A 57,671-nucleotide genomic window follows, 5' to 3' on the forward strand; every position below is an offset into this window, starting at 1 on the left:
TAAAAAAAAGCAAAAAGAAGTTAATATCCCCAATGTCCCTTATGAAATAACGTAAGGAAGTTAATGGATTTTCAAACTTAACCTGTGAGATATAATAGAACTGGAGAGCTTTATAGAGTAGGAAGGTAATGGCACCAGATAGAAGCATACTTAAACCCAATAACAGGATCATTTTTGATCGAAAGCTTCGTATCATATTAGCCATTGAATGTGTACCCCACTCCCCAAACTGTTTTGATCAGTTTGTTTTTATTCCCATCTTCTCCAAGTTTTTTTCGTAGCGTACGCATATGCACCATGACTGTATTATGACCTTCATAGTAGGCTTCGCCCCATACTTGTTGAAAAATATTTTCTGCACTATAGACTTTCTTTGGATAACTAGCTAGTAGATACAAAATATCAAACTCTTTGGGCGTTAGTTCGATGGCTTGACCATAAAGGGAAACGGTGTGTTGATCTGGATAAATGACGAGTCCTCCAGCCTCCAAAGCAGGTTTATTCGCTACTGCGGATTGATTGAGCAGCATGGACCGTCTTAGCTGAGCATTGACACGAGCAATGAGTTCCATAGGGTTGAACGGTTTGGTCATATAATCATCAGCACCCCGTACCAGCCCTGTGATTTTATCGAGATCGGTCGTTTTGGCACTCAAAAAAATGATAGGCATATGGTGCTGTTCTCGAATCTGCCTTGTTACTTCATAGCCATCCAGCTTGGGCATCATAATATCTAAGATCGCCAAATCAATAGAATGGGTCTGAATGGTATGAATAGCTTTCTCCCCATCCGATACTTTAATAAAATCATAACCCTCTTTTTTTAAATGCAAGGCAATTAGATCCGCTATTTCTGCTTCATCATCAGCTATTAAAATAGTGATACGCTTCATTTAATCCACTCCTGTATAAAGTTAACAATACTAGTATTGTATCAGATTATTCTGGTGCAACTATTAAGATAGATTAAAGATATTCTATAAGGTTCAAGCTAGTATTAATTTTATTTTTTGAAAAATAAAAATTATATTTGACACTCAATTTACCCGTTGATATGATGAAATTGTATTAAATAATAAACACGGTTTACTATAATAAACCACGTGAGTAATTAGGTGAAATAATGGATAAAAAGTATTGGGTTCCCGCATTGGAACGAGCGAATGATATTCTTTTGCAGATTTCGGAGGAACCGTCTCAATTGAAGTTGATCGATCTATCCAAGCAGTTAAGTATTCATAAAAGCTCGATGTTCTCCCTTCTCAACACGATGGAGACGTTAGGCTGGATCGTTCGAAATGCAGATAACACCTATGCGCTTGGTGCTAGTATTGGGATGATTGGCATGCGTTACAGTCACAATAACTCTCTGATTGATCTATTCCATAGAGAAGCGATCGTGAGCAAGGGCATTTTGAATGAAACGATTCAACTGGCGAAGCTGGATCAGCAGGATGTTCTTTATTTAGCCAAAGAGGAAGCGCCCACTCCAGTTAAGCTTGCGTCTCAACCAGGAATGAAACTGCCTGCTCATGCGACAGCTCTAGGTAAATGTATGCTTGCCCGTATGGATCCGGAGGAGTTCGAGCAGTTATACGCAGAAGTAGATTCACTCGCTGTGCTAACGCCATTTACGTTAAGTACCAAAGAGGCTTTACGGCAGGAGCTGTACGACATTCGTAACAACGGATTTGCGCTGGATCAACAGGAGTCTGTAGAAGGATTTAAATGTGTTGCTGCACCAATTGTTGGGGCAAATGGGCAAGCGATTGCCGCAGTGAGCTGTTCCATGCCGAAGCATGTGTGGGAGCAGAAACAGCATGCGGTAATAAGCGAGATTGTTTCATTGGCTGGGCGATTATCTAGGAGCTCACAAATCATATAACTTTGTATAGGGAGTGTTTGTATGCGTTTACAGGACAAAATAATCATGATTACAGGCTCTGGATCAGGTATTGGAAAAGCTACGGCGCTATTATTTGGGCAGGAAGGTGCGACAGTCATCGTGAATGACTTGGACGCGGTGAAAGGGCAAGAAACAACGGATGAGATTAAGGCTGCTGGCGGGCAATCAACGTTCATTCAAGCGGATGTGACGAATCCCGAATATGTGAAATCAATGGTAGAAGCGGTTATTGAGCAGTTCGGCCAGATCGATGTCTTGTTTAACAATGCGGGTATTAGCGGAGTTGGCGCGTTACATGAAGTGGAGCCTGAAGTGTGGAATCGCGTAATGAATGTGAACATTAATGGGGTATATCTGCCTTCTAAATACGTACTTCCTTATATGATGGAACGGAAGAATGGCTCGATTATTAACATGTCCTCTTGTATTGCTGAGATCGGCCTTGCAGTTCGTGCTTCCTATGCAGCTACTAAAGGAGCCATACTAGCACTGACCAAATCCATGCAAGTCGATTATGCTCCCTACAATATACGTGTGAATGCACTCCTACCAGGAACGATTCTAACGCCATTCGTAGAAAATTACTTAAGGAACTCCTACGACAATCCAGAGGAAGCATTTGAATCGCTGAAAAAACGCCAATTAAGCGGTGATCTCGGCCGACCAGAGGATGTTGCTAAGGCGGCGCTGTTCCTTGCTTCAGATGAATCCAAATTCATGATGGGTTCCCCTCTGTACATCGACGGCGGCGTTGTATTTGGTAAGAATGCTTAAATAATAACCTCAAAGGAGCGAATTTATAATGAAATTACTGAATTTCCAAAGAGATAATCAATTAACTTTAGGTATAAAAGTAGATGCAGGTGTCGTCGATTTAGCCAAAGCATCTGAGCTTACAGGGCAAGCCGTAGCACTTGATATTCACGATGTCATTGAGGGAGACTCCCAAGTGGTAGGTGGAATTCAGGACTTAGTAGCAACCGTACTAGCTGATTCAAAGCTACAGGCACAATGTGTGCTTGATGAATCGACAATAACCTACGGTCCTTGTGTAACTCGTCCGAACAAAATAATTTGTGTTGGCCTGAACTACCGCAAACATGCAGAAGAAACGAGTGCAGAGATTCCGGCTTATCCGATTCTTTTTAACAAATTCAATAATACAATCTCTGCTCCTAACCAGGATATTGCGCTTCCGAAGGTTTCTACGAAAGTCGATTATGAGGCAGAACTTGTGATTGTAATCGGCAAAACAGCTAAATATGTGTCTCAGGAAGATGCGCTTAGTCATGTATTTGGTTATTGCAATGTCAACGACTTATCTGCTCGTGATCTACAGCTTCGCACGCATCAATGGCTGCTGGGTAAGTCATGCGACGGGTTTAGTCCGCTTGGTCCTTACCTCGTAACTGCGGATGAAGTTGGAGATCCGAATCAACTAAGCATCAGTTGCAAAGTGAACGGAGAGGTCAGACAGAGCTCGAATACGTCGGATATGATTTTCCATTGTGATTATATTGTCAGCTACATCTCACAACACATGACATTAGTACCTGGAGACATTATTCTCACAGGAACGCCGGAGGGTGTCGTGCTTGGTTATCCACTTGAGAAGCAAGTTTATCTGCAAGATGGTGACATCGTAACGATTGAAATTGAGAAGCTGGGTAGCCTTACGAACCGCATGGTGAAGGAATAATTTTGCAACAGAGGAAGGAGGGCTTGCAGCATGAAGGTTTCACTTTTTATTACCTGTCTAGCGGATCAACTGTATCCTGAGGTCGGGGAAAGCGTTGTGCGGTTATTGCATAGGTATGGGTGCACGGTGGATTTTCCAGAAACACAGACTTGCTGTGGGCAGCCTGCTTTTAATAGCGGATATCAGGAAGAAGCGAGGGAAGTGGCTCGTAATCTCATCCGGGCTTTTGAGCATAGTGACTACGTCGTATCACCTTCCGGTTCATGCACCGGTATGGTTCATCATTACTATCCAAGTTTGTTCGCTGATGAGCCGGAGTGGTTTAACAAGGCAGAAGCGCTGATTGCAAAAACTTATGAGTTCTCTCAGTTTCTAGTCAATGTGCTTGGTATCAAGGACGTAGGAGCAACTTTCGCGCATAAAGTCACTTATCATCCCTCATGTCACGGTTCTCGACTACTTGGGGTTAAAGAGGAACCGCTCGAACTGATGCAACATGTGCAAGGGTTAGAGTATATCGACCTGCCAGAAAAAGAAGATTGCTGTGGGTTCGGGGGTACGTTCGCGATCAAGATGGCGGATATGTCGGAGGCGATGGTGTGCCAGAAAGCGGCTAACGTCAGCGCTACTTCAGCAGAAGTGCTAGTCGGGATCGATATGGGCTGCCTCATGAATATTGAAGGCTGCTTGAATAAAGAAGGAAAAGCAATTCGAGTGATGCATCTTGCGCAGCTGCTGGAGGAAGGAGTGAAGAAGCCTTGACGCTTAAAGCAGGAGAACAAGATGAACTGGCGATGATCGGAAGTGGTCTGCATAGACGAACTGAAATTGCGCTTAAGGATGAATTTCTACGTAAAGCGGTCGCATTTACGACGGATAAGCTTCGCACAGGTCGGCTGAACGCGATGGATGAGTTCGGTAACTGGGAAGATTGGCGAGAACGTGGCAGAGCCATTAGGGAACATACGATTTCCAATCTGGACTATTACTTAACGCAGTTCACAGATAATGTGGCGAATGCTGGTGGTCATGTATACTTTTGCCGGACAGGGGAAGAAGCTGTTCAAGTTTTTCTCGAGATTGCGGAGAAGCGTAAAGCCAAATTAGTCGCTAAGGGCAAGTCCATGGTTTCGGAAGAGATCCATCTGAATTATCGTCTGGAGGAAGTCGGAATCGAGGCGATTGAGACGGATTTGGGCGAGTATATTTTGCAATTAGCCAAAGAAACACCTTCGCACTTAATTATTCCGGCTATTCATAAAAACAAGCAGCAAATCGCTGATTTATTCTCAGAAGCATCTGGTGAGCATCTTGAACCTGTAACGAAAGAACTGGCAGGATACGCGAAGGGCAAGCTGCGGCAATATTTTCTTGAAGCAGATATTGGACTTACAGGCTGTAATTTTGGTATCGCTGAGACGGGTTCCATTACGCTTGTATCTAATGAAGGCAATGCACGTATGGTGACGACGCTGCCCAAAGCACATGTTGCTATTATGGGAATGGAGCGACTTGTTCCGACTCTGGATGACGTTGAGGTGATGTTGAATCTGCTCGCTCGCAGTGCGACAGGACAGAAGTTAACGACTTACACATCATTCATCACGGGCCCAAGGCGCGAAGGCGATTTGGACGGACCAGAAGAATTCCATCTGATTATTCTCGATAATGGTCGTTCGGAGCAGCTCGGCGATCCGAAGTTTCAAGAGGTGCTGCATTGTATTCGTTGTGCGGCCTGCCTAAACGTATGTCCTGTATACAAGCATATTGGTGGGCATACATATGGCTCCGTCTACAGCGGACCAATCGGAGCTGTGTTAACGCCACTACTGCAGCAGGATATGAAGGAAGCAGGCGAGCTTTCGTACGCCTCAAGTTTATGCGGAGCGTGTTACGAAGCGTGTCCGGTCAAAATTCCACTGCACGATATGCTCGTAGAGCTTCGTCATAAGCGGGTACAGCTTAAGCTGACACCTATTGCAGAACGTATGGCATTTAAAGGATTTAAGATTGCTTTTGGCCATGTGAACATGTATCGCCTAGCTACAAAGGCGGCTTATTATTTGCAAAAGCCACTGGTCAGAGGCGGGCAAATCAAGAAGGGAATCGGACCTTTAACCGGTTGGACGAAGTCGAGATTTATGCCAATGAAACCCAAACAAGCCTTTCGAGATAAATGGGCAGCCTTGCAGCAGGAATTGCAACAAGATGCGAAATGGGTTCCGAAGGAGGATGAGCATAGTGAGTGAACGTGGAACGATTGCAGGTCGGGATGCTTTTATGCAGCATGTTGCGAATAGACTGGGTCGCCCAGCACCGCTCGTGATTCCTCCAGCGCACCCAAATCGGGGAGTGCCAGAAGCTTATACGGCGATCAAGCAGACACAGGATGAAAAGGTACTGCAATTTATGCATAACTGGCAAGCGTTGAATGGAAAAGTATTGGTCGTTAAAGAAGCCGAAGCTTCTAAAGCTATAGGTGCGTATCTCAAGGAAGTAACTGCAGAACTGGAAGTTTCGCGAATCGTGCGCTGGGAACATGAGAGTCTACTTGCTTTGCAATTAGATGAGGGACTGCGTGAAGCAGGGATCGAGTTAGTAGCTTGGAGAGAGCAGGAGCTTGACACAGCTGTGACAGATGAGAAACCCTCCAATTGGACGAAGCGAAGCTCGCTACTGCGTGCGGCTGAGAAGTGCCAAATGGGCATCGTGTTCCCAGACTATGCGATATCAAATACGAGCACACTTGCTCTGCTTGCACATGGAGGGAGAGGACGCTCGGTTAGTTTGCTGCCGAGTATCTTGTTTGCCATATTCCGAGCGGATCAAATCGTGACACGTATGGGGGAAGTTTTTGCGGAGGTGCGGGAGAATTACCCGCAGTCTGAACATATGCCATCTTCGATTAACTTGATCACAGGACCTAGTCGAAGTGCAGATATTGAGAACGATCTGACGATTGGTATTCACGGACCTGGGAAAGTTTATGCCGTGATTATTGAATAAAAGGAACGGATGAGGTGATTACCCAGTGACGATTAGAATTGATGCGCATCAGCACTTTTGGAATTTGGATCAAGTCGAGTATCCTTGGCTCGTCCCTGCATTTGGCCCTATCTATCGTACGTTTGAGGCAGCCGAATTGGAACCGCAGATTAAGGTAGCAAGCATAAATAAAACCGTGATCGTTCAGGCGATGGACTCTTATGAAGATACATCTTATATGCTCGGTACAGCAGATCGTTATGATTGGATTGGTGCCGTTGTCGGTTGGGTGCCCCTGAACAAGCCGGATGAAGCGGAGCGGATGCTCAAGCAATATGCGAAGAATCCCGTTTTCAAAGGAGTTCGGCACCTCATCCATGAAGAGAAGGACCCGGATTGGGTCGTACAGGATGAAGTGATTGCAAGCTTACAGGTGCTTGCATCGATGAACATGACCTTTGATGTTGTTGCTGTGTTTCCTAATCATCTGAAGCATATACCGACGATTGCTTCGAAAGTGCCAGATCTGAAGATGGTTATCGACCATCTAGCCAAGCCGCCTTTGCAAACGGATCAACTTGAGCAATGGGAAAGAGAACTAAGTGATGCCTCCAAGCATCCGAATGTATATGCCAAAATATCTGGTTTGAACACCGCCATGGCTGATCCAATCCATTGGACATTTCAGGATATTAAACCTCATATCGATAAAGCGATCCAGCTGTTCGGAGCTGAACGCTGTATGTTCGGGAGTGACTGGCCTGTAGCCCTATTAGCAGGCGATTATGCGAAGGTGTGGAATGAAACGAATCGAGCCTTATCCGGCTATTCTCAGGCTGAAATTGACGCTGTGTTAGGTGGTACAGCAGCGGCATTTTATAAGATCGATTAACCGAAGGAGACATGTGCAATGAAACGTTATGGCAGCGTGATCAGAGTAAGGCCAGAGAAAGTGGAGGCGTACAAAAGATTGCATGCAACCGTGTGGCCTGATGTGTTGAAGATGATTAAGGCCTGCAATATTCAGAATTATTCAATTTATTATAAGGATGGTTATTTATTTAGTTATTTTGAATATATCGGAGAGGATTATGAAGCAGATATGGCAATCATGGCAGCGGACCCTACTACGCAGAAGTGGTGGGAGCTATGTGAACCTTGTCAAGAACCACTTGAAACAAGAAGTGATGGAGAATGGTGGGCTAATATGGAAGAATTCTTCCATACAGACTAGCCATATGCAATTAATTGATCACACAAAATACAAGGTGGTGCAGAACAATGGCGGGACATATTCAAGCGGGCGCGGATGCCCTTGTAATGGATGAAAAGGATCACGTCGCGACAGCATTAAGGGAAATGACAGCAGGCGAAACGATTCACTATCGTAAAGGTGAAGTGATGCATGCGCTAACCCTGGTTGACCCGATTCCTTTTGGACATAAAATGGCACTATCGAACATTAGCAAAGATACTCAGGTACGTAAGTATGGCGAAGTCATCGGGTTATCGAGCAGTGATATTGCACAAGGAGCACATGTACACATTCATAATATTGAAGGCATCAGAGGTCGCGGAGATCAAGCAAGGTGATGGATCGTGTAACAGGTGTCTAGTTGTAGCAGGCATTTAACGTGAAACTTAGGGGAGGTCAGATTATGACAACGTTCATGGGTTACCAGAGGGCAAATGGTGATATAGGGATTCGCAATCATTTATTAATTATTCCAACGGTCATCTGCTCTAATCAGGTGTGCAATCGCATCATGCAGATGGTATCGGATACAGTGGCGATTCCGCATCAGCATGGCTGCAGTCAGATCGGTGCAGATAAGACCAGGACATTCGATGTACTTGCAGGTACAGGTAAAAATCCGAATGTTGGTGGAGTCATCATTATTAGTCTAGGATGTGAAGTTGTTGATCCAATTGCACTTGCGGAAGCGATTAGGGCAACAGGAAAACCAGTTGAGGTTTTTGATATTCAGTCCGTAGGTGGGTCGGTTAAAGCCATTCAACATGGGGTAGAACTAGCTCGCAAAATGCGAAGTGAGCTCGACTTACTAGAGAAGGTTCCCGTCCCATTTAGCAAGTTAAAAGTAGGGGTTAAGTGTGGGGGATCGGATGCGACATCTGGACTCGCTTCGAATCCAGCGCTAGGCGTTGCAGCTGATGAAGTAATTGCTACCGGTGGAAGCATCGTGATTGGCGAGACAACAGAAATTATTGGGGCTGAGCATGTGCTTGCGCAGCGCTGTAGAACGGAAGCAATTGAAGAAAGGCTGTACAGCATTGTGGATCGTTTTGAAAAGGAAGTAGAACGTATGGGTGCGGATATGCGTGGGGGTAACCCGAGTCCAGGTAATATTGCAGGGGGACTTTCTACAATTGAGGAAAAATCACTTGGTTGTATCAGTAAGTGTGGAACAGCGCCAATCGAAGGCATCATTGAATATGCGGAGGCTATTCCGGATAAGGGACTCTATTTTATGGATTCCCCAGGAAATGATATCGAATGCGTATCGGGTATGGCAGCAGGTGGCGCTCATATCGTGTGCTTTACAACAGGTCGCGGAACGCCGACTGGAGCTGCGGTAATACCGGTCATCAAGATCACAGGAAACAAGGTGATGTTCGAGCGCATGTCAGACAATATGGATGTCGATGTCAGTGATATGCTCGCTGGTACACTCAGCTTAGAAGCGGCAGGAGATTTAATCTGGAAGGAAATTCAGAGCGTAGCGGAAGGTAATTTGACGAAGGCAGAAGTACTCGGTCATCAGGAGTTCAGCATTAACCGAATTGGGCCTAGTTTGTAGGATGAGAAGCAGGACGCGATACTTACATTTTGGAGGGATAGTGGGATGAAAAGATTAGAAAACCGCGTTGCGCTAGTTACTGGAGGAAGTCAAGGGATTGGCGAGGCCATTGTGCTGCGGCTTGCGGAAGAAGGCGCACATGTTGCGATTGTGTTCCGTTCAGATAGCTCACGTGAACTATCGGCTGAGATCAAGGCAAAGGTGGAAGCACTAGGATGCAAGGCAATTACGATTCAAGCCGATGTTGGTTACAAAGCTTCTGTTGAAGCGATGTTTCAGAGAGTGGAAGAGGAGCTTGGACCTGTTGAGATTCTAGTGAACAATGCGGGGATTGCGCCATTCGAGTCCTTTTTGCATGTAACGGAGGAGACTTGGGATCGCACCTATAATACGAATGTAAAATCGATTTTCCTCGCGTCACAGCTTGCTGCCAAAGGCATGATTGAGCGTCGTTATGGAAAAATCATTAATATATTGTCCACAGCAAGCTTAGTTGTAACAAGTCCTGTTATTCCCCATTATCAATCATCCAAAGCCGCAGCACATATGCTGACTAAGGGTATGGCGATCGAGCTTGGTAAATACAATATTAACGTCAATGGAGTTGGACCGAGTACAGTGGACACCGAAATGTGCCGTGATTACTTGGCTGACCAGACCATTTATGATCGTGAGATCGAGGCTAATCCGATGAAACGTCTAGGAACAGCGCGTCAAATCGGCGATGCCGTTGTATTCCTTGCTTCGGATGAAGCGATGCAGATTAATGGCCATCTGCTGATGGTTGACGGTGGTTTATCTGTCAAGGCTGCACAACCAGAAGATCATATGGAGCATTAGTTCCTAAATAGTCACAAGAGCTGAGTTCAGGGTAAGCACCTGGCTCGGCTTTTTTTGATATACCTTACGAAACGAGCTCGTCTTTATAAAGACGGTGAAACCGTTTCATCTTGCGTGGTCGATAGTTATTTAATTATGTTTGTCGAAAAAAAGGTAGAATTGTCTAAATAGCAAGCATAATCATAGACACATGGATAGTTATATTATAAAATAATGACTTCATAACAAATATTTTTCGACATGTAAGCGCTTAAAATGCTAAGCGTTGAGAGGAGCTTGTATCATGAACCAAATTGCAAAACCCAATCTATTGTATATTTTTGCTGATCAGTGGCGTAGAAGCGCTGTTGGCTTTGCCGGAGAAGAGAGGGTGTATACTCCGAATATCGATGCATTCGCACGAGAAGGAGTCGTGTTTGATCATGCGGTGTCATGTACTCCACTATGTTCACCAGCAAGAGCGTCATTATTGACGGGAAAATATTCGCTGTCGACAGGCGTCTACACGAACTGTAAGCTCGGTGCGGAGTTAATGCTGCAGCCAGAAGAAGTTTGTATTGGAGATGTACTTAAATCAGCAGGTTACGAGACGGGCTATATAGGGAAATGGCATCTGGACTTACCTGAGCAAAATGTTAGTTTAGAGCCAATATCAGGCGCACGTCACTGGGATGCTTATACGCCACCTGGGCCGAAACGGCATGGTTTTGATTTCTGGTATTCGTATGGTGCGTATGATGAACACATGACGCCTCATTATTGGAAAGAAACGCCGGACATGATTCAGGTAAACGAATGGTCCGTGGAGCATGAAACGGATGTAGCGCTTGATTTTTTACGTGAGAGAAATAAGGAAAAGCCGTTTGCTATGTTCTTATCTTGGAATCCGCCACATAGCCCCTTTGATCAAGTACCTGAGCGATATAAACAAATGTATGAGCACAGCGAGTTGACGTTCCGTCCGAACGTGCAGTCAGATGAACTGAGTGTGCATACTGGGGGTACGATTCCTGGCGGTGATGAGAACTTGAAACAATACATGAAAGATTATTATGCAGCGATCACTGGAATCGATGAGCATTTTGAAATAGTAATGAATGAATTAAAGAAGCAGGGTATTCTGGACAATACAATTGTCGTGTTGACGGCTGATCATGGAGAATTAATGGGTGCGCACGGTTTGATGGCCAAACATTCTTGGCACGAAGAATCAATTGGTGTCCCACTTATGATTCGGTGGCCACAAGGGCTGCAAGCAGGCCAAAGTGATATCGTACTCAATACGGTCGATATGATGCCCACTTTACTTGGACTTATGGGACAAGATGTACCTGAGCAGGTAGAGGGAACGAATTTCGCAGCGTTGTTACGGCCACTTCAAGGTAGCGATAAGAAAACAAATGATACAGTGCTTGTTGAGAAAGCAAATGAAGCATACTTAAGTGCATACCCTGGTACGAAAAATGCCATGGATGCTTTTGCAGAGGCTGGGCTGGATAATCGTGCTTATGGGTGGCGAAGTGTGAGAACGAAACAGTATACCTATGTTGTTCATAAAGGCTATGCGCCAGGTGAGTCTGTCCAAAGACTTCTTTATGATTTAGTAAACGATCCCTATCAAATGAATCCCCTAGCTTTAAAGACAGCAGAAGAGAATCCCCTAGCAGCGCATTTCGAGGAGAAGCTGGGTGTTTGGCTGAGAAGTATTCACGATCCATTTGAGCTTGACTAGGAGAAAGAGAAGGGCATGAAACCCTTTCAAAGGTATTTACCATTTAGAATGGGGGGGATAGACAGATTGAGAGCATTATGGAATAAACCTATATTTTATAAATATCTCAGTTCTTATATCCTCATACTTATGATTCCAATGGTTTTGCTTGGTGTCGTTGGATATAAACAAATTTCGAAGAACTTATATGAAAAAATCGCGGTTTCTCATGCAGATACCCTCGATCGTATGCAAGAGAACATCGAGTCGAAATTAGTGGAAATGAATCGAATATCCGCACAAATCGGGGTTGATCCAGAATTGACCCCTTATGCGTTTAGTCAAGGATTTTACCAAGCCTATTTGGCAAAAAATATACTTGATTATAAGGCGGCTAATCATTTTATTCATCAAATGCTTCTTTATATTCGAAATAAGGATATGCTGTATTCAGCGCAAAGTACGTATTCACTTACAACGTTTAATCAGGAAGTCTATCCATTTACCCACTGGAATGGGAAACAATTCGCTGCGGATATGAATACAAGCACGAAGCCAATTGTGAGGCCGGTAGAGTCAGTTATTGGAGCGGTGGATGAGACAGATCGTTATTTAAACTATATTGTTCCGATTCCTTTCAATAGCTTTAATCCCACTGGAACGGTTCTTTTTCTCATCAAAGAGAATACACTCCACGCTATGCTGAACGATAAAGAGATGCAGCGGTCTAAATTAGGTAATACGATCATATTTGATCAAGCGGGTAATCGGATTACAGCACTGAAGGATGCCTCGTATCTTGAATCGCCTACATTTCTAGGTGATTTGCTGAAGGATGGCGATAACCAATTAGCTGTAACAATGAAGATTGACAATGAGCAGTATATTGTCTCGTATGTGAAATCCGAGCTGACCGGATGGACGTATATGATGATGATTCCCAGAGATGAGGCGCTAAGTCCTGTCATCGAGATGAAAAGCCGCTGGTTTAATTCGCTAATTCTCATATTATTTGTCGGAAGTGTGCTCATTTACGTCGTAATGGTGCTGAACTATAATCCGATTCGTAAACTTGTACAATTAGCTGAGTATACGTGGGGTAAGCAGTCGAGACAGCAAAATGAGCTCGAGACAGTTCGTAAGGTTATTCATCAAATGGGTGAATCACATTCGCAGCTTGATCGAAAGTGGTTGGAAAGTAAAGATGCGGTTAAGGAGCATGTATTGTACCGGTTGCTCAGTGGTCAATATGAGGATCGTCAAGCTTTTAATGAAGAAGGAGAAGCAATTGACGTTACGCTTATGAAAACGTATATAGGTGTCGTTATGGTTCAGTTCTCAACAGTAGGACCTGAGCTAAAACGGCAATTAATGAACGAATTTATGGGCTGTCTGCCTAGTGATTACGAGGGATATGGGAAGGATCAGGTAGAGCCGGGCAAGTTTGTAATGCTACTTGGTTCGGAAGAAATCTCCTTATCTATTGATGATTGGATTCAAACAATGAGACATCATATCCAGCAAGAGCATGGTATACAGATGACAGTTGGGATCGGAAAAATGTACAAAACTGTGGGTGAAGTTGGTATTTCATATATTGAAGCTGCAACTGCGCTTGATTACAAATTTATAAGAGGGAACAATACAACGATTTATTTTCAGGATGTAGCCGGTGATATGATGGCGGGTCGTTGGAACTTCCGTGAAGAGATGGCCCAGCTGGAGCGATTAATTAAACAGGGAAATACGGATAAAATTACGGAAGTAATTAATAACATTGCTGCAAGCCTAGAGCAGAAGCAAACAACCTTGTTCGCTGCGAGATGTGTTTGTTTTGATATGATTAATACAGTGTTTGGTGCAATGGATGACCAGAGCTCGCTTAACACTAAGCAGTACCCGGATATTTTATCGATTATGACGTTTGATACTGTCAAAGAGTTGGCGCTACTAATGAATAATCTATGTGCCGATTTATGTCAAGCAATTGTGGAACGAGCTGTACCTAGATCGGAACAAACCATTGATAATATGAAGCAGTATATACATGAGCACTATAGCGATTATAATTTTTCTGTTCAGCAATTGGCGAATCACTTCTCGCTTTCGATGTCTTATGTAAGTCGGATTTTTAAAGAACAGACGCAAATGAATGTATCGGATTTCTTGAATGAAGTTCGTATTGAACAGGCCAAAAAAATGCTCAAAGAAGGAAATGATTCTTTAAAGGACATCGTTCAGCAAATTGGCTATAGTGACAGTTCTAGCTTCATTCGCAAATTCAAAAAACAGGTTGGCATGACCCCTGGTGAATACCGCAAATTATATGAAGAGTAAAGTATATTGTAACTCCCGGCCAATAGGCCGGGTTTTTTTCTCGCAGAAACGCCCATCATCCTATTAAAGGATGCCGAAGGCGTTTCAACTTGGCTGCATATGTCATCCATGAACAGTGCAAATTTAGCCTATGCATGTGCCTTGAAAGGCGCGTCTTACCTACAAAGTGCAAATTTGACTGATCTACAATGGATATCGCTTATATTCAAACCCATTCCTATTTTGCTTTAATAAGGGCAGACAAGACATACTTCAAATGTTGAAGCTGAAAGCGCTTTAACGATATTGCAAAGTGGGTGAGAGTAGATGGCACATCAGGAAGATGCAGCAACAGTGCAAAGATCGGTCTATAGCAAGCAACTAGTCAGGCAAGTAAAGAAACGAAGTAAATTCAAAAACATGCTCGCAAATTACGAGTTGTATTTACTTCTACTACCGACGATGCTCTATTTCATTATTTTCCACTACTTTCCTATTTACGGGGTGCAAATTGCATTTAAGAACTTCGTTGCAGGAAAAGGAATTGGAGGAAGTGAGTGGGTCGGATTTGAACATTTTGAGCGATTCTTCTCTTCGGATCAGTTCTGGGTGGTTATGAAAAACACACTGGGTATTAGCCTCTATGAATTATTAGTAGCGTTCCCAATTCCGATCATATTGGCACTCATGATTAATCAGATCCGTAACACGAAGTTCAAGAAGTTTGTTCAGACTGTCACGTACGCGCCGCATTTTATTTCGATCGTTGTTATTGTCGGTATGCTGAAGTTATTTTTATCACCGCAGAACGGCTTAGTAAATGAAGCTATCGAGTTTTTTGGTGGGAATCCCGTATTCTTTATGGCGGAGAATGATTGGTTTAAATCCATTTTTGTTTTCTCTGGCGTTTGGCAAAACATGGGCTGGGCGACGATCATTTATTTGGCAGCACTAACGGGTGTAAGTCCAGATTTGCATGAAGCGGCTTGCATGGACGGAGCAAGTAAGCTTAAACGTATTTGGCACATTGATATCCCGGCAATTATGCCGACGATTATGATTTTGCTGATTTTGCAAATTGGTCATTTCATGGGATCTGGTTACGAGAAAATATATTTGATGCAAAACCCGCTTAATCTGGATTCTTCCGAAGTTATTCAGACCTATGTATACAAAATGGGGCTTATTAAAGCGCAATACAGTTATTCAACTGCAATTGGTTTATTTAATTCACTTATCAACTTCATTCTTCTTATTCTAGTCAACACCTTTGCAAAGCGTATGAAACAGAACAGCTTATGGTAAGGAGGAAAATTGGTGGTTACGACACGGTCCAGAGGAGATAAAATTTTTGACTTTTTTAACATCGTGATTATTAGCATCATTGTTTTAATCGTTTTGTATCCGCTTTACTTTATCATTATCGCTTCGTTCTCCAGTCCTGATCTCGTGAACTCAGGTAATTTATGGCTGCTGCCCAAAGAGGTTTCATTCGAGGGGTATCTAAGAATTTTTAGAGAGGCTAGTATTTGGCGAGGTTTCTCTAACTCCATACTGTATACAGTAGTTGGAACATCTATTAACGTTGTATTGGTTTTGACAGCTGGGTATGCGCTCTCTCGAGCCGATTTAGCTGGCCGTAACATGTTCATGTTGATTATCGTATTCACGATGTTTTTCAGTGGAGGCTTGATTCCTAATTACTTGCTCGTTAAGAATTTAGGGATGCTTAACACGATGTGGGCGCTTGTAATCCCGAATGCAGTATCTGCCTACAACATCATCATTACACGGACCTTTTTCCAGGCAACAATACCGAATGAACTGCTCGAAGCCTCTAAAGTGGATGGCTGCTCGAACACGAGGTTTTTCCTCAGAATCGTACTTCCCTTATCATTGCCGATTGTTGCAGTGATGGTATTATTCAGTGCTGTTAGTCATTGGAATTCATACTTCAATGCACTCATTTATTTAAGAGATGATAACTTGTTTCCGTTACAAATAATTTTACGATCCATCCTCATTTCTAATGAAGTGTCTGAATCGATGAACCTCGACATGACGGATGTTGTTGCTCAGCAGCAAATTTCCGACTTGATGAAATATGGTGTGATTATAATCTCATCTTTGCCGGTACTCGTGTTGTACCCGTTTATGCAAAAGTATTTCGTCAAAGGGGTTATGATTGGCTCTGTTAAAGGTTAACCATTATGTAAACAAAGGGGATAAGACGATGAAGAAAAGAGTAGTAGGTAAAACAATGCTTACCATTATGATGGCTTCTGCACTTACGTTATCTGCATGTAGTAATAGTAATGGTGATGGTGCCTCTTCGGGTTCGGGTGGCAAGGTTGACGGTAATTTCAATGCAACTGGATTACCTATTGTGAAAGAAGCCGTGACATTAAAAATGGTTGGCGGTAAAGCGGCAACGACGAAAAACTTTGCGGAAATGCAGTTCTTTAAAGATCTAGAAGCTAAGACGAACGTAAAAGTGGACTGGGAACTAATCCCAGATACCAGTTTGGCAGAGAAAATCAACCTGTTATTTGCAAGCAACGAATTGCCAGACGCTTTCTATGGTCACTATATTTTACAAAATAATGAAGTGTTAAAGAACGGCGCTCAAGAGCTGTTAGCTCCATTAGAAAGTTATATTGACAAGTTAATGCCGAATTTCAAGAAAATTTTAGATGCGAACCCGAGCTTTGTTAAAGAACTTACAGCACCAGACGGACATATTTATTCACTACCAACCATTGATACAACCTATCCAACAGCGAAGGATGCTTTATTCATTAACAAAGCATGGCTGGACAAGCTTGGACTTGCTGTGCCGACAACGACAGAAGAATTCGCTAAGGTTCTTAAGGCCTTCAAAGATAACGATATGAACGGAAATGGTAAAAAAGATGAGATTCCATTCACCTTCCGCTATGACAATCAGAACCAAGGGTTATACTCAATGTTCGGATCATTCGGTCTAGTGGACCGCATGGATAAAGCAGCAAACCTGAACCATATTGCAATGAAAGAGGATAAGGTTACCTATACGGCAGTTCAACCAGAATATCGCAAAGCAATCGAATATTTTAACGGCTTGTTTAAACAGGATTTAATGGACAAAGAAGCATTCACACATGATAACAAAGTGTATCTTGCCAAAGTGAAGAGCAAAGAGAAGAACATCGGCGCATTTGTCGGTTGGTCTTTAACATCGATTTTCGGTGCAGAACAGTCTGATTTTATCGCACTTCCACCACTTAAAGGACCAGATGGATCACAACTTTGGGGACGTTTTAATGCCGGTATTTTAAGTAAAGGTGCATTTGCTGTTTCGTCTAAAAATAAAAATATCGAAGCTACAATTCGTTGGGCAGATCAAATGTACGATCCGAAAATAAGCGCACAAGCCAATAAAGGTGTCATTGGATTGAATCTGAAAGAAACAGCAGACGGCAAGCTTGAAGTAATACCTGCACCAGATGGTATGTCGAGTGATGAATTCAGACATAAGGAATCACCAGGCTCCAAGTCCTTATTCGCCATAACACCAGAAGTAAATAAGATGATAATTGCTACAGGCAAAAATAATGAAAAAGAGGCACTAGAAGCGCTGTATAAGCCATTCCAAGAGAAAAATATTTTCCCGAACATTTATTTCTCAAATGAGGAGAACGAGGAATTAGTGAAGTATTTAGCAGATATCGATTCGTATGTATCGAAGCAATACGCGAAGTGGCTGCTGCAAGGTGGTATTGATACAGAATGGGATGCTTACATCAAGAAGTTAAATGACATGGGCATGGATAAAATGATGAAGATTTACCAAGACGCTTACGATGGGTTTAAAGCGAAGTAGTAATCTCATATAGAAGGATCGAGCTTTCTCTATTCAAATGTGAAGAAGGAAGGGATGCATATGACGCAACCACAAGCTGTTATCTATTCTTTTGAAACCGGTCTTCCTTGCTCATTTACAACCAGTAAGAATTCAACCCTTCAAATAAGCACAAAACACTATAAAGATGGAGAAAGCTCGCTTCGTTGGGATTATTCATCAGGTGGAATAATGACGATAGAGGGGGCAATCGGGTTTACCCCTTTTGTTAGCAATGGCAGTGATCAGGCAAAAATGACGTTCTGCACGTGGATCTATAACGAAAAGCACACAGATGGTGAGATGAAATTCATTTTCGGACGAAATGGATCTTGTGACTGCTTCTTTACAATGGGTCTATCATTCACGGGCTGGCGGGCTGTGTGGGTGATGTATGAGCGTGACATGCAGGGGACGCCTTCCCTGGATATGAACACATTGAATATACATGCGCCTCATGGACTTGCGGGGGGGACCTTATATTTCGATCAAATGATGATGGCAACGCTTGTAGATCCGAGGTTTCCGACACGCGACCATCAAGTACCCTTTGTAAACCTTGAAGCGGATGTAGGTCCGAACAATCATTGGCTTAGCTTACAGTTGTTTCATGATGCTTATGACGAAGCACGTCAAAGTGGTTGGCAGTGCAATTCAAATCCAGAAAACACGAATTATGGAAGCGATATAGCTCGAATTATGAATCGATATGAACAATATGTATGGGATAAACGACCTTCTTTTACAAGACTCAGCATGGATGACCTGCGTAAACAGTTTGCTTCCTATGGAATCAAACGGGAAGGCGAGGGTATAAAGGGGAGATCTCTGGATCTCCCGTTTTTCGACAATTATCCAAAAGCATGTAAGGATGAGCTCAAACGTCTGACGAATTCCATCCAGGTGAAGGAATTTACGGAATTGATGCTTACGGTAGCTTTTGCTTATTGTGAAGCGGTGGAGCCAGAACATCAGAAGGAGCTAGCGAGAATATTCATTGATCTAGCCGATCATATGGTTGATCAAGGCTGGGCTACTGGTTCAGCACAAGGAACCGTTCATCATCTGGGGTATAATTTGCTGAACTACTATCCTGCGATATTCCTCATGCGAGACGTGCTGCAAAATGCGGGTAAACTCGATCAGATGCAGCAAGCCATGTTCTGGTACAGTGGGGCCGGTCGCATATTCATGGAGTTAAGTGAAGTTGAAGGTAATATTGATGTGTTCAATACGACACTATCGGGCATGTTCGCAAGCATTCTTTTGATAAATAATGAAAGGCAACAGGCGGCATTACTCGCGCGTTTTCGGGATTGGCTGAGCGTTTCGCTGCTTCCAGCTCGAGGATTACGTGCAGCCTATAAAATCGACGGATCCGCCTTCCATCACGTTCATCATTATCCTGCATATGCCATTGGTGGATTTACTGGGGTAGCTCCGATCGTTTATATGATGAGTGGGACGATGTTCCGAGTTGAAGAGATTGCTCATCGAACACTGCGGAAGGCACTCCTGATGATGCGATTATATAGTAATAAATATGAATGGCTAATCTCCCTTTCAGGACGGCATCCGACGGGAAAATGGGGGTTAGACATTGAGCCGTATCGTTACATGGCACTTGCGGGGCAACCTGATGGTAACGAAGATATTGACCGAGAGGTAGCATCTGCTTATCTACGATTACGTGAAGAGGGAACTGACGGAGAAACAGCGGAGATGTTAGCTAGCCTTGGGATCGCTGCGGAATCAGAGCCGAATGGTCACTGGACGATGAATTACGGATCACTAGCCATTCATCGCCGGGATCACTGGCTTGCTGGGGTACGCGGGCATAGTCGCTACTTGCTTGCTAATGAAACGTATTTGGACTGTAATTTGTATGGCAGATATATCACGTATGGTCACCTTCAAATTATGAAAAACGGCAATCCTGTCTCCAATGAAGCAAGCGGCTATGTGGCTGAAGGCTTTGATTGGAACCGTTGGCCGGGAACGACGACGATCCATCAACCATTTGACAAGCTGCGTTCCAACGTACGGAATGTAGATACATTTAGTGGGTTCGAGGAAATGCTGCTATCCGATGAGACTTTTGCAGGTGGACTTCACCTAGATAATCGTCACGGCTTGTTTGCGATGAAGCTGCATGAGCATCCTAAATATGATGGATCACATCGTGCACGTAAATCCTATTTCTTTTTTGGCAATCAAATCGTTTGCTTGGGCAGCGGTATTGAGAATAAGGACATGCATCATCAAACCGAAACAACGTTATTCCAGCTACATCTACCTGAACAAGGAATTCCTACTATCGTTAACGGAGTCGAGGTCACGGAGGATGTAGAGTTTGGGATGACATTTAGGGGCGAGCATGCTGTTTCCCTATTGGATCATCAAGGAGTTGGCTATTATGTGCCGAAAGGCCAGTGCTTGTATGTGAAGCGGGATTTGCAGTTATCCAAGCATCAGAAGAATGACTCTGATACGTCGGGGAGATTCGCCTCTGCATGGATCGATCACGGATGTGCACCACAAGGAGCTACATACAGTTATGCAATGATCATCGATATGAATCAAGAGCAAATGGAGCGCTTCACCGAGGAAATGACGGAAGAAATGAATGCCCCATACACAGTTCTTGAGCAGACAAACGCTGCACATATCGTACATGACCGAGCGACTGGCATTACGGCATACGCCCTTTTTGATAGCGGTGAGAATTATGAATTTGGAACTGTAGCCAGTGTTGATACACCTTGTATGCTCATGGAACAGAACGAAGGGGATAAGCTGAAGCTGAGTGTCGTAGATCCTGATTTACGATTGTATGAAGGTGTAGAGCAGGACCAGTACGATCACATGAATCAACAGGTGGAAGTCAGTGTATATTCCAGATCATGGGTGCATGCGGATAGCAAGAAGCATACGCTGCATGTCACACTGAAGGGCAGATGGAAACTTATTCAGGACATGGATCATGTGGCAGTGATGTCCTACGAAGATCATTCCACTTTAATCGCTGTTACTTGTCAAGATGCGATACCAGTCCAGCTGGAGCTAACGCAGGGTATACTAACTTGAGGTGTCATAAGATTTAAAATGATTAAGCTTACGTTGTTATGACGTAAGTTTTTTTGTTTTTGTCGTAAATTTATCTACTTTTTTAAGGAAGTTATTCAATTCTTTTCTAAACCGTTCCGAATTACAATTACAAGAACACATACCATTAGAGGCTTAAGTATTGCGGGGTGAGCGAATGAGTGAAGCGATGGTATTAATGGAAGGAATAGATAAGCATTTTCCTGGTGTACACGCCCTGGATCAATGTCGATTTGAGTTATTGCCTGGTGAAGTTCATGCGCTAGTTGGTGAGAACGGAGCTGGTAAATCAACCTTAATGAAGGTACTGACAGGTGTTTATCAGAAGGATAGTGGCCGTATTGCCTATAAAGGAAAGCCGGTTGAGATTCCGAACACGAGAACAGCTCAGAACTTAGGCATTAATATTATTCATCAAGAGCTTAATCTAATGCCGCATCTGACAGTCGCACAGAACATTTATATTGGACGAGAGCCACGTAGATTCATTCCCTTATTTCTGAATGAGAACCAGCTTAATAAACAGGTTGAGCAATTGTTCGCACGAATGAACCTCAAGATGGATCCACGTATGAAAGTATCGGAGCTAACGGTTGCTAAGCAACAAATGGTGGAAATCGCTAAGGCATTATCCTTCAATTCGCAGGTATTAATTATGGATGAGCCGACGGCCGCACTAACGAACACGGAGATAGAGGAATTATTTAGAATGATCGATCAGCTTCGGGATTCTGGCGTTGGGATCATTTATATTTCACATCGAATGGAAGAGCTTAAACGAATTTCAGATCGCATTACGGTTATGCGGGATGGCTGCTATATCGATACCGTTAAGACATCTGCTGTTACGATTGACCAGATTATATCGATGATGGTGGGACGCGAAATATATAAACAGGCGGATCATAAACCTGAGACGGAGAACAACGATATTGTATTAGAAGTGCAGAATCTGAAGCGGGGCAATGAAATCAAAGACGTTAGCTTCCATTTGAGAAAAGGAGAAATCCTAGGCTTTGCTGGTCTGATGGGCGCTGGGCGTACAGAAGTGGCACGTGCCATTTTTGGTGCAGATCGTTTAGATTCAGGGCAGATTAAGATTAGGGGACGCAAGGTACGAATCAATAGTCCTCATGACGCTGTTAAACAAGGCATAGGCTACCTTTCGGAAGACCGCAAACAGTTCGGGCTTATGGTAGATATGGATGTAAAGACCAATATTGCGATCACATCATTCGGAAAATTCAGACTACTAGGCTGGATGAACGAAAGTAAAATGGAGCAGACTGCGAAGCATTTTGTCGAGAAATTAAAGGTCAAAACACCAAATGTAGAACAGAAGGTTAGATTCTTGTCAGGCGGTAATCAGCAGAAGGTCGTCATCAGTAAATGGCTGGTTAGGGATAGTCAGATTCTCATATTTGATGAACCGACACGTGGCATTGATGTTGGGGCTAAAAGCGAAATCTATAAGCTTCTGAATGACTTAGCAGAACAGGGGAAATCGATCATCATGATTTCGTCGGAATTGCCCGAGATTCTACGCATGAGTCACCGTGTAATGGTCATGTGTGAAGGTAGAGTTACAGGTGAGCTTACTCACGAGGAAGCAACGCAAGAAGGAATTATGAAGTATGCAACAATGCGTATTACCTAGAGACTAACAGACTGGGGGCGTTTTATATGAAATTACCTGTCCTAACAAGACAAACCTCTGCGGGTATTTCTCCAACAGGAATATCTAAGGCCTCAGGAGCCACTCAGAAAATATTAGCCTTTGCGAGCTTAATCATACTGGTCATCTTCTTTACATTAGCCTCTAGCAATTTTTTTGTATTTGAGAATATTAAAGGGATTTTGCTTTCGACAGCGGTTATAGGTGTGCTTGCTCTAGGTTCCACCTTTGTCATCATTACGGGAGGAATTGATTTATCGGTAGGAACAGTAATGACCTTCTCCTCTGTGATGGCGGGAGTCTGTATCACCTATTGGAACTTGTCCATTCCTCTTGGTGTTATTGGAGGTATTGCGACAGGTGCCTTATGTGGACTTATCAGTGGTCTAGCAGTAGCCAAGCTAAAAATTCCACCCTTCATCGCAACACTCGCAATGATGATGATTACCAAAGGACTATCCCTTGTCATATCAGGGACCAAGCCAATCTATTTTCCAACCTCAGGGGTTGATCCAGTTACCGGAAAAGAGGTTCCGCTAGATATCACCTTTAATTCGATCTCCAATGGTTATATCACGAACGCGATTATTCCAGGTCTCGAAATTCCGAACGCAATTCTAATTTTCTTCGGGGTTGCCATTATAGCCGGCATTATTCTATCCAAGACGATTATCGGAAGGTACAACTTTGCATTAGGCAGCAATGAAGAAGCAACGCGACTATCCGGTGTTAACGTGAACTTCTGGAAGGTTACGATCTACACGATTACAGGTATATTTGCAGGTATTGCTGGGATCATGATGGCTTCAAGACTCAATTCTGCTCAGCCTGCACTTGGTCAAGGCTATGAACTGGAGGCAATTGCAGCGGTTGTTATTGGAGGGACTTCCTTAAGTGGCGGGGTTGGGACGATTCTCGGTACCGTTATTGGAGCGCTGATCATGAGTGTGCTGACGAATGGTTTACGTATATTGTCAGTTCCTCAAGAATGGCAGACGGTGATCGTTGGTTTAGTCGTCCTGTTCGCTGTATATGCAGATATCCTTCGTCGTCGCAAAAAGTAAAGGATTGTTAGATTCGGTATTACCTCCGTTATGGGGTCATATACAACTTTAATTAGTTAGGGGAGATCGGATTTGAAAAAGAAAGGTTTACTCATGCTCACTGCTTCAATGTTGCTTGCAGCAACCGTATTAAGTGCTTGCGGCTCTTCCAACACAGCATCAAGCGCAGCTCCAGCTGCAACTAAAGCACCGGAAGCAGCAGGTGAAATCTATATTCCTGTGATATCCAAAGGATTCCAACATCAGTTCTGGCAAGCTGTAAAGCAAGGTGCTGAGAAAGCAGCCAAGGAATTTAACGTTAAGATTTCTTTCGAAGGTCCAGAAACAGAGTCACAGGTGGATAAACAAATTGAAATGTTAACGACTGCTCTGGGCAAAAAGCCACAGGCTATTGCATTTGCAGCACTTGATAGTAAAGCGGCAGTTCCACTTCTCGAGAAAGCGAAGGCGGCTAATATTCCAGTAATCGGATTCGATTCTGGTGTTGATAGTGATATTCCGATCACAACTGCTGCAACGGATAGTAAAGCTTCTGCGGCATTAGCTGCTGACAAGATGGCTGAGTTGATTGGCAAAGAAGGCGAAGTCGCTCTTGTCGTTCATGACCAAACAAGCCGTACAGGTATGGATCGTCGGGATGGCTTCTTAGAGCAAATGAAAGCTAAATATCCGAATATTAAGATCGTAGATACACAATATGGTGGTGGTGATATTTTGAAATCCACTGACCTTGCCAAAGCAATCGTTCAAGCTCATCCAAACATCAAAGGAATATTCGGTGCGAACGAAGGTTCAGCAATTGGAGTTGTGAACGCGATAACGGAATTGAAGAAGAATGACAAGATTGTTGTCATTGGGTATGACTCAGGTAAACAACAAACAGATGCAATTCGCAGCGGTAAAATGGCTGGCGCAATTACCCAAGATCCAATTGGAATTGGTTACTGGTCAGTGAAAGCTGGAGTTATGGCAATTAAAGGTGAGAAGGTGGAGAAGAACATCGATACAGGCTTTCACTGGTATGACAAGACGAATATCGATTCACCTGAAATCAAAGCACTTTTATACGATTAATTACCTATTATAAGAATCATACGACTAAATAAATTTGAAGAGGCTGCCCACCCGGACAGCCTCTATTATTATTGTTTATGTGTAGATAGAGCCAGATAAAGGAATTGAATACTTTTTATTGAAAATAACAACAAGGATGAGATGTGCTAAGTAAGAGAATAGTTTGTTCTGTAAAATAAACCAATCACGAGGTAACGATATGTATAGAATTATCATCATAGACGATGAAGATGAAGTCAGAGAAGGCATCAAGCTCAAAACAGACTGGTCAGCATGTGGCTTCGAGCTTGTTGGCGATTATGATAATGGTCGGGATGCCCTAGAATTAATGGAATCGTTGCAGCCTGACGTCATTATTACGGATATTTGTATGCCGTTCATGGACGGTCTTGAACTGGCTGAGCGTGTTATGAATCAGTACCGGGATGTGAAGATCGTGATCGTAACGGGTTACGAGGATTTTGATTATGCCAAGAATGCCATTAAGCTCAAGGTGAAGGACTACCTCCTTAAACCTGTTAATTCCAAAGAGTTTACGAACTTCCTATACCAAATGAAAAAGGAACTCGATCAGGAGCGGCAGCAGACAGCAGACCTCAGTCATCTCAAAATTCAGCTTAACCAGAGCTTACCCTTACTCAGGGAACGATTCTTGGAAGGTATGGCAACAACCCGTTTAAAGCTAGATGAAATTAACCGTAAGTTTACCTATTTCAACTTAACACTTCCTGGACCGAATTATATAGCTTTAGTAGTGGATATCGATGAGATCATACGTGATACCGCTGATAATCCAGAAACGAAAGTCGAATTGTTACAATTCGCTGCATTCAATATCGTTCAGGAAATTTGCGAGAATGAAGCTGGCGGGATCGTGTTTCGGACCCGAGATAATAAAATCGCAGTCATGTTATCAGGAAATGCAGATGAGATCTCTATGAATGCACAGCTAGCAGCGGAACAACTAAAGCACAGCATTCATAAATACTTGAAATTAACGGTGACAGTGGGGATTGGAAGAACATGTTCGGATCTTCAGCATGTCTCAGGCTCGTTCCAAGAAGCGCTATCTGCGCTGGATTATCGATTTCTACTAGGTAAGAACAAGATTATTTCCATTCATGATTTGGAGTATGGTCAGGGAATTGATACGTCCACCTACAAGGATTGGGAGAAAAGACTACTGTCAGCAATGAAGACAGGGCGATGTAACCAGATCTCTCAAGAACTTAATGATTGGATCGATTACTTGAAGAGCACGAATACCACAATTGAACTATGTTATAGCTCGATCTATAAATTTATCGTTTCCTTAATGGATCTACTTATCGAAACAGGGATAGATAATTTGAAGCTACTAGGGGAAGATCCTTTCTCCCAAATTTCTTCAAAAAAGACGCTAGACGATGTGTTCCACTGGCTTGAGCAGACATGTCATCGTATTATTCTTGTTTTATCAGAGAAAAGAACCGATGTGAGTAAATCACAAATGGTCGCAGCTGAAGCTTATATTCGTGAGAATTATAGGAATGAGGATTTATCGTTGAATGACGTATGCAACCATATTTACTTGAGCACAAGCTACTTTAGTATGTTGTTTAAGCAGCATACAGGTGAAACCTTTGTTGAATTCTTGACTAGGTTCCGGTTAGGCAAAGCGAAGGAACTTCTATCTGCAACTGCAATGAAAACTTATGAAATCGCTTCTAGAGTAGGCTACAGTGATCCGCAGTATTTTAGCGTCATATTTAAACGTCATACAGGAATGACAACCAAAGAGTATCGATCGGCTATGAAGGAGGATCAATCGGTGTGAAATTCAGGAGTCCCTTGCAGTTCAAAAGTATCCATACGAGCTTTGCGATTGCCTTCTCCTGTCTTATTCTTTGTACGACTGTCATCCTAAGCTTTACCTCTTATCAGTTATCTGCAGATGCAGTAACAGAGAATTCACGTGATTATACGACAGAGTTAATCAATCAGGTGAATATCAACATTGAAACTTATATCGAGAACATGGAAAGTATCTCGACGCTTGCCCTCAGTAACGACAATCTAAAACGCTACTTATCGAATCCGAATACGGCTGAGAAAGACCAGCTTAGTAAGCAGGTTAGTAGCTTTTTTCAATCGATCGTGGAATCAAGGAATGATATTGCCTCCATTATGTTTGTTGATTCGAGTGGTGAAGCAGTGTCGGATCGTTCAGACGCGCAGGTTAAATCATATCCTGAATTATCAGGCCAAGAGTGGTATAAGCAAGCAATAGAAGCGCAAGGTAGAGTTGTGATATCTTCATCCCATGTTCAGCATATTTACCAGAAAGAATACAGATGGGTCGTTTCGATTAGCAGGCAATTAGACCTTGATAAGAATACTACTTCGAGTAGTGGTGTTCTACTTGTCGATTTGAATTACAACGTTATTAATGATTTAGCAAAGCAGATTCGCCTTGGTCAGAGGGGTTATGTGTTCATTGTTGATCCATTAGGTAATCTGATTTATCATCCCCAACAGCAAATCATATACACCGCGTTAAAGTCGGAAGAGATTCCGATGATCCTCAGTTCTCCAGATGGCTCAATTGTAGCGGGTAAGGGGAGCGACAGTAAAATATATACCATTCGAACGAATCGTTACGGATGGAAAGTGGTAGGGACAACCTATGCGGATGAGCTGATCGTGAATAAGAAGGAAATACAGTTCAATTCTGCCTTATGGGGGATCATTTGTTTAATTATTGCCCTTGCAATTTCAATCCTTCTTTCTTATACCTTAACGAAGCCCATTAAGAGACTTGATGCCCATATGAAAAAGGCGGAAAAAGGAGATTTTGACAACCGAGTTGAGATTGAGAGTTCGAATGAGATCGGGAAGCTGTCGCGAACCTTTAACCTTATGATTGGTAAAATCAAAGACCTCATGAATCAGATTGTTGAGGAGCAAGAAATGAAGAGAATCAGTGAATTGAAGGCACTGCAAGCACAGATTCAGCCTCATTTTTTATATAACACACTTGATTCGATCATATGGATGGCAGAGACGGGCAAGATGGATGAAGTTGTGGAGATGACATCTGCCTTATCTAAATTACTTCGTTCAAGCATTAGTAAGGGTGAGGAGTTAATCCCGATTGCAGTCGAGCTAGAGCATATTCATAATTACCTGACTATTCAAAATATAAGATACAGGAATAAATTTACCTATTCCATCGATGTAGACCCGAGTATTCATGAATGCAAAATACTTAAAATTATTTTACAGCCATTAGTTGAAAATGCAATTTATCATGGGATTAAGCACATGGCAGGGGTTAGTCATATACAGATTACGGGCAGAAGATATGAAGGTTATATTGAAATACAAGTGAGTGATGATGGGATTGGAATGAATGATGAACAGCTTCGGTATCTCATATCTCGAATTAATATGACGGAGGGTGTCAAGGGCGTAGGTATTCATAATGTAAATCACAGGATTAAACTATACTTTGGAAGGTCTTATGGTTTGACATTTGAAAGCGAATTGGAAGAAGGGACTACGGTTACCGTGCGTATTCCAGAACTGGAGGGAGAGGGATGAAGAAGAAGAAGGTGATTCAAATCGTCATTGTTGCTGTAATCGTCCTAACGGCCTCGGTGGGAGTGTTCATAAAGGTATCTCAAGAGCTCGCTTCTAATGAAAGACCGATCCTATTTGTGCCGAAGTTAATGGTTGATAAGCTGGAATTCTGGCAAGTCATGAATCAAGGGGTTATGACTGCTGCTAAAGAATATAAAGTTGAAGTGAAGATGCTGGGTACAGAGACGGAATCTGATATTGATGGTCAAATTGCGATTCTAGAGAAGGCGATAGAGGATAAGCCCAAAGCGATCATACTCGCAGCGAGTGACTATAACCGCTTAGTACCCGTAGCTGATAAAATTATAGATGCAGGAATTAAGCTAATTACAGTCGACTCTGGCCTCAATGGCGGCATATCCTCTAGTTTCATCGCAACAGATAACTATGCAGCTGGACTTAAAGCAGGACAATCACTGATCAAAGTCATACCGTCTGAAGCTACCATAGCCATAGTCAATTATGTGAAGGTTTCAGCTACAGCCATGGACCGAGAACGGGGTGTAAGAGACAGCTTAAGTAGCTATACGAATATTAAAGTTTTAGATACTGTTTATAGTGAAAGCTCAGCCCAAAAAGGATATGAGGTTGTCACCGAGTTATTGAAGAGTGAGCCGAGTATTACTGGGATTATAGGCCTCAATGAGCCCTCAGCTGTAGGAGCAGCTAGAGTGATTAAAGATAAGGGATTGGCTGGGAGAATTAAACTAATCGGATTCGATAGCTCAATGGACGAAATCGCCTTTCTCGAAGAAGGTGTTCTCCAGGCAACAGTCGTTCAAAAACCTTTTAACATGGGCTACCTAGCAGTCCAAACGGCGGTTCAAGTAACAAGCGGAGAGAAGGTTAACAGTAGCATCGACACTGGCTCAGAGGTAATAACGAAGGATAATATGTACACGAATGAGAATCAGAAATTACTGTTTCCTTTTGTGGAGTGAGGTGATAGTTCAAAGGTTCGTAACTGTGTCTCTAATAAAATCTCTTCTAGATCTCATGGCTCATAGGTTCTGGTTGGGGAGTTATTATGATCGCAATTCCCTTCTTAACCATTTGGTTGTTTGGTGGGTTAAAAGTAATTGGTGTAAGCCTGGATCAAACTGTCATATCAAACCTAATATACTGGATATATGAGGCCTTCTCTCTCATTCAAAGAAAGATTGTGATTAGGTTCAAACTTCCCGATTGGATAACGTAATTGTTCCACTTACTAATTCCTCCTATTCAGCTTAAGTGCATTCAGATCATTACCCCTTGAGCAACCTTTACAATAGATTCAAATCCCAAAATGCAATATACATTTATTCTCGGTCAGTGCTTTATTAATAATCTCGATTTGTTTGTCTAATTTCTTCATCAAGTCTGTTTTATTATATTCTAATCTTTCATATTGCCCTGATTGATCTTCTCCAGTTGTATAATAACTTCCTGTGAGCACTATGTTCTCTGGTGCAGGTTCAAACAAGTCAGACCATGCTTGAATGACTCTTCTAAATGTAATCAAGTTGTGCTCTCCTTCTACTATAGTTACTCCGTAATAATTCAATCCGTTGCCAGTCTCTTGCGTACTTGGATTCCAGCTAGGTATCCAGTTCAAGGAATCATTCATATATAGGATGAACTCATCTTCAAATGCTACATGATCTTCCTCGGGCAATCCCTCTCTATGTAAATCTCCTTTAGAATCCCACGAATAGTATGAAAAAGAGTCGTCATTAACGGTATTGGTATCTACAACAACAAATTGATGCTTTGGCATAATACGAATCTCCTCATTACTTTTAGTTTATTTTATCTAACGTTCGTGTGTTCACGACGTCCCATCGACTTAAAGCGACGAAGTCGCTGGACCGATGCGCTTAGTCGGTGCGGCTGATTCCTCTTCCTTACTACTGCCAATTGTATCACCGATTTCTCATCTAACTTCTGCAGGACCGAGGGCCGAATGGCCAGAAGTGTAAATAGGGTGTTATGTGAAGTCATATGCCAGCAGAGATCTGCCTACACATGCTTACTTCTTCACAATTGGAAAATATATATCTGTTATTGATTCTTCTGCTTCTGGCCCTTTATTTCTTTCATCATATATTTCAATGTTGTATTGATTAGCTAAATTGTATTCATTGTTTTTAAGCCATGTTGTATATAGATAATTATGAACTTGACCCGCATTTTCGGCAGGTCCTTTAAAGGTAAATACAATATAATCATTCTTTGGTAATTCTCTATAGACCATATCTTTTGGCAATTCTGTAGTTGCAGAGACCTCAACCCCAACAAAGTATTCGAATTTATCAGTTTCAGGATTATAATTCTCCGGATCAGTAGATAATCCAAAAACTTCTCTTGCATTAATGATATTATGTATTTCTGATTTTCTAACCATAAATTGTTCTGCAAGATTAATTGTCAGTCTGTTTTGTACATCCTCAAGCGTTACGTCACATGCCATTCCTACCAGTAATAATTCCTGTCTTTGAATCAATTTTGCTTCCATGAACATTCCTCCACTAAATGAGTTTGATATTTCACTTGTATTGGGTTTCATCTAACTCCACATATACGAACTACTCAAATTATCTCCATACAGAAGTATTCGCGTACTTCGATGTATTTCCTTTTAAATTTAAGATCTACACTTCCAACAAAAAGAACGCGAATAGCCCAGGTAGTGTATGTTACAATATATTTACATTTATGATATAGGAGTAGGTTGAATATGCAGAATATCACGATACTGGTAGCGGACGATGAGGTGGAGATCGCTGACCTGATCGCGTTACATTTGGAGAAAGAGAATTACAGGGTTATTAAAGCGCACGACGGCGAGGATGCTGTACGTGTCATTCAATCGCAGCCGATTGATTTAGCAATATTAGATATTATGATGCCAAAGATGGATGGTTATGAGGTAACCCGTCAAATTCGCGAACAACACCATATGCCGATTATTTTTGTAAGTGCCAAAACTTCAGATTTCGATAAAATAACAGGGTTAGTAATAGGGGCGGACGATTATATGACCAAGCCGTTTAACCCGATGGAGCTCGTTGCTCGTGTGAATGCTCAGCTTAGGCGCTCCTTGCATATGAGTCAACCTCTAGCAGTCGATCACGCAGTTCTTGAAGCTGGCGGACTGACAATTGATAATGAACAGCGGAGAGTAACACTATATGGCAAGGAAATTGAACTTACACCCAAAGAGTTTAGTATCTTGTATTTACTTGCAAGTCATCCTAAGAAGGTCTTTAGTGTAGAGAATATTTTTGAGCATGTGTGGGGCGAAGTCTACTTTGAAGGTGGCAATACGGTCATGGTGCACATCCGTGCATTAAGGAAGAAGCTTGGGGATGATACTAACAAGAACAAGCTAATTAAAACTGTATGGGGAGTAGGGTACTCGTTCAATGGCTAGAATGTTACGAAGCTTTCGTTCCAAAGTGGTCCTGCTATTCGGCATTAGTACGCTGTTATCTGCAGGGATTACCTACATGCTCTATAAAATACTACAGTACTATTATCATGAAAATGTTCAAGTTGGAGATTCATGGGATTATTTGCGTAGGTTCATCTTTAAGGTTGGGGATATTAATTTCTTCATCATCATATTTATCCCGCTAGCGATCTTCTTATTCTTTATTCTCACCAAGCCATACTTAGCCTATTTTAAAACCATTTCGAATGGTATTCATCAGCTTGCAAGTGGGAATTTTGATAATCGCGTTCATATTTCATCTTATGATGAGTTTAGTGATATTGCAGAGGACATTAACTTGGCAAGTCAGAAGCTCCAGCAGGCTATTGAAAAAGGATATTTTGCCGAAACAAGTAAGGATCAATTAGTCGTTAACTTGGCTCATGATTTGCGCACGCCGTTAACTTCTGTGGTAGGTTATTTGGGGCTGGTTCTTCAGGATGATGGATTGACAGAGGATCAGAAGAAACATTTTACGAATATCGCTTTTACCAAGTCCAAACGTCTAGAGAAGCTTATTGATGAATTGTTCGAGATCACAAAGGTCAACTATGGTAAGCAGACACTACGTCCAACGCCGATTAATATCAGTCAACTGCTGTTGCAAGTTAACGAGGAACTGTATCCGATTGTTGAAAGTAATGGACTGAGTACAAGGCTGAATATTGCTCCAAATTTACCTACAGTTGGTGATGGAGAGCTGCTTGCGCGTGTATTTGAGAATTTGCTAAGCAATGCCGTGAGGTATGGGAGTGATGGTCAATTTGTCGATCTAACGGGTAAGCTTGAAGAAGGCTACGTGATTGTACAGGTTGTGAATTATGGGAATCCGATAGTGGCAGAAGATTTGCCCTATTTATTTGATATGTTCTATACCAGTGATCAAGCACGCACTCATCAGGGGGGAAGTACAGGGCTTGGTTTGTATATTGCTAAGAATATTGTGGAACAGCATGGCGGAACCATTACGGTTGAAAGCAGCCTGATTCGGACTCTGTTTGAAGTAAGATTGCCTGTTAATAGCTAAACTTTAAGAAAATCTTTAAACTTGCCCTGCTATTTTGTTAAAATGTTTCTCTTATTCTATTCTTAATAAGAATTAGGGAGCGAATTAATGATGAAGAAATGGGCATTTATCCTATTACTAGCCATCTCTTTGTGGCTTTTTGCTACGAATAGAGTACCTATCTTGGAGAAGGTTGTAGAGTTTCCTGAAGTATCTAATACGGAGCAAGATCATCAAACTGATGAACTAGTTTCTAAGAATACGCGTAAGCAGCAGATCACCAATAATCAGATCCACGAAGGCAATCTGTTGCTCGTGAATCGGGAATATCCGATTGATGAAGATGCGATTAAATCGGATGTTATTCGTCTAGTTGAACATAAAGAGTTAGTAAAAGGATATAGCTTGCTCGATAATAGCATCCGCTTGTCAGAGGATGTGGCTCGTAAGTTTATGAAGATGATAGCTGCAGCTAACCGAGATGGGGTTAATGGCTTCTTAATTAACAGCGGATTTAGGGACTTAGATGAACAGAAACAGCTCTATAAGGAGCTGGGTGCTGATTATGCGATGCCGGCAGGTTATAGTGAACATAATCTAGGTTTATCGATTGATATAGGCTCCTCACAGACGAAGATGGAGCAAGCGCCCGAAGGTAAATGGCTCAAGAAGAACGCATGGAAATATGGCTTTGTGATGCGATATCCTCAGGATAAAGTAGAGATCACAGGTATTCAATATGAACCCTGGCATTTCCGTTATGTCGGTTTACCTCACAGCGCGATTATGCAGGAGAATAATTTTGTACTAGAAGAGTACTTAGATTATTTGCGCGAAAATCAAACGATTTCGACTGTTATCGAAGGGGAAGAATTCCGTATTTCCTATCAATCTCTTTCTAAGAAGAGGGATATTGAGTTGCCTGAGAATCGTGACTATGATATTTCAGGAGACAATAGGGGTGGCGTTATTATAACGGAGTATTCCAAGTAATTCTAAATATTGTTATTCCAAGTCGAATCTACTGAGTGATATAATTTGAACATATAGTAATAGCAACAGGTATGGTAGCAGGTAGTAATCTGTTGTTATTTGAAGTGAGGATTGTTTATCAGCCTAGAAGGGATGTTAAGATATGACATACAAAATGATTGTACTAGACTTAGACGATACACTACTGCAAGATGACCACTCTATTGCACCACGTACCAAGCGTGCATTAATGGATGCACAAGAGGCAGGTGTTAAGGTTGTACTTGCATCCGGCCGACCTACATTTGGAATGGTGGATATCGCCAAGGAACTAGAGTTAGAGAAATACGGAAGCTTCATTCTATCATTTAACGGTGCCAAAATTATAAACTGCCAAACAGGCGAAGAGTTATTTAGCAGCACATTACCAGTAGAAACGGTTCAAGCATTATATGAGATTAGTAAAGCAGAAGATGTATGGATTCATACCTACATGGGCAATGACATCATCACGGAAGAGAATAATGAGTACACAGAGATTGAACGTGAGATTACGGGAATGAGAATAGTCGAGGTTGAGAGTTTTGTCCAAACCGTTCAAGAGCCTGTTGTCAAAACATTAATGGTAGGACATCCTGATCGACTTGTTAGTCTCGAAAAGAAACTTCAAGAACAGTTGGCAGGCCAGCTAAGTGTTATGCGCTCTAAACCATTCTTCATCGAGTTCACAGAGAATGGTGTCGATAAAGGAACTAGCTTGCATCATCTTGCGCAGCAGCTTGGTATTAAACAAGAAGAGGTTATTGCTATTGGTGATAGCTATAATGACATTGCAATGATTAAGTATGCAGGACTAGGTGTAGCAATGGGGAACGCGCCTGATGATATCAAAGAAATAGCTAATTATGTGACCGATACAAATAAGAATGACGGGGTTGCTAAGGTAGTAGAAGAATTTATTCTGAAAAAAGAGGTCTCTTTATAAAAGTGAAGCAGAGATTGCCCCGCTTGGGAATCTTGCAAATGGGATACTATTTAACCGGATTCTCTCCCGTTAATTTCATACATTCATGACAATAGATTAGAATAACTGGAAATCTTCCCTATATTTCAATAGGTGCGGCTTCTTAGATAGCAAAACTTTTTGAATAACAGGAGGATTTCCGGTTAATCCTTGAAAAAAGCCAGATTTGCCGACATTAACATGATTTTATCCTGTTAATGATTCTGTTAATGATTATACGCTGACCGCTGCCCAGCGCTTATCCGCTCTACCCGCGCTGCCCTTAAATAGACAATTCTATTTGAGGGCAGCTCCTTTTTTTATAGATGATGAAATCAAGGTAACCAATAAATAATTGTTAGACTAAATTAGTAGACTATTCAAACAGAATTTACTAAGTTATAATAAACAGCATAAATCTAGGAGGTGTTCGATATGTCAGTCAATCAAATGATCGCAATCGAAATGAACAATAATATAAGGAACGGTAGAGTGATACGCGCGTAATGCGCTAGTAAAGTAAGTAATCATTACGCACTTGACGTGACGTATCATCTGCCCGAAAGGCGGATACAAGAATGAATCATTTACGTACGTCACAAGTTTATATCATGATGATGTTTATGCTTTCCCTAGCTAATAGTACGATCTTTACAACCTATGCCATCTACTATGTCACAGAGCTTGGGCTAAGCCCATTACAACTTGTTCTTGTGGGGACAGTTTTGGAATTAACAGTGCTCTTATTTGAAGGAATTACGGGTGTTGTTGCGGATACATACAGCAGACGTATATCGATTATTATCGGTATGTTTATCCTGGGTAGTGGGTTTATATTAGAAGGTAGTATACTGTGGATCGCGGATTGGAGCTCCTTAATCCCTGTATTCATCTGGCTGCTCATTTCGCAAGTCATATTTGGCATTGGCTGGACCTTCGTGAGCGGAGCGGATTCCGCTTGGATTGTAGATGAGCTTGGAGAAGATCAAGTCGGTCAAGTATTCATGCGCTCGCAGCGTATTTCACTAATAGGTACTTTATTTGGTATTGGAATAAGTGTGGGATTGTCGATTATCGCACCCAACTTACCTTATTTGATAGGCGGTCTTATGCATGTAGGATTAGGCTGTTTCTTGATTGTATTCATGAAAGAGACCAAGTTTGTTCGACAAGAGCGAGCCGCTAATTCTTCACCTTTGAAAGAAATGGGCAACACATGGCTGACAGGTGCGAAGGTAGTTCGTCGAAGTCCACTTTTGATTATTCTAATCGCGGTCACTTTGTTCAGTGGTGCGGCATCGGAAGGGTACGATCGTTTGTGGGAAACTTATCTTATTCATGACATCGGTTTTCCTCAGGGCTATTCCTTCTCGATGGCGGTATGGTTTGGGATCATTGCTGCTATTTCGACGCTTATCGGGATCGTTGCAGTACAGTTTACGGAAAAAAGAGTCGATATGAGCAGCAAACGGATGATATCAGTGGCCATGTTTATTCTGACTGGAGCACGTATTGCCGCAATCGTGTCGCTTGCCCTATCACCTAACTTCGTATGGGCGATTATTTCCGTATTAGCTGTTAAAGTGATAGGCATGATCAACTCACCCATTTACAACACATGGCTCAATATGAATATTGAGAGTAAGACAAGGGCTACCGTTCTATCCATGGTTAGTCAGTCGGATGCGTTCGGTCAGACGGCAGGCGGACCAATGGTTGGCTGGATTGGTAGTCGAATTTCGATACGCGCCTCACTTGTGGCGTCGAGTCTATTACTCGTCCCTATTATGATCGTATTCGGTAAAATATTACGGAAGAGCAGGCCGTGAACTTAGTATGAGTTAAGCACAAGCTAGGTTACACCTGCTTGTTTAGATTCGGTATATGAGAAAGAGGATACTTCACATGAAGTATCCTCTTTCCTATTGTAATCCTGATAATCCTTAATCCAATTATACGTGTTTCTTTGCAGTCTCAGCTCTATTGAATAATACCTTCATCATTGGTGGTGTAACAATAGTTGTTACCAAGATCACGATGACGATGATGGCAAACATATCTTTACTGAGTAGAGCGGATTCTAGCCCCATTGCCGCTATGATGAGCGCCACCTCTCCACGAGAAACCATCGCTGCACCTACACCGAGTGAACTCCCCCAGCTGAATCCAGCTAATCTTGCACCTAATGCCGAGCCAATGAGCTTTGTAAGGATAGCTAATATACTCAAGATTACTATAAGGCCAATATTTTGGGTTATGCCGGCAAATTCAGCAGTTACCCCGATGGATGTGAAGAAGACGGGAACAAAAATCGAGTAACTGATCGTTTCAACCTTTTCAAATACTTCATGCTTGTATTTCGTTAAGCTAATAGATACACCTGCAATGTAAGCTCCGATAATCCCTGCTATACCTGCATATTCAGCTAGAAGAGCGAACACAAAGCAAATAATGAGACCTGCTGAAATGACAGCCTCTGAAACACGTAACGGTGCGAATTTCTTCAGCACCCAAGGTACTACTTTCCAAGCGAGAAGGATAGCGATTGCAAAGAAGGCTACTTTTTTCAGAACAACCATTCCTAGATTGGCATCTCCGCCTGCAAAGCTCATGACAAAGGCTAGAGCAATAATGACAAGAATGTCATCAATAACAGCGGCTCCTAGAATAGTTGTTCCTTCTTTAGATTTGAGCTTATTCATTTCTTTAAGCGCTTGTACAGAGATGCTGACACTTGTGGCTGAAAGTAATAATCCGAGGAAGATAGACTCTATTTGAGGAAGACCGATGACGATACCTGCCAAATAGCTTAATACAAATGGGACTACAATTCCAAGTATGCCCACATAAGTGGATGCCTTTCCTGTCCGTTTCAACTCGTCCGTATCGGTTTCTAATCCTGCGATGAACATCAACAAAATAACACCGATTTGGCTTATTTCTTGAAGAATATCTGTGCTATTTACGATACCTAGTAGGGAAGGTCCTAAGACAATACCGATGAGTAATTTACCAAGCACAGAGGGTTGACCTAATTTAACACTGATATCACCAGCGATTTTAGATGCAACAAGGATAATAGCTAATTGAAAAATAAGCATAATTGTTAAATCCCCCTTTCGTATTCGTGATCTATTAGATTTTCATGGCAACACAAAAAGAGCATATCAAATACACAATTTGCATAAAAAGATTGCAAACCGTGATGACAGGCTCCTCCGATTATAGTATTCAATTTGTCATTACCAGTAATCTTATACGTTTAGTACTATATTATGGTTTCGAAAATTTTCAATAGCTATTCACATATAATTAGATATTTGTCACAAAAAATATAGACATTGTATAATACCGGTATATAGTTTTAATTAGTAAGTATAAATGGTACTACCCCAAAGAAATGGAGATTTATGATGAGTTTAGAATGGTTGAATTTACAGAACCCTATAGTTCTTGCTCTTATAGCTACTTTAGGAACGTGGGGACTTACTGCACTTGGAGCGTCTCTTGTATTCTTTTTTAAAGAAATTAATCAGAAGGTACTTAATACGATGCTTGGATTTGCGGCTGGTGTAATGATCGCTGCAAGCTTCTGGTCACTACTTGCTCCTGCCATAGAAATGGCTGAAGGTAGAACACTTCCTGCGTGGTTTATTGCTGCAGTTGGTTTTGTTGGTGGAGCTGCATTCTTATGGATTGCGGACAAACTTATCCCTCATATGCACTTTAGCGCTCCTAATGGGCAGAGTGAGGGTATTTCTACAAGATGGCGTCGTAGCATATTACTTGTCATGTCCATCACCTTGCACAATATTCCAGAGGGACTTGCTGTTGGTGTTGCTTTTGGTGCGGCAGCTAGTACTGTTGACGGTGGAACAGGATTATCTGCTGCTATTGCTATCGCTATCGGGATCGGTATACAGAACTTTCCGGAGGGTGCTGCAGTTTCAATTCCACTTAGACGTGAAGGATTATCGAGGACGAAGAGTTTTATGTACGGTCAAGCTTCGGGGATTGTTGAGCCAATTGCGGGTGTGATCGGAGCCGCTCTTGTTATGAGCATGCAGTCGATTCTTCCTTATGCGCTTGCATTCGCGGCTGGAGCCATGATTTATGTAGTCGTTGAAGAACTAATTCCAGAAGCGCAATCATCACGCAATGGTGATAGTAATAGCGCTGACTTAGCAACAATCGGTTGTATTATGGGATTCACAGTTATGATGGTTCTGGATGTGGCGCTCGGATAGTAGCATTAGTGGCGCTTGCGCCAAACCACGATCCAGCAAGCAGGTTTACCCAAGAAAAGCCTGTTCCTACAGCAAGTAGGCAGGCTTTTTTGAGGTCTATTTTTTCTTTCCATCTTTTAATAAAATACAGAAAAAACTGACTTACCCCAACTTTGTTAAGGTTGGGGAGAGGGCGAAGGTAACGAAGGTATTGGAGTGTACTTTGGTATTCCATGTGCATTCTCCAAATACTCCGAACTGCTGTTCAGTTCGCTAATTGGATTAAGAAGGGATTATTGCATATAGATAGATATGAGATACAGAATTGCCTGCAGGTAATCATTTAGTGACGCATCGGTCCTATAATGACGGCGAAGTCGTTTCATCTTAGGAGAAATAAACGACACTCACGCCTAGGGAGCTATAGATTTCTTCTTTGTAATGACCCTGCGGGCAAGCTTTAACACAACATATAGGATCATGTTCACATAACAAAGGTTCATTACACCTCGGACATTTATTTTCAAATATGCGTTTGAGTAAAGCTTTCATTGTCGATCACCTAATTCATATGAATTTGTTAGTACCGTCCTATAAGGACGGCGAAGCCGTTTCTTCTTGAGCAGGAGGTTATATGGACTTTTTACTATGGATTGATATGGTCGTTCTGGGATTTGTCGGTTCATTTTTCTCGGGACTTCTGGGTATAGGTGGAGCCATCATCAACTATCCGCTGCTATTATTTGTTCCATCAGGCCTTGGTGTAGCTGATTTCACAGCACAAGAGGTTTCCTCTATCAGCATGTTTCAAGTATTCTTTGCATCATTAGCGGGCGTTATTGCATTTCGTCGAAAAGAAAAAAGAAGTGGTAGAGGCAGCGGCAGCGGCAACTCATTGATGATTCATAAGGGACTTGTTCTGAATATGGGTATTAGTATTTTGCTTGGAAGTCTAATTGGGGGTACGAGCTCCAGATTTATTAATGGTGATGTGATCAATATCATCTATGGTATTTTAGCCATAATTGCGGTTGTGTTGATGCTAATTCCGAACAAGAACAAGCAAGAGAATCTACTGCAGGAGCTAACATTTAATAGACCCATTGCAATCATTTCTGCATTCCTCGTTGGGATTGTATCAGGGATTGTGGGTGCAGGTGGAGCTTTTATTCTTATTCCGATCATGTTAACTGTGCTGAAAATCCCAACTAGAACAACGATTGCGTCATCGCTTGCGATCGTATTTATCTCGGCCATTGGCGGTGTTATTGGCAAGATCGTAGCAGGTCATATTCCAATCACACCAATTCTTATAACGGTCATTGGGAGTATATTGGGGGCTCCACTCGGTTCGCGAGTAAGCTCTATGATCAATGTGAAGTATTTGCGCTATGGATTGATTGTTCTGATTTCATTCACTGCTATTAAAGTGTGGTTGTCGATTGTATAACATTGTATTGAAGAGAATAATTTATGTGCCTATAATACGGCTGTATTTATAGATATAATTCCCTCCACTATTTCGGTAGGCATATTTAATTACGCAGAACTCTACACGCTAGCGCTCATCTTATGTGCAATAGTCGGTTTATTGTTCACGATAGGTTCCGTGCTAGGATTCAAGAAGGAGGCTCTAGTCGCATGAGTATATGGTTAATTGCAAAGAATGAATGGAGACGTCAGTTGAAAAATAAGATGAAGCTTACGATCACATTCCTTATTCCTGTTATAAGCCTTCGATCCACTTGGGCATAATGAATCAATCAGGTTCTGCTGTAGGTCATAACTTTGAGCAAAGTGTCATGCAAATAGAAGGTGTCAAAATCCGCGAGGTTGATGCTACTTCGATTCAGACGGATTTAATTATGTCTAAGTATGTTGCTGTGATAGAATTTCAAGGCGAGCAGAACTATGTTATTCACAGCATTGATAATAGATTAGAGCCTGTGATACAGGGGATAGTCGGTGAATATGTATCAAGTGGGGAACTGAAAGGGCTAACTGAAATATTACAAGAGATGGAAAGTGCGAGTATTTCTGTTGCGCAGAGAGGTGTAGGTTTTATTCTCCTTACGCTTATTGTGACAAGTGTACTCACCGCTTGCAGCTTTATTAAAGATCAGCAGGATGGCATATTGAGACGCTATAAGCTTACACCTCATCCTACGAATACGTATATTACAGCAAACTTTGTTTTTAATTTTGCTATGTCACTCCTGCAGATTATGGTATCGATTCTGTTAATTTGTCAGTATGCTGAGTAGTGAGCTGAATGCAAGTCTTACAGCTTCTACTTTTGCCATACTCGCATCACTACTTGGGGGAGCCTTTATGCCTCTTGCCAAAATGCCTGAAGGTATGCAATTACTTAGTAATCTAACCTTTACAAAATGGCTTATTGCCTTTACATCTGTTCTTGAGCAAGGCTCAGTCACTCTTGCAGATCTATTTCCTCTATCTGTCATTATGGGGATGGGAATTGGTTTTCTACTACTAGCAATGGTTCTGAGTAAACGTAAATTTGCTCTTTGATTAACTGCGAAATTCATGGAGGACGTATGCTCATTAATCTTGGATTTGTTTCGACAGCGATAGCCATTTATAACAACACGCCAAGCTCTACTTTCACTTATAAATTGTTTTCGCAGCGACCTCGTGAGGAAGCTATGGAGCGGGCAATCCAAATCGGATGTAAAAACTTACATGCGACACAGCGGATTATGTATTATTGCGCAGCGCACGGCATTCAAATGCTTCGCATGTCCTCAGCGCTCATTCCTCTGGCGACTCATCCTGATGTCATGATTAATGTAAGCGCTGAGTATACGAAGGAATTGAGAAAAATGGGTGAATTCGCTTACCATAATCATATTCGACTTAGTATGCATCCAGGTCAATTCACCTTGTTAAATGGCTCAGACAAGGTTGTTGCCTCCGCTATTCAGGACTTGGAATATCATGCGGCTATACTCGATGGTATGGGACTTGATATGTCCAGTAACATCAACATCCACGTAGGCGGCGTATATGGTGATAAAGTAGCCGCATTAGCCAAGCTATATGATAATTTCCCTTCGGTACCTGATTATGTGCGCAAACGAATTACATTCGAGAACGATGATAAAACCTATACGACAGAGGAAACTCTCGAAGTATGTGAGAGACTAGGAGTCCCAATGGTGCTCGACCTTCATCACGACTATTGCAACCCTTCCTCCCAAACACCACTAGAATTGTTACCGCGGATTCTGAACACTTGGGGAATGATCTCACCGAAAATTCATGTATCCTCACCTAAGAATGAACACAATGTTCGGTCTCATGCCGATTATATTGCCCCCGAACTTTTACTCCACTTCCTTAAAGGATGTAAAGAAGCGAATCTAGAGCAAATTAACGTCATGATTGAAGCCAAAAGTAAGGATCTGGCTCTCTTTTGTCTGGCAGAAAATTTAGCTAAAGTCCGCGGGATTAAGCGTGTCGATGGCGGCATTCTGGAATGGTAATTTAAGTATGTCATTATGACCACTGCATGGTACAATAAAAGAACGAATGTTCCCCAATAATTGGTTGTAGGTGATAACATGCAGAGTTCGGTTCATATAGCAGTGAGACCTCTAGTAGAATATGTGTTTAGAAGCGGGAGTATTGATTCTGGGTTCCGGACTACGAGCACACTGACAGACGGGACGAAGGCTCACCAGAAAGTACAGAAGCAGTATACAGAACAAGATCAGAAGGAAGTATATTTACAAGCGGAGGTCGCTTATAACGATCTCCTCTTTGTCATAGATGGGCGTTGTGATGGTCTGCTAGTTCAGGACGGTCAGATTACAATAGATGAAATAAAGTCAACAGCATCGAATATTGAACGCATTACGGAGGATCTATATCCTGTCCACTGGGCGCAAGCGAAGTGCTACGCTTATATGTATGCCAAGGAAAATGGGGCAGAGAAGTTGCGAATTCAGTTAACCTATGTGCAGGTGGATACGGAGGAGCAGAAGCGATTTGTACAAGAGATGTCGTATATGGAGCTAGAGAGTTTCGTGAACGATGTGATTAAGCAGTACGCACCATACGCTGAGATGCTGGATCAGCATAAGCAATTAAGAGATAAGAGTATCAACGAGCTGCAATTTCCATTCGAGTCTTATCGAGCAGGGCAACGGAAGCTTGCAGGCTCGGTTTATCGGACCATAGAAGAAGGCGTTAACCTTTTGGCTAAGGCCCCTACAGGCATAGGCAAAACAATCTCAACCACTTTTCCAACGATTAAAGCGATCGGTAATGGGCTGCTTCAGAATATCTTCTACCTGACAGCCAGAACGATAACTCGAACTGCTGCGGAAGAGGCTTTTACCCTAATGGAGTCCAAAGGTCTTCGTATGCACACAGTGACAATTACAGCGAAGGACAAGGTTTGTTTTCAAGATGAAGTCAGATGTCAGAAGGAAGCTTGCCCGTTCGCGGATGGCTACTATGATCGGATTAATGGCGCTGTGCTCGATATCCTATCCCATGAAACGTTGATGAATCGGCAGGTCATTGAGCAATATGCTCGTAAGCACCAAGTATGTCCGTTCGAATTCTCACTTGATCTTGCGTATGCCGCTGATACTGTCATCTGTGACTACAATTACATCTTTGATCCACGAGTTTCTTTAAAAAGAATGTTTGCTGAAAAGAAAAGCCAAACAGCGTTATTAGTTGATGAGGCACATAACTTGGTGGATCGGGCTAGAGAGATGTTTTCTGCTACGCTACATAAATCAGATATTCTTGCTGTGCAGCGAGAGTTCAAAACCATCAATTCCGAAGTTTCTAAGGCAGCCAAAGCAGTGAATGGATTTTTTATCGCACTGCGTAAGCAGATTGAGGACAAGCATCATGTTGCCAAAGAACTGCCCGAAGAACTAGTGACGCTTGTCGAAGAGTTTGTCGTTCAAGCAGAGAGAGAGCTGGTCACATCCTCTGGTAGCAATGGATCGAATCAATTGCTGTTAGACGCTTATTTCTCAGCTCAGAGCTTTATTAGAATTAGTAAGCTCTATGATGAACGTTATGTTACCTACTCAGAAGTTACAAGCAAGGACCTTCAGTTAAAGCTGTTCTGTCTCGACCCTTCACATTTATTACAGCAGATGGGCAAAGGCTATAGATCACATATCTACTTCTCAGCCACACTATCTCCAATGCCATTCTATAGAGATATGTTAGGAGCAGATCCAGAGGATTATAACGTCTCCATTCCGACGCCTTTTTCTAGAGACCAATTAGATGTACATATTATGCCGCTATCTACTCGGTACCAAGATCGAGAACGAACCAAAGTACCGCTAGTACGGATGCTGCAGCAGCTTGTTGAACAACGATTCGGGAACTACCTCTTTTTCTTCCCATCTTATGCTTATATGAAAGATGTTTACGAAGCTTTTATGGAAGAAGAGAGAGGTATAAATACAATCCTGCAGCAAGGGAGTATGACAGAAGAGGAACGGGAGCATTTCTTGACTGCCTTCTCCGCGGATAATGAACAAACTTTGATTGGGTTCGCTGTAATGGGGGGGATCTTTTCGGAAGGAATTGATTTGGTAGGCGATCGGTTAACGGGAGTCGTTGTCGTTGGAGTTGGCTTACCTCAGCTGGGTGTGGAACGTAACATCATGAAGCGGTATTTTGACGAATCGGGCAAGAATGGCTATGACTACGCGTATCTGTTTCCAGGGATGAATAAGGTGCTGCAAGCAGGTGGACGACTAATTCGTTCTGAGCAAGACACAGGTCTGCTGGTATTAGTTGATGATCGGTACCTGCATGCTTCATACCAGAGGCTATTGCCTGAAGAGTGGAGCGGGTATACGGTGTTAGCACGAGAGTAAAAAAACCGTCCATGGACGGTTTTTAGTTTGTTATTGAATCAATTTCATAACTCATTGAATCCATGTAGTTGAAACAATATATAGACAAATTAAACCGTTTTGATCTATATATAGCCTTGATTGAAGCAGCTAAAGGTATTATGAAATTGATTCTATTCAGTAAGTATACATATTCTCTATACTTCCTCCGAATAGGGTGTATGTTATGATGGCTTATTTACTAACGGTTAATCTTGAATCCTCACTTATAATCGTTCCTGTATTCATCCCCAATAGAATCTGTTTCATCGAACCCGGTTCATTGAAATTAAACACATGAATGGGTATGCGATAATCCCTAGCGAGGATAAAAGCAGACTGATCCATAACCCTTAAGTCATGTTGAAGAACGTCATTATAGTGAAGAGAGTCGTACTTCTTAGCCTCTTGATTCAGCTTAGGATCACAACTATAGACGCCATCTACACCTTGTTTAGCTACAAGAATGGAGTCACACTCGACTTCGATTGCTCTTTGTACAGAAGGGTAATCGGTTGTAACGAATGGCTGACCATTCCCAGCTGCGAAAATGACAATATACCCTTTTTCCAAATGATTGATCGCTTTAAGACGGATATAAGGCTCCGCAACTGAGGATACAGGGATCGCAGTCATGACACGTACTTGTGTTTCTGTCTTCGACTTAAGTGCGCCTCTCAGCATTAAGCTATTGATGACCGTTGCGAGTGTGCCAATATTATCTGCCTCTGCTCTAGCAATTCCCCAGTTCTCCCCCATATTACCTCGAAAAATGTTACCACCGCCGATTACGATCGCAACCTCGACTCCCATGCTGACAACCGATAACACTTCATTTGCTATGTGTTCTAATCTCTCAGGATCAAATCCAAAATCATTGCTACCCGCAACTGCTCCACCACTAAGCTTAATAAGGACTCTTTTATACCTCATGCTCTCACCCTCCAAAATAAAAACACTAAAGCAATAGATGCTTTAGTGTTTAATGTAAGGAATAGGGATGAACTGTAAGCGAGAAGGCCTCTTAACCGTCATCTTATATTCCTCCTTTTATTTAGAATATTCTTAATAAGTAATTATAAACGGATATTAGAATGTTGCAAACCATATTATTACAGTTGGCAATATAATCCATTATTACTCACCACTTTTTGTTTTGTAACTATTTCCCAAGACCTGCGTCTAATTGTTGAGAAGGAGTGATGCAGTTGAAGAACCGAATTCCTGTTTATATGATATTATCCCTGATTGGGTGCTTATTGCTGAGCAGCTGTGATTCCAGTCAAGCAAGCGATGCTGTTAAACCTTCTGTACAGCCTTCAGCACAACCTACCGTGCAAGCATCAGCGCCACAGGCGCCGAGTCCAACTGCTACGGCTACGACTTTGCCTGAACAAACGATAACACCGTTGCCGAGCGTGCAATCTCTTGTACCAACCGTGCAGTCTCCAGTGCCAATCGTGCAATCCCCATTGCCAACTGCTTCTGCCAATGTTACCGCATCCGTAACACCAACGGAGTTGTCACCTAGCTCTTCCCAACATGTTACTAGCAAACCACTCGCAACTGCTAAGCCTGCTAAGCCAATAGCGAAGCCCTCACCTGTCATCACTGAGGTATCCCGAATAATGGGCATGGACGGCGTTGAAGGCTGGGGAATCGGAGACGGAAGACTTCTCTACACCGGTAATGTGGGCAAGACATGGGAGGTTAGGATTCCAGATGGAATCGGAGCGAAGGACCGTTTGATCGGCGGTGATTTTCAAAATTATTTCTTAGGTTTTGCTTACTATCTTAGGAGTGAGAAGCAGGCGAAACTACTTGCTACTCATCGCATTCAAGATGGAGGTGGTGAGTCTATAGGTTGGGAAACGGTGGCACTACCGACTGTAGAAGAATGGGAAACCTCATCAGATGTTACAACACACAGCAGTATTGATGATTATGAGGCAAACTATGTACTTCTTACTTCTTCCCCTGGATTAGGACAAATGAACAAATCTCTCTATAGAACGGACGATTCTGGGAAGTCGTGGGCTCGTATCGGAGACATTAGCAGCATTATAAGCGGATATCCTACAGGAGTCACATTTCGGGTTCCGAATGAAGGCTGGATCACGGCAACGTACCACGGACAGGTAGATTTCCCTTTATTCCGGACCAAAGATGGTGGTAAAACGTGGGAAGTTCAGCAAGTTGAGATCCCTGATGAATTCAAAAATGGATATGCTAATACACTCCCTCCTGTTTTCGATGAGGAAAATGGTCATCATGGGCTCTTCATTGCCGAATTTGTACAGGATGATCAGAAAACATATATACTTTACGAAACTTATGATGATGGTGAGACTTGGCTCCCACTTAACTACCGATTAAGGGATGTGCAGGAGCCTCCTGTTTATTATTTTGATAATTTAATTATGGGTCGGGCGATTTCCATGGACGGAAAGACCATCTATACGATGGATACATACATCAAAGAGGATTGGCAGAAGGTCGAGCCAAATATGGAGTTGAAAGACGCTTCCCAATTTTTACTTCGTATGGACGGGTATGGTTGGGTGTTTCTTAATGGACAAATGAAGGTTACTGCTGACGGTGGTAAGACATGGTCTAATCCAAAATAATATCAATTGCATATTAATACATAACCCAGTGATTGATTTCACTGGGTATTTAGTTTGCTCATCATTGCATCATGGCAATAGAAATGGTAAATAGCGTGATATACAACCCAAAATGCAACATATATTTGACATTATGATTTGAATATCGTACATTATTATCAGTAATTTGTGCAACATAAATCCCGGGAGGTTTGAAGTTATGGGATTATTCAAAAAAACCAAAAAACATGTTGATGAGCGAGTTGTAAGTACACAAAACAAAATTTATAAAGAGGCTTATATCATCGCAATGTTGTTATGCTTTGTGTCGATTGTAGTTAAATCCTTCATTTATGGATTTAGTATTCTACTCATAACGGCAGAGCTACTCATTATGATCTTGCCAGCCCTTTATTACGGGGTTAAATCCGTATATCTTGGCTTATATGCAGACGAGGTTGAACTTCAGACTCGTACAAGTAAATTTCCTATGAGTGTCAAGAAACTGATCCTTGGCTTAGGGGTCGGTGTAGCGATCGCTATTTTTCTCGGAGTTAGGAGCTCGATGAAATACGGGAATGATTCCAATTATATCTGGTATTTCATTATTGTATTTTTCGTATCTCTAATCATTTATATTCCTTGTTTTGCAGGGTTTGTAGCCCTGAGACATGTTCTAGCTAAGAAGTTCAGAAAAGAGTGACCCAAGAAACCTGATTGCATAAGGGATAGAAATGGGTGAGGTGATGTTTAGGTGAAGAATTTGAAGTTAAAAATAGCAAGAGTGGAGAAAGATCTATCGCAGGATGAGTTAGCCAAAACGGTAGGTGTATCTAGACAAACAATAGGGTTAATTGAGTTAGGGAAATATAATCCGAGTTTAAGCTTGTGTGTTGCGATTTGTAAGGCTTTGTCCAAAACATTGGATGACCTATTCTGGGAGGAGCAATAGTAGAATGGAACATGACGAGCACGGTAGTTGGCGCAAAGACGTCGCACCTTATGAAAGACCACATATGAAGAGTAGCGTGTGGCAATTAATAAACACAATCGTACCTTATATAATCCTTTGGGGTGTAGCTTATTGGAGCCTTGAGGTTTCTTATTGGTTGACAATTCCTATTACGATTGTTGCAGGTGGTTTTCTAATCCGCACCTTCATTATTTTTCATGATTGCTGCCATGGCTCGTTCTTTAAGAATAGAAAAGCGAATGCGATTGTAGGGACGATAACCGGTATTATGACATTTGTTCCTTTTTCGCAGTGGCGGTATAGTCATGCTGTTCACCATGCGACAAGCGGTAACTTGGATCACCGTGGAACCGGGGATATCTGGACGATGACGGTGGATGAGTATTTGGCAGCCACTTGGTTGCAACGTTTAACCTATCGATTGTATCGTAATCCGTTAGTAATGTTTGGCTTAGGGCCGATCTTTATTTTTCTCTTTGACTATCGGTTTAACCGTAAGGGTGCAAAGCGTAAAGAGCGCATTAACACGTATGTGACTAACCTTGGGATCATTGCATTATTAGGGACGCTCTGCCTGGTGTTTGGCTGGAAAGAGGTACTCATGCTTCAAGGCCCGATCTTCCTTGTTTCAGGTATTGCAGGTATTTGGCTGTTCTATGTACAGCATCAGTTTGAAGAAGGTTATTACGAAGAGGATGATAACTGGGATCACGCGAAAGCAGCCTTACAAGGTAGCTCGTTCTATAATCTTCCGCGGTTCTTACACTGGATTACAGGTAATATTGGCTATCACCATATTCACCATTTAAGTCCACGAGTACCTAACTATTACCTCGAGAAGGTTCATAATACGAATGCCAAATTAAGAGAAGTACAGACTATTACTTTGACGACCAGTCTTGAATCGCTTAAGTACCGGATTTGGGATACGAAAATTAAGAAGTTTGTAGGCTTTAAGGATCTTAAGCGGTATGTAACCAAACAAGACAGTCAAGTTAAATACAAGTAAACCATAATGCCAAGGCAATGATGCTAGACGTTGCCTTGGCATTATTTTGTGTTAGTAAGAAGCTCAATAATTTGATTGACGATCGGATGCTTACCCTCGTAGAGATCATTTAAATATTGAATCATCGTCCTACCATTCTCTAAGGTTACATGGGTACTGGCACCTGCGGCGAGCAATACCTGAATGGTTTCGACTGTATCATTCGTGTAGGATTGGAACCAGGGCATTATCGCAGCGAGAAGAGGTGTAAAGCCGTTGTTAGATTGGGCATTCACATCGGCACCGTTCTCAAGTAAGAGCTTCACAAGGTCTATTTTACCTTTGGAGCTTATATGTATGAGGGCTGTCGAACCATTATCCTCGTCTACCGCGTTTACGTCTGCTCCATGCTCAATTAGCATTTTCACAACATTACCAGTGATATAGGAATCCATAAGTAGAGGTGTACTGTTATTCTTTGTGTAGTTCACATCGATATTTCTGGATAACAGTTCCTGTACGATTAATTCTTCTGGGCCATATGGATTGTGCATGGACTGAATAATCGTTTCAACCAGAAGATCATTGAGATCAATATCTTGTGCTGCATCAATGAGTCTGTTAATATCCTCCGTTGATCTACCTGTTGCGACTTTATAGAGTTCTTCAGTTAATTGTTCAACCTGCTTCTGATATTCTATAGGTGTTGGCGGAGATTTCCATTCTATATTCGGATAAGGACTCCAGATCACCGAACCTGCATGATTTTTGAGGTTGTTCTGCGCAATGAGTTCAATAGTTTGGCGGATTGCTGAATCCGGTGGCGTTGATCTTTCAATAAGAAACGCTTGAAGTGTTTGCTGTGTACCAGGAATGATGACATTAGGATTTACTCCAGCATTAAGAAGAAAGCTTACTTTGGTTACGGTTATTTCACTGAATAAGGGAGTATTGGGCCAAAACATATGGATAAATGGATTTAACCCATCTGCTGTCAGTGCTCTAGGATCTGCGCCATTATCAAGCAAAAGCATAATCAAGGAGGGTCTGTTTATTTTGGCTACAGCACTTAAAACAGCTGCACCACGATCATTGTGTACACTTATACGTGCACCGTTGTCTATTAATATTTCCATCCCATTACCTGTTAATTGTGCATCTAACAAGAGAGGGGTGCTGTTATATGGGATTATGGTTTGGTTGATCGCTATATTTTGTGACATGAGGGCTTGGATAATTTTCGTCTCCGTCCCAAGTGGGTTATGAGGGGATTGAAGGATGGTTTCCGCTAGAACCTCGTTCATATCCATATCGACCGTTGTACGAAGCATTTGCTCAATAGCCTCAATATCCCCGGATTCTGCGGCTGCATAAAGTTTCTCTGTAAAAGGGATTACCCGTTCTTTATAGGAGGTTGTATTCGTTTGTGTAAAGGGTACCTCGTGCTGGTACGTCGTACTTAAAACTAGCAGCAAGCCAATCAATAGTGGATATAATCGCTTCACAGCCATTCCTCCTCACACAACATCAATAAGTAAAATAATCCCATAATAATTAACGCAAAATTCTATTAAAAGTTGCGATAGGCATCAGATAGGGCTGAGTTAGATGTTCATCTAACTCCGTAATAGCGCATACCAATATAGCATTGTAATATAGTATTACGAGAATAGTAAAAATGTTACAGTAATAGCTTCGGCACTAAAACTGTTAAATTCATAGTTCCTATGGTAAGATAATCCTGTGATATTTATCACAGGATTATTGGCGTATGGCAAAGAAATTATAGGGTTCGATTCATAAATTCTGCTATAAAATAGGAGGTCATGATCATTAAACTTCAAAATTTAGATATTCAAGAGACGCAAGGTAATACGAGCTGTTTTTCCGAGGAAAATAAGGCGCTATTATCTACGATCATGACGGAGCAGTTTGTTAGAAAAGGCTGGAATTTGTTTTGGGAAGGGGATGCGACAGGGTCCCTGTTTTATATTAAGAACGGTAATGTGATAACAACAAAGTCTACCCAAGAAGGTAAGGAACTAAGAATGTACACCTACCATTCAGGGGATTTATTAGGACATGTGGATTTATTTCAAACAGGAATACATCATTTAACAGCTGAAGTTGTTGAAGACTCAATTGTCGGTGTTATTTCACAGAATGATTTAGAGAATCTCGTACGTCAAAATAGTAGTTTTTCCATTGAACTTATGAAGTGGATGGGACTGAATCATAGCTTAACGCAAATGAAGATGCGTGATTTAATGCTCTATGGCAAGCAAGGGGCGTTAGCTTCAACCTTGATTCGTATGAGTAATTCTTATGGTAAACGACAGGGTCAACATATTGTGATAAACAAGAAGATAACCCACGCAGAATTAGGGATAATTATTGGAGCAACACGTGAAAGTGTTAATCGTATCTTGATGGGTTTGCGTAATAGTGGGATAATTGAAATTCAAGATGGATTATACATCATTAAGAATTTATCTGAACTTCAGGAAATCTGTCACTGCGAAGGATGTCCATCTAGTATTTGTAGGCTCTAGAAAATAATAGTTTTCACATCACAAGGAGGATAACATAATGAAGCAAGAGAATGTCTCACCATCAAACGGAACTGTACGAATTGCAAACGATGTTGTTGCCACAATCGCTGGTTTAGCTGCTATAGAGACGCCAGGTTTCTTCGCGATGTCGGGTGGATTATCAGAAGGATGGGCTAAGCGACTAACCGGGAAAAATGTGCAAAAAGGCGTTACAGTTGAAGTGGGTGAAGTTGAAGCAATCATTCATTTGCGTGTGGTTGTGTTATATGGACTTCCGATACATGAAGTATGCAAACAATTGCAAGCTAAGGTTCGAGAAGCAGTACAAACGATGACTGGCCTAGTTGTTGTTCAGGTCAATGTTCATGTAGAAGGAGTCGCTTTTAAAGACGAAGAAATGCCAAGTGATTCTCCTAGATTGATCTAAATTGAAAGATCTAAGGATCTAATTAAATGGAATAGATATAAGCCATACAAATACGTGTGGCTTTTTTTCTTATCCTTTTGATGCACAACAAGTACAACTCCTTTTCATATCATGTGATGTTGTGCTATCTACGAGTGTATTAGCATATGTATGGGTATCTATTGGCAATAAACAATTGCTAGGAGGTGCCCTTCGTGACAGATTCACCTACAACTGTAGCTCCGCAGCGACATATTTATGATCGATTTGGTCGAGTAGATAGGGTATTGTTGGTCTGCACGATACTATTTAGTTTATTTCTGATTATCGGGTGTACGATTGTCCTCTTCCCTGCGATTAATGACCAAGTTGTCGTGTCTATTTTTGGAACTACTCAAGCTAGTGGTGACACACCTCAAGCACAAGCTTTAGCTAAACAATTTTTGATGAACAAAATATTGTTTAGCGTTTTCTGCTCGGGATTACTTGGGAGTACCTTCTTTGGTTTGCGTAGTTTATATACGAAGCTTACGCGGCAAGTTGCCTTTGATAACGTTGAGCTTACTGATCCTTTTCGGATCAAGCTGTGGCTTGCCACTTTTATGTATAAACCATTCTTGGGTGGTGCACTCGCTGTTGTCGTTCTAGCAATGCTTAATGCAGGATTCTTGTCATTAGCCAAAGAGATCAATACTTCGGGAGACAATACACAATCGATTTACTTTCAGATTAGCTTCGGTTTCTTAGTGGGATTCGGGGCGAATCAAGTTGTAAAGAAAATTGAAGAGATTGTATTGATTACGTTCAATGTGCCCAGTAAGAAAAGCGAATGACTCAAATATAGAAAAGTACAGGTGATTGAATCAATTTCATAACTCATTGAAACCATTAAATTGAAACTATATATAGACAAATTAAACCGTTTTGATCTATATATAGCCTTGATTGAAGCAGCTAAAGGTTTTATGAAATTGATTCGATTGCATATTATTTCTTAAAGCAATTGAGCACCCAGCTAATCTTATTCAAACCGTCGGTTACTTGACCGTGTAAGGCTCCAAAGAATGTATCCTGCAATTCTACTGTCACTTCGCCATCTATGCTTTTAAAATGAAAATGCACCTCTTATAGCTGTTTTAGCTACAGAGGCGCATTTGTTGTTTATTTGGCTACAGAGGTGCATTGTTATTTAATTGTCCAATACCGGAAGCTCTAGTATTTCTCCTGACTGAAGGCTAAACGGATCGTTTGCTATATCCAGTGAGAAAATTCAAGATCACATACAATGCCATCCGAACGGTTGCTCTACGAGGGTCTTGCAGAGGGTCGACACAGACGATGTCAAACCCTTGAACCATAGGATGCTTGCCTAGTAGGAAGACTGCTTCATAAAGCTGCCAGGAGGTCATTCCGGCTGGTACCATTGCAGGTACTCCAGGTGCATAGGCTTGGTCAAGTACATCCATGTCAACTGTTACATAGATCGCATCTGTTCCATTACTTGCAACTTGTATAGCCTTGTTCACGAGAGATTCTATTCCTTCTAAGTAAACATCCCTCGCCGTAAATTGTGTAATTCCGTGCGAGAGGGCATATTCTCGGTAGGGCTTCGAGTTAGCGAAGCTATGAATTCCGATTTGGGCGATATGCTGCCCATCGATTGTGCCGGATTCAATTAATCCACGAATAGGTGTCCCATTCGTAGGCCCTCCATGCGCTAAGCTGCGAACATCCATATGGGAATCGAGTTGGATAATACCGACATGACCGCCGATTTTATGTTTGAATGCCTTAATCGAAGGGCATGTAATGGAATGGTCACCACCAGCTATGATAGGAAATAAGCTAGGCATTTTTTTATAAATATTTGTTAATCCTTGCTCGATATTCGTATGACATTGAATGAGGTCAGTTAGATGCATTTGAATATCACCGAGATCTCTGGCTAAAAGCTCCTGTAGATCAACGTCATGATCCATGCTATAAGTGGTGACATTCGAAAGTAATTCTCGTAAGGCATTGGGAGTCGTGGAAGCTCCTGATACACTTATGGATGTCTTGGATAAGGGAACGCCAATAAAGCCAATATCTACAGGTTCAGTTCCATTCCATGAGGTCAGCCAGCTAGCTACCTTGGTCTCGAATGGATCTTGCATATTAGAATGGCGAGTGATTTCAGGTGGATTTAGAAGCTCGATATAGTTCAATGGAATCTCTCCTCTATCCGCGAATAAACTAAGTGTCCATCTGAGACAACAAGTTGACCATTCTTGATCACACTATGAATATGATTAATGCCAAAATGGTAGGGTAGATAGGCTAGATTAGTTGCGTTAAACACAGCGATATCTGCTTGCTTGCCAATCTCTAGACTGCCTATGGTATCTGCTTTACCAATGGCATAAGCGGCATTAATCGTTACAGCTGTGATTACCTCCTCGGGTGATAAGAGTAAATTCAGACATCCGAGTGTCATAACGAGCTGGATCGATTCAGTTGGTGAGCTTCCTGGGTTATAGTCAGTTGATAAGGCAACAGGGACACCAAGCTCAATCATTCTGCGAGCTCTAGCATGGTGACCCAGTCGCAGGTTAAATGAGGTAGCAGGGAGGCATACGGCAATAACTCCTGACCGCTGCATGGCTAGTAAGCCCTCATCAGTCGCTGCGATCAAATGATCCGCTGATATACATTTGAGTTCTCCTGCAAGCTGTGCCCCGCCCATCGATTCAATTTCATCGGCATGAATTTTGAGCCCATAACCTAGCTCCTTCGCTGCAGTTAGAATGCGGCGGGATTGATCAACACTAAACACACCATGTTCACAGAACACATCGCAGAACTCAGCTAGTCCTTGACGTTTAACTTCCGGTAGCATTTCTTGGATAAGTAAATCAATGTAGGCAGATGGCTGCTGCTTATATTCAGTCGGAACCACATGAGCGCCCATAAACGTTGATACGAGATCAACAGGATGAGATTGATTTAACTGTTGAGTCACTCGTAATTGCTTGAGTTCATCCTCTAAGGTTAATCCGTAACCACTTTTGGCTTCGATAGTTGTTGCTCCATGTAGTAGCATTGTATCGAGGCTTACTTTGGCTTTGTCATAAAGCTCTATTTCACTTGCTTGACGAGTAGAGCGGACCGTACTCAGAATTCCACCTCCTTGAGCCAGAATTTCTAGATAGGATACACCTTTTAACTTCAGCGCTAACTCATGCTCACGCGAACCGCCATGGACAAGATGGGTATGTGGATCAATTAACCCCGGTGTAACGAGCTTGCCTTGTGCATCTAACTCCTGTGTTACTAACATACCTTTAGTCATTTCGCGAACTTCTTGCTCTGTACCAATGGCAATAATCTTGCCATCACGGACTGCAATTGCTCCGTTACGTATAGCTCCGATTTGCGACATTTGCTCACCCGATCGAGGTCCTGGACTTCCCTTCATCGTGACCAGTTCGCCAATATTACGTATGAGTAGATCGATTCGATTATGTTCCATTAGATATCCAGCATGGGTATATGAACCCCGCGTTCCTTTGCAGTTTGTACGGCAAGCTCATAACCCGCATCTACATGTCTAACAATTCCCATACCAGGATCAGTTGTAAGCACTCGTTCTAACCGTTCCTCTGCATCTTTCGTTCCGTCGGCTACAACGACCATACCAGCATGAATCGAATATCCCATACCTACGCCTCCACCGTGATGAACAGATACCCAGCTTGCGCCTGCTGCTGTATTAATTAGAGCGTTCAGAATCGGCCAATCAGCAACGACATCACTGCCGTCCAGCATAGCTTCGGTTTCCCGATTCGGAGAAGCTACTGAACCCGCATCTAGATGATCGCGCCCAATTACAATAGGAGCTGAGAGTTCACCTGAAGCGACCATATCATTAATTATTTTGCCAAAACGAGCCCGTTCACCATAGCCTAGCCAGCAGATTCGAGCGGGAAGACCTTGGAAAGCTATGCGTTCACGTGCCATGGTAATCCACTTGCATAGATGCTCATTGTGGGCGAACTCTCTCAAGATCACTTCATCCGTCTTATAAATATCTGCAGGATCACCAGATAAAGCGACCCAGCGGAAAGGTCCTTTACCTTCACAGAACTGAGGACGAATATAAGCAGGAACAAATCCGGGGAATGAGAACGCATTTTCAACCCCTGAATCATAGGCGATCTGACGAATGTTGTTGCCATAATCGAATGCAATCGCACCTTGCTTCTGCATATCTAATATAGCTTGCACATGAATCGCCATACTCGCTTTGGACCGAGTGACATATGCCTCTGGATTCGTTTGGCGAAGCTCTATTCCTTCTTCAATTGAAAGTCCAAGTGGTAAATAACCATGAAGTGGATCGTGAGCTGAGGTTTGATCAGTAATGATGTCAGGGATGAAGCCTCGCGCAAGCATTTGGGGTAGAACCTCAGCCGCATTGCCGGGCAATGCAATAGAGAGTGGTTTGCCTGCTGCTTTAGCTTCTAGAGCAAGCCTGAGCGCTTCATCGAGTGATTCGACCATGATATCGCAGTAGCGAGTATCGATTCTTTTCTTAATTCGGGTAGGATCTGCTTCAATCGCAATCATAATGCCGTCATTCATCGTAACCGCTAGAGGCTGTGCACCGCCCATTCCACCAAGACCAGCAGTCACCGTAATCGTACCTCTTAAACTCCCATTATAATGCTGCCTTGCACACTCGGCGAACGTCTCATATGTGCCCTGTACAATGCCCTGTGTTCCGATATAAATCCAGCTTCCAGCAGTCATTTGTCCGTACATCATTAACCCTTTGCGATCTAATTCGTGGAATGTATCCCAATTCGCATATGCAGGGACAATATTCGA

52 protein-coding genes and 1 pseudogene (2 of these 53 running past the window's edge) are annotated in these 57,671 nt (G+C 42.2%); 41 read left to right on the top strand and 12 right to left on the bottom strand.

What is annotated here, in order from left to right:
- Nucleotides 1-205 carry the 5' portion of a sensor histidine kinase gene (locus AC1DOK_RS04005; RefSeq protein ID WP_477552938.1) on the bottom strand. 929 nt of this gene lie to the left of the window's left edge, so the window shows 205 of its 1,134 coding nt (coding positions 1-205); it begins with the start codon at nucleotides 203-205; the stop codon falls past the left edge of the window.
- Complete coding sequence (locus AC1DOK_RS04010; protein WP_477552939.1) at nucleotides 198-893, bottom strand: response regulator transcription factor; 696 nt, start codon at nucleotides 891-893, stop codon at nucleotides 198-200. The genes AC1DOK_RS04005 and AC1DOK_RS04010 overlap by 8 nt, the downstream gene beginning before the upstream one ends.
- 230 nt (nucleotides 894-1,123) lie before the next feature.
- Here AC1DOK_RS04010 and AC1DOK_RS04015 point away from each other — a divergent pair, with 230 nt between their 5' ends.
- The 23 genes from AC1DOK_RS04015 to AC1DOK_RS04125 all read left to right on the top strand — a co-directional run bounded on the left by AC1DOK_RS04015 (nucleotide 1,124) and on the right by AC1DOK_RS04125 (nucleotide 29,636).
- Nucleotides 1,124-1,885, top strand: a complete 762-nt coding sequence (locus AC1DOK_RS04015) for an IclR family transcriptional regulator (protein WP_477552940.1) — start codon at nucleotides 1,124-1,126, stop codon at nucleotides 1,883-1,885.
- 21 nt (nucleotides 1,886-1,906) lie between these two features.
- Complete coding sequence (locus tag AC1DOK_RS04020) at nucleotides 1,907-2,680, top strand: SDR family NAD(P)-dependent oxidoreductase (RefSeq protein ID WP_477552941.1); 774 nt, start codon at nucleotides 1,907-1,909, stop codon at nucleotides 2,678-2,680.
- Between the two features lie 28 nt (nucleotides 2,681-2,708).
- The gene (locus tag AC1DOK_RS04025; protein WP_477552942.1) at nucleotides 2,709-3,605 is read left to right on the top strand and encodes a fumarylacetoacetate hydrolase family protein; all 897 of its coding nucleotides are present in this window, start codon (nucleotides 2,709-2,711) and stop codon (nucleotides 3,603-3,605) included.
- Nucleotides 3,606-3,635: 30 nt separating this feature from the next.
- The gene (locus AC1DOK_RS04030) at nucleotides 3,636-4,367 is read left to right on the top strand and encodes a (Fe-S)-binding protein (protein ID WP_477552943.1); all 732 of its coding nucleotides are present in this window, start codon (nucleotides 3,636-3,638) and stop codon (nucleotides 4,365-4,367) included.
- A gap of 32 nt (nucleotides 4,368-4,399) precedes the next feature.
- Nucleotides 4,400-5,854, top strand: coding sequence for a LutB/LldF family L-lactate oxidation iron-sulfur protein (locus AC1DOK_RS04035; protein ID WP_477553098.1), 1,455 nt, complete (start codon nucleotides 4,400-4,402; stop codon nucleotides 5,852-5,854).
- Entirely contained in the window at nucleotides 5,838-6,611 is a 774-nt protein-coding gene (locus tag AC1DOK_RS04040; protein ID WP_477552944.1) for a LutC/YkgG family protein, read from the top strand. The genes AC1DOK_RS04035 and AC1DOK_RS04040 overlap by 17 nt, the downstream gene beginning before the upstream one ends.
- Before the next feature lie 25 nt (nucleotides 6,612-6,636).
- On the top strand, nucleotides 6,637-7,482 hold the full coding sequence (locus AC1DOK_RS04045) for an amidohydrolase family protein (RefSeq protein WP_477552945.1): 846 nt from the start codon (nucleotides 6,637-6,639) through the stop codon (nucleotides 7,480-7,482).
- Nucleotides 7,483-7,500: 18 nt separating this feature from the next.
- On the top strand, nucleotides 7,501-7,824 hold the full coding sequence (locus tag AC1DOK_RS04050; protein ID WP_477552946.1) for an L-rhamnose mutarotase: 324 nt from the start codon (nucleotides 7,501-7,503) through the stop codon (nucleotides 7,822-7,824).
- A gap of 47 nt (nucleotides 7,825-7,871) precedes the next feature.
- Nucleotides 7,872-8,183, top strand: a complete 312-nt coding sequence (locus tag AC1DOK_RS04055) for a UxaA family hydrolase (RefSeq protein ID WP_477552947.1) — start codon at nucleotides 7,872-7,874, stop codon at nucleotides 8,181-8,183.
- Between the two features lie 65 nt (nucleotides 8,184-8,248).
- Entirely contained in the window at nucleotides 8,249-9,409 is a 1,161-nt protein-coding gene (locus AC1DOK_RS04060) for a UxaA family hydrolase (RefSeq protein ID WP_477552948.1), read from the top strand.
- Between the two features lie 45 nt (nucleotides 9,410-9,454).
- A complete protein-coding gene (locus AC1DOK_RS04065; RefSeq protein WP_477552949.1) occupies nucleotides 9,455-10,249 on the top strand; it encodes an SDR family NAD(P)-dependent oxidoreductase in 795 nt (264 codons plus the stop codon).
- Nucleotides 10,250-10,532: 283 nt separating this feature from the next.
- The gene (locus tag AC1DOK_RS04070; RefSeq protein ID WP_477552950.1) at nucleotides 10,533-11,981 is read left to right on the top strand and encodes a sulfatase family protein; all 1,449 of its coding nucleotides are present in this window, start codon (nucleotides 10,533-10,535) and stop codon (nucleotides 11,979-11,981) included.
- A 66-nt stretch (nucleotides 11,982-12,047) separates the two neighbouring features.
- Nucleotides 12,048-14,297, top strand: coding sequence for a helix-turn-helix domain-containing protein (locus tag AC1DOK_RS04075; RefSeq protein WP_477552951.1), 2,250 nt, complete (start codon nucleotides 12,048-12,050; stop codon nucleotides 14,295-14,297).
- 306 nt (nucleotides 14,298-14,603) lie between these two features.
- Nucleotides 14,604-15,581, top strand: coding sequence for an ABC transporter permease (locus AC1DOK_RS04080; RefSeq protein ID WP_477552952.1), 978 nt, complete (start codon nucleotides 14,604-14,606; stop codon nucleotides 15,579-15,581).
- 12 nt (nucleotides 15,582-15,593) lie between these two features.
- Nucleotides 15,594-16,481 (top strand): carbohydrate ABC transporter permease, encoded by an 888-nt coding sequence (locus tag AC1DOK_RS04085; protein WP_477552953.1) that lies wholly within the window; start codon nucleotides 15,594-15,596, stop codon nucleotides 16,479-16,481.
- Nucleotides 16,482-16,509: 28 nt separating this feature from the next.
- Nucleotides 16,510-18,138 (top strand): extracellular solute-binding protein, encoded by a 1,629-nt coding sequence (locus AC1DOK_RS04090; protein ID WP_477552954.1) that lies wholly within the window; start codon nucleotides 16,510-16,512, stop codon nucleotides 18,136-18,138.
- A 60-nt stretch (nucleotides 18,139-18,198) separates the two neighbouring features.
- Nucleotides 18,199-21,243, top strand: coding sequence for a chondroitinase family polysaccharide lyase (locus tag AC1DOK_RS04095; protein WP_477552955.1), 3,045 nt, complete (start codon nucleotides 18,199-18,201; stop codon nucleotides 21,241-21,243).
- A gap of 175 nt (nucleotides 21,244-21,418) precedes the next feature.
- Nucleotides 21,419-22,918 (top strand): sugar ABC transporter ATP-binding protein, encoded by a 1,500-nt coding sequence (locus AC1DOK_RS04100; RefSeq protein ID WP_477552956.1) that lies wholly within the window; start codon nucleotides 21,419-21,421, stop codon nucleotides 22,916-22,918.
- Between the two features lie 26 nt (nucleotides 22,919-22,944).
- Complete coding sequence (locus AC1DOK_RS04105) at nucleotides 22,945-24,000, top strand: ABC transporter permease (RefSeq protein ID WP_477552957.1); 1,056 nt, start codon at nucleotides 22,945-22,947, stop codon at nucleotides 23,998-24,000.
- A 72-nt stretch (nucleotides 24,001-24,072) separates the two neighbouring features.
- Nucleotides 24,073-25,074 carry a substrate-binding domain-containing protein gene (locus AC1DOK_RS04110; protein ID WP_477552958.1) on the top strand — a complete coding sequence of 334 codons (1,002 nt, stop codon included), beginning with the start codon at nucleotides 24,073-24,075 and terminating at the stop codon, nucleotides 25,072-25,074.
- Between the two features lie 199 nt (nucleotides 25,075-25,273).
- Nucleotides 25,274-26,890, top strand: a complete 1,617-nt coding sequence (locus AC1DOK_RS04115; protein WP_477552959.1) for a response regulator — start codon at nucleotides 25,274-25,276, stop codon at nucleotides 26,888-26,890.
- A complete protein-coding gene (locus tag AC1DOK_RS04120; protein WP_477552960.1) occupies nucleotides 26,887-28,656 on the top strand; it encodes a cache domain-containing protein in 1,770 nt (589 codons plus the stop codon). The genes AC1DOK_RS04115 and AC1DOK_RS04120 overlap by 4 nt, the downstream gene beginning before the upstream one ends.
- Nucleotides 28,653-29,636 carry a substrate-binding domain-containing protein gene (locus AC1DOK_RS04125; RefSeq protein WP_477552961.1) on the top strand — a complete coding sequence of 328 codons (984 nt, stop codon included), beginning with the start codon at nucleotides 28,653-28,655 and terminating at the stop codon, nucleotides 29,634-29,636. Before AC1DOK_RS04120 ends, AC1DOK_RS04125 begins: the two co-directional genes overlap by 4 nt.
- A 335-nt stretch (nucleotides 29,637-29,971) precedes the next feature.
- Here AC1DOK_RS04125 and AC1DOK_RS04130 read toward each other — a convergent pair whose 3' ends face one another.
- Nucleotides 29,972-30,454: a hypothetical protein gene (locus AC1DOK_RS04130; protein ID WP_477552962.1), complete on the bottom strand. Its 483-nt coding sequence runs from the start codon at nucleotides 30,452-30,454 to the stop codon at nucleotides 29,972-29,974.
- A 252-nt stretch (nucleotides 30,455-30,706) separates the two neighbouring features.
- Nucleotides 30,707-31,192 (bottom strand): GyrI-like domain-containing protein, encoded by a 486-nt coding sequence (locus AC1DOK_RS04135; protein ID WP_477552963.1) that lies wholly within the window; start codon nucleotides 31,190-31,192, stop codon nucleotides 30,707-30,709.
- Nucleotides 31,193-31,414: 222 nt separating this feature from the next.
- On the opposite strand from AC1DOK_RS04135, the gene AC1DOK_RS04140 reads away from it, so the two are divergent.
- From AC1DOK_RS04140 to AC1DOK_RS04160, 5 genes are all read left to right on the top strand, one after another.
- Nucleotides 31,415-32,110, top strand: coding sequence for a response regulator transcription factor (locus AC1DOK_RS04140; RefSeq protein ID WP_477552964.1), 696 nt, complete (start codon nucleotides 31,415-31,417; stop codon nucleotides 32,108-32,110).
- A complete protein-coding gene (locus AC1DOK_RS04145) occupies nucleotides 32,103-33,197 on the top strand; it encodes a sensor histidine kinase (RefSeq protein ID WP_477552965.1) in 1,095 nt (364 codons plus the stop codon). The genes AC1DOK_RS04140 and AC1DOK_RS04145 overlap by 8 nt, the downstream gene beginning before the upstream one ends.
- A 90-nt stretch (nucleotides 33,198-33,287) precedes the next feature.
- Entirely contained in the window at nucleotides 33,288-34,169 is an 882-nt protein-coding gene (locus AC1DOK_RS04150) for a M15 family metallopeptidase (RefSeq protein WP_477552966.1), read from the top strand.
- A 142-nt stretch (nucleotides 34,170-34,311) separates the two neighbouring features.
- Nucleotides 34,312-35,133, top strand: a complete 822-nt coding sequence (locus AC1DOK_RS04155) for a Cof-type HAD-IIB family hydrolase (RefSeq protein ID WP_477552967.1) — start codon at nucleotides 34,312-34,314, stop codon at nucleotides 35,131-35,133.
- Between the two features lie 596 nt (nucleotides 35,134-35,729).
- Entirely contained in the window at nucleotides 35,730-36,980 is a 1,251-nt protein-coding gene (locus AC1DOK_RS04160) for an MFS transporter (RefSeq protein WP_477552968.1), read from the top strand.
- 123 nt (nucleotides 36,981-37,103) lie between these two features.
- On the opposite strand, the gene AC1DOK_RS04165 is transcribed toward AC1DOK_RS04160, so the two are convergent.
- Entirely contained in the window at nucleotides 37,104-38,252 is a 1,149-nt protein-coding gene (locus AC1DOK_RS04165) for a cation:proton antiporter (protein WP_477552969.1), read from the bottom strand.
- Between the two features lie 309 nt (nucleotides 38,253-38,561).
- Here AC1DOK_RS04165 and AC1DOK_RS04170 point away from each other — a divergent pair, with 309 nt between their 5' ends.
- On the top strand, nucleotides 38,562-39,398 hold the full coding sequence (locus AC1DOK_RS04170) for a ZIP family metal transporter (RefSeq protein ID WP_477552970.1): 837 nt from the start codon (nucleotides 38,562-38,564) through the stop codon (nucleotides 39,396-39,398).
- On the opposite strand, the gene AC1DOK_RS04175 is transcribed toward AC1DOK_RS04170, so the two are convergent.
- Nucleotides 39,367-39,612, bottom strand: a complete 246-nt coding sequence (locus AC1DOK_RS04175; RefSeq protein ID WP_477552971.1) for a hypothetical protein — start codon at nucleotides 39,610-39,612, stop codon at nucleotides 39,367-39,369. The genes AC1DOK_RS04170 and AC1DOK_RS04175 overlap by 32 nt on opposite strands.
- 399 nt (nucleotides 39,613-40,011) lie before the next feature.
- Here AC1DOK_RS04175 and AC1DOK_RS04180 point away from each other — a divergent pair, with 399 nt between their 5' ends.
- The 5 genes from AC1DOK_RS04180 to AC1DOK_RS04200 all read left to right on the top strand — a co-directional run bounded on the left by AC1DOK_RS04180 (nucleotide 40,012) and on the right by AC1DOK_RS04200 (nucleotide 45,259).
- Nucleotides 40,012-40,827 (top strand): sulfite exporter TauE/SafE family protein, encoded by an 816-nt coding sequence (locus AC1DOK_RS04180; RefSeq protein WP_477552972.1) that lies wholly within the window; start codon nucleotides 40,012-40,014, stop codon nucleotides 40,825-40,827.
- 304 nt (nucleotides 40,828-41,131) lie between these two features.
- Nucleotides 41,132-41,641, top strand: a complete 510-nt coding sequence (locus tag AC1DOK_RS04185) for an ABC transporter permease (RefSeq protein ID WP_477552973.1) — start codon at nucleotides 41,132-41,134, stop codon at nucleotides 41,639-41,641.
- Nucleotides 41,631-41,909, top strand: a complete 279-nt coding sequence (locus AC1DOK_RS04190; protein WP_477552974.1) for a hypothetical protein — start codon at nucleotides 41,631-41,633, stop codon at nucleotides 41,907-41,909. Before AC1DOK_RS04185 ends, AC1DOK_RS04190 begins: the two co-directional genes overlap by 11 nt.
- Before the next feature lie 26 nt (nucleotides 41,910-41,935).
- Nucleotides 41,936-42,883, top strand: coding sequence for a UV DNA damage repair endonuclease UvsE (uvsE, locus tag AC1DOK_RS04195; RefSeq protein WP_477552975.1), 948 nt, complete (start codon nucleotides 41,936-41,938; stop codon nucleotides 42,881-42,883).
- 78 nt (nucleotides 42,884-42,961) lie between these two features.
- Nucleotides 42,962-45,259 carry an ATP-dependent DNA helicase gene (locus AC1DOK_RS04200; RefSeq protein WP_477552976.1) on the top strand — a complete coding sequence of 766 codons (2,298 nt, stop codon included), beginning with the start codon at nucleotides 42,962-42,964 and terminating at the stop codon, nucleotides 45,257-45,259.
- Between the two features lie 213 nt (nucleotides 45,260-45,472).
- Here AC1DOK_RS04200 and pyrH read toward each other — a convergent pair whose 3' ends face one another.
- Nucleotides 45,473-46,210, bottom strand: coding sequence for a UMP kinase (gene pyrH, locus AC1DOK_RS04205; RefSeq protein WP_477552977.1), 738 nt, complete (start codon nucleotides 46,208-46,210; stop codon nucleotides 45,473-45,475).
- Between the two features lie 275 nt (nucleotides 46,211-46,485).
- On the opposite strand from pyrH, the gene AC1DOK_RS04210 reads away from it, so the two are divergent.
- The 4 genes from AC1DOK_RS04210 to desA all read left to right on the top strand — a co-directional run bounded on the left by AC1DOK_RS04210 (nucleotide 46,486) and on the right by desA (nucleotide 49,865).
- Nucleotides 46,486-47,904 carry a WD40/YVTN/BNR-like repeat-containing protein gene (locus AC1DOK_RS04210; RefSeq protein ID WP_477552978.1) on the top strand — a complete coding sequence of 473 codons (1,419 nt, stop codon included), beginning with the start codon at nucleotides 46,486-46,488 and terminating at the stop codon, nucleotides 47,902-47,904.
- Between the two features lie 199 nt (nucleotides 47,905-48,103).
- Nucleotides 48,104-48,586: a DUF6773 family protein gene (locus AC1DOK_RS04215; RefSeq protein ID WP_477552979.1), complete on the top strand. Its 483-nt coding sequence runs from the start codon at nucleotides 48,104-48,106 to the stop codon at nucleotides 48,584-48,586.
- Between the two features lie 51 nt (nucleotides 48,587-48,637).
- On the top strand, nucleotides 48,638-48,835 hold the full coding sequence (locus AC1DOK_RS04220) for a helix-turn-helix transcriptional regulator (protein ID WP_477552980.1): 198 nt from the start codon (nucleotides 48,638-48,640) through the stop codon (nucleotides 48,833-48,835).
- Nucleotides 48,836-48,839: 4 nt separating this feature from the next.
- The gene (gene desA, locus AC1DOK_RS04225) at nucleotides 48,840-49,865 is read left to right on the top strand and encodes a Delta(5) desaturase DesA (protein ID WP_477552981.1); all 1,026 of its coding nucleotides are present in this window, start codon (nucleotides 48,840-48,842) and stop codon (nucleotides 49,863-49,865) included.
- A 41-nt stretch (nucleotides 49,866-49,906) separates the two neighbouring features.
- Here desA and AC1DOK_RS04230 read toward each other — a convergent pair whose 3' ends face one another.
- Complete coding sequence (locus AC1DOK_RS04230) at nucleotides 49,907-51,349, bottom strand: ankyrin repeat domain-containing protein (protein WP_477552982.1); 1,443 nt, start codon at nucleotides 51,347-51,349, stop codon at nucleotides 49,907-49,909.
- Nucleotides 51,350-51,670: 321 nt separating this feature from the next.
- Here AC1DOK_RS04230 and AC1DOK_RS04235 point away from each other — a divergent pair, with 321 nt between their 5' ends.
- The 3 genes from AC1DOK_RS04235 to AC1DOK_RS04245 all read left to right on the top strand — a co-directional run bounded on the left by AC1DOK_RS04235 (nucleotide 51,671) and on the right by AC1DOK_RS04245 (nucleotide 53,635).
- Entirely contained in the window at nucleotides 51,671-52,396 is a 726-nt protein-coding gene (locus AC1DOK_RS04235) for a Crp/Fnr family transcriptional regulator (RefSeq protein ID WP_477552983.1), read from the top strand.
- Nucleotides 52,397-52,433: 37 nt separating this feature from the next.
- Nucleotides 52,434-52,823 (top strand): Asp23/Gls24 family envelope stress response protein, encoded by a 390-nt coding sequence (locus AC1DOK_RS04240; protein ID WP_477552984.1) that lies wholly within the window; start codon nucleotides 52,434-52,436, stop codon nucleotides 52,821-52,823.
- 194 nt (nucleotides 52,824-53,017) lie between these two features.
- Nucleotides 53,018-53,635 carry a hypothetical protein gene (locus AC1DOK_RS04245; protein ID WP_477552985.1) on the top strand — a complete coding sequence of 206 codons (618 nt, stop codon included), beginning with the start codon at nucleotides 53,018-53,020 and terminating at the stop codon, nucleotides 53,633-53,635.
- Nucleotides 53,636-53,789: 154 nt separating this feature from the next.
- On the opposite strand, the pseudogene AC1DOK_RS04250 reads toward AC1DOK_RS04245, so the two are convergent.
- From AC1DOK_RS04250 to hutU, 4 genes and pseudogenes are all read right to left on the bottom strand, one after another.
- A pseudogene (locus tag AC1DOK_RS04250) lies at nucleotides 53,790-53,897 on the bottom strand (VOC family protein); the annotation flags it as partial.
- A 140-nt stretch (nucleotides 53,898-54,037) separates the two neighbouring features.
- A complete protein-coding gene (locus tag AC1DOK_RS04255; protein WP_477552986.1) occupies nucleotides 54,038-55,009 on the bottom strand; it encodes an agmatinase family protein in 972 nt (323 codons plus the stop codon).
- Nucleotides 55,006-56,313, bottom strand: a complete 1,308-nt coding sequence (hutI, locus tag AC1DOK_RS04260) for an imidazolonepropionase (RefSeq protein ID WP_477552987.1) — start codon at nucleotides 56,311-56,313, stop codon at nucleotides 55,006-55,008. Before hutI ends, AC1DOK_RS04255 begins: the two co-directional genes overlap by 4 nt.
- On the bottom strand, nucleotides 56,313-57,671 hold the 3' portion of the coding sequence (gene hutU / locus AC1DOK_RS04265; protein ID WP_477552988.1) for a urocanate hydratase. 306 nt of this gene lie beyond the right edge of the window; the window shows 1,359 of its 1,665 coding nt (coding positions 307-1,665); the start codon falls outside the window, past its right edge; its stop codon occupies nucleotides 56,313-56,315. Before hutU ends, hutI begins: the two co-directional genes overlap by 1 nt.

It is taken from the genome of Paenibacillus sp. P5_B5 (genome assembly GCF_056400365.1).

Excerpts from the sequence above, each read along its gene's own strand:
- AC1DOK_RS04010 (WP_477552939.1), bottom strand. The coding sequence starts at position 893 with ATGAAGCGTATCACTATTTTAATAGCTGATGATGAAGCAGAAATAGCG.
- AC1DOK_RS04015 (WP_477552940.1), top strand. The coding sequence starts at position 1,124 with ATGGATAAAAAGTATTGGGTTCCCGCATTGGAACGAGCGAATGATATT.
- AC1DOK_RS04020 (WP_477552941.1), top strand. The coding sequence starts at position 1,907 with ATGCGTTTACAGGACAAAATAATCATGATTACAGGCTCTGGATCAGGT.
- AC1DOK_RS04025 (WP_477552942.1), top strand. The coding sequence starts at position 2,709 with ATGAAATTACTGAATTTCCAAAGAGATAATCAATTAACTTTAGGTATA.
- AC1DOK_RS04030 (WP_477552943.1), top strand. The coding sequence starts at position 3,636 with ATGAAGGTTTCACTTTTTATTACCTGTCTAGCGGATCAACTGTATCCT.
- AC1DOK_RS04035 (WP_477553098.1), top strand. The coding sequence starts at position 4,400 with ATGATCGGAAGTGGTCTGCATAGACGAACTGAAATTGCGCTTAAGGAT.
- AC1DOK_RS04040 (WP_477552944.1), top strand. The coding sequence starts at position 5,838 with ATGAGCATAGTGAGTGAACGTGGAACGATTGCAGGTCGGGATGCTTTT.
- AC1DOK_RS04050 (WP_477552946.1), top strand. The coding sequence starts at position 7,501 with ATGAAACGTTATGGCAGCGTGATCAGAGTAAGGCCAGAGAAAGTGGAG.
- AC1DOK_RS04055 (WP_477552947.1), top strand. The coding sequence starts at position 7,872 with ATGGCGGGACATATTCAAGCGGGCGCGGATGCCCTTGTAATGGATGAA.
- AC1DOK_RS04060 (WP_477552948.1), top strand. The coding sequence starts at position 8,249 with ATGACAACGTTCATGGGTTACCAGAGGGCAAATGGTGATATAGGGATT.
- AC1DOK_RS04065 (WP_477552949.1), top strand. The coding sequence starts at position 9,455 with ATGAAAAGATTAGAAAACCGCGTTGCGCTAGTTACTGGAGGAAGTCAA.
- AC1DOK_RS04070 (WP_477552950.1), top strand. The coding sequence starts at position 10,533 with ATGAACCAAATTGCAAAACCCAATCTATTGTATATTTTTGCTGATCAG.
- AC1DOK_RS04080 (WP_477552952.1), top strand. The coding sequence starts at position 14,604 with ATGGCACATCAGGAAGATGCAGCAACAGTGCAAAGATCGGTCTATAGC.
- AC1DOK_RS04090 (WP_477552954.1), top strand. The coding sequence starts at position 16,510 with ATGAAGAAAAGAGTAGTAGGTAAAACAATGCTTACCATTATGATGGCT.
- AC1DOK_RS04095 (WP_477552955.1), top strand. The coding sequence starts at position 18,199 with ATGACGCAACCACAAGCTGTTATCTATTCTTTTGAAACCGGTCTTCCT.
- AC1DOK_RS04100 (WP_477552956.1), top strand. The coding sequence starts at position 21,419 with ATGAGTGAAGCGATGGTATTAATGGAAGGAATAGATAAGCATTTTCCT.
- AC1DOK_RS04105 (WP_477552957.1), top strand. The coding sequence starts at position 22,945 with ATGAAATTACCTGTCCTAACAAGACAAACCTCTGCGGGTATTTCTCCA.
- AC1DOK_RS04115 (WP_477552959.1), top strand. The coding sequence starts at position 25,274 with ATGTATAGAATTATCATCATAGACGATGAAGATGAAGTCAGAGAAGGC.
- AC1DOK_RS04125 (WP_477552961.1), top strand. The coding sequence starts at position 28,653 with ATGAAGAAGAAGAAGGTGATTCAAATCGTCATTGTTGCTGTAATCGTC.
- AC1DOK_RS04130 (WP_477552962.1), bottom strand. The coding sequence starts at position 30,454 with ATGCCAAAGCATCAATTTGTTGTTGTAGATACCAATACCGTTAATGAC.
- AC1DOK_RS04135 (WP_477552963.1), bottom strand. The coding sequence starts at position 31,192 with ATGGAAGCAAAATTGATTCAAAGACAGGAATTATTACTGGTAGGAATG.
- AC1DOK_RS04140 (WP_477552964.1), top strand. The coding sequence starts at position 31,415 with ATGCAGAATATCACGATACTGGTAGCGGACGATGAGGTGGAGATCGCT.
- AC1DOK_RS04145 (WP_477552965.1), top strand. The coding sequence starts at position 32,103 with ATGGCTAGAATGTTACGAAGCTTTCGTTCCAAAGTGGTCCTGCTATTC.
- AC1DOK_RS04150 (WP_477552966.1), top strand. The coding sequence starts at position 33,288 with ATGAAGAAATGGGCATTTATCCTATTACTAGCCATCTCTTTGTGGCTT.
- AC1DOK_RS04155 (WP_477552967.1), top strand. The coding sequence starts at position 34,312 with ATGACATACAAAATGATTGTACTAGACTTAGACGATACACTACTGCAA.
- AC1DOK_RS04160 (WP_477552968.1), top strand. The coding sequence starts at position 35,730 with ATGAATCATTTACGTACGTCACAAGTTTATATCATGATGATGTTTATG.
- AC1DOK_RS04165 (WP_477552969.1), bottom strand. The coding sequence starts at position 38,252 with ATGCTTATTTTTCAATTAGCTATTATCCTTGTTGCATCTAAAATCGCT.
- AC1DOK_RS04170 (WP_477552970.1), top strand. The coding sequence starts at position 38,562 with ATGATGAGTTTAGAATGGTTGAATTTACAGAACCCTATAGTTCTTGCT.
- AC1DOK_RS04175 (WP_477552971.1), bottom strand. The coding sequence starts at position 39,612 with ATGGAATACCAAAGTACACTCCAATACCTTCGTTACCTTCGCCCTCTC.
- AC1DOK_RS04180 (WP_477552972.1), top strand. The coding sequence starts at position 40,012 with ATGGACTTTTTACTATGGATTGATATGGTCGTTCTGGGATTTGTCGGT.
- AC1DOK_RS04185 (WP_477552973.1), top strand. The coding sequence starts at position 41,132 with ATGAATCAATCAGGTTCTGCTGTAGGTCATAACTTTGAGCAAAGTGTC.
- AC1DOK_RS04190 (WP_477552974.1), top strand. The coding sequence starts at position 41,631 with ATGCTGAGTAGTGAGCTGAATGCAAGTCTTACAGCTTCTACTTTTGCC.
- uvsE (WP_477552975.1), top strand. The coding sequence starts at position 41,936 with ATGCTCATTAATCTTGGATTTGTTTCGACAGCGATAGCCATTTATAAC.
- AC1DOK_RS04200 (WP_477552976.1), top strand. The coding sequence starts at position 42,962 with ATGCAGAGTTCGGTTCATATAGCAGTGAGACCTCTAGTAGAATATGTG.
- pyrH (WP_477552977.1), bottom strand. The coding sequence starts at position 46,210 with ATGAGGTATAAAAGAGTCCTTATTAAGCTTAGTGGTGGAGCAGTTGCG.
- AC1DOK_RS04215 (WP_477552979.1), top strand. The coding sequence starts at position 48,104 with ATGGGATTATTCAAAAAAACCAAAAAACATGTTGATGAGCGAGTTGTA.
- desA (WP_477552981.1), top strand. The coding sequence starts at position 48,840 with ATGGAACATGACGAGCACGGTAGTTGGCGCAAAGACGTCGCACCTTAT.
- AC1DOK_RS04235 (WP_477552983.1), top strand. The coding sequence starts at position 51,671 with ATGATCATTAAACTTCAAAATTTAGATATTCAAGAGACGCAAGGTAAT.
- AC1DOK_RS04240 (WP_477552984.1), top strand. The coding sequence starts at position 52,434 with ATGAAGCAAGAGAATGTCTCACCATCAAACGGAACTGTACGAATTGCA.
- hutI (WP_477552987.1), bottom strand. The coding sequence starts at position 56,313 with ATGGAACATAATCGAATCGATCTACTCATACGTAATATTGGCGAACTG.